Here is a 55944-nt window from a genome sequence, read left to right as displayed (position 1 = left end):
CCGCCACAACGGGGTCCGGTACCTGAAATCGCCCGTCCAGTCGGAGGGCGCTTATCGCAAATCGCTCAAGAATGAGGATATGACACATGCGTACGTTTGATTTTGCACCGCTGCACCGCGCCACCATTGGCTTTGACCAGATTGCCGACATGATGGATCGCGTTCTGACCAATGATGGGGCCCAGCCCAGCTATCCACCCTACAACATCGAAAAAACTGATGTCGACACCTACCGGATTTCGGTGGCCGTTGCCGGTTTTTCGGAAAACGACCTGACCGTGGAAGTGAAAGAGAATTCACTTGTCGTGGCAGGTAAGAAAGCCGCCGAAGACAAAGAGCGCACCTATCTGCACCGTGGCATCGCCACCCGCGCGTTCGAGCGTCGGTTTGCCCTGGCGGATCATGTCCGCGTCACCGGTGCGAGCCACGAAAACGGTATGCTGAACATCGAACTGAAGCGCGAGGTTCCTGAGGCCCTGAAACCGCGCCGGATCGAGATCACCTCGGCCAAAGCCATCGAGAAGGATGTGATGGACGCCAAAGCCGTGAACTGAGGCTTCTGAATATCCCGCGGCAGTTCACTCCTCCCGGACTGCCGCAACACACGCCCCGCGTTCCTCCAGACGCGGGGCGTTGTGTTTTGGGCGTTTGCGAAAACTGGTTCCCAGCAAATTATCCGCCTGATAGTCTTCGGTATTATGGAAAGCCGACCAAAACGTCGACTAGCAGCTATCCTGGCAGCCGACATCGCCGGCTACTCAAGATTGGTTGGTCTGGACGAAGAAGGTACCATCGCAAGGCTTCGCCTGATCCGCAGCGAAGTGATAGAGCCGGCGATCGCCCGGCATTCAGGGCGCATCGCGAACACTGCGGGAGACAGCTTTGTGATCGAATTTCGCAGCGCCGTCGATGCGGTTCACGCTGCCGTGGAAATTCAGGCCGACCTTGCAAAGAGAAACGCGGGCACCGATCAAGATAACGCCATCGCGTTTCGGGTTGGCCTGAATGTCGGCGATGTGGTTTCGAACGGGGATGACATCCTTGGCGACGGGGTGAACGTTGCCGCGCGGCTTGAGGCACTGGCAGATCCCGGTGGTATCATTGTTTCACAATCCATCGTCGATTATGCGCGCAACAAAGTGCCCTATGGTTTTGCCCCGATCGGGCCACAGAACGTCAAGAACATCGCAGACCTGGTTCAGGCCTTCCGCGTAGAAGCGGAAATTTTGCCTTCCCCGCGAAAAAGCCGCACGCAGAGGACATCCCGCTGGCTGCCACTGGCGGCTCTGCTGGTGATGTTGGCAGCTGTTGGGCTTTTTCTGACGAAACCGTGGAAGACGGGCCAATTGCGCGCCTCAGAGGCGCAGATGGTTTACCCTTTACCGGATCTGCCTTCCATCGCCGTGTTGCCGATTGCGAATTACACCGATGACGCATCCAAGGAGATGCTGATCAACGGTATCTCTGAGGATTTGATCACGGACCTGTCCCGAATATCCGGATTGTTCGTCATCGCCGGGAATTCATCCTTCGCATACCGCGACAGAAACATAGATATCGCACGTTTCGCCGAAGAACTTGGGGTTCGCTACGTCGTTGACGGCAGCGTGCGACGTGCGGATGAAGATTTCCGGATCAACATTCGCCTGACCGACACATTGAGCGGGCGATTGATCTGGGCGAACAGGTTTGATGGCGCGATTGATGACGTCTTTGAAGTGCAGAAAACCATTGTTCTCGCAATTGCGCAGGAGCTGGATCTTCCGCTCGACCCTCAAAGCCGACAAGCCATCGAAAGCGTGGAAACCCAGACCATTGCGGCACGCGAAGCCTTCCAACGCGGGTGGGAGTTGTATTCGCAGTTCAACGAACAGGACAACCTTGCGGCAATTCCCCATTTTGAAAAGGCCGTGGAACTGGACCCGGATTATGGGCGTGCCTGGGCGACGCTTGCCCTGGCGCATTTGCGGCCGCACATCTTTCATCATTGGAATGGGTTTGCAGAGTCAGGCGCGCAAATGCATATCGGCCTGTTTTACAGATATTACCGGGATGTGATGGAGCAGGATACCGCCCTGGTGCACGTTATCCGGGCTATTGTCAGTCTCAACCTTCCGGATTGGGACAGTAACCTACGGGTAGGTCGGGGGACGGAAGAAGCAAGACGAGAAGCAGCGAAAGCCATCGCGCTGCAACCCAGCGACCCCGAGGCGCATCTGACGATGGGATGGGCGCTGATTGCAGCCGGTGAGCCCGAGGAAGGATTGGCCTTTGTACAGGCTGCGACCCGGCTGGATCCCAATTATCCCAGCCACTACGCGCTGTTTGAAGCGGCGGCTCTTTACGCATTGAATGACCTGACGGGCGCGGCAGATGTGATCGAGAAAGAGTTGAACAGAAATCCGCAGGCAACCGAGCTGATGCCATTTGCAGCCTCGGTTCTGGCCCTGAATGGAGATCGCCGTGCGGGCAGGGCCATCATCGACCGATGGCAAAAGGGCAAGCATGCCGGTGTCATACAGGACGCTGTTCAGAATTACTTTTTCATCATTCGCTGGGTCGGTGAGAACCAGCATCTGAACGCCCGGCTGAACGACGGGCTGCGTCTGGCGGCGTTGCCTCCGGAAAAAACCATAGCAAGTCTGAGGGCGGACCTGTCACGGGGGGATGCCAAAGATCAGAGGACGGCAGCTCAATCGCTGGCCCTGTTTGGTCCCGAGGCAGAGCCAGCGGTGCCGGAATTGATCGCGCTTCTTAAAAGCCCGTCGGTGTTTGTCCGCAAAGAGGCAGCTATTGCATTGGGGAAAATAGGTGGCGCGGCGTCCTCTGCATTGCCCGCGCTGGAAGCCATGGTGGACGGTTCGTTGCAGGGAAAGTTCGCGACCCGTGCAATCGAACAAATCCGCGACAAATCCGCAGAATAGCCGTGTCAGCGTCGACTGGGCCGCCGCCATGAACAGTCAAAAGACGACGCGATTGCGTTTCCGGACGCGGGGTCTCTGCCCACCGCAATGGGACAGAGACCGTATTGGATCAGACCGACATGCAGACGTATTTCATCTCCAGATAGTCTTCCATGCCGTGATGGCTGCCTTCGCGGCCCAGACCGGATTGCTTGACGCCGCCGAACGGGCCCAGCTCGGTCGAGATGATGCCGGTGTTCACGCCGACGATACCGTATTCCAGCGCTTCGGCCACCTTGTAGACGCGGCTCAGGTCCTTGGCATAGAAATACGAGGCCAGACCAAAAATCGTGTCATTGGCCATGGCGATCACGTCGTCTTCGTCCTCGAACTTGAACAGCGGGGCCAGCGGGCCGAAGGTTTCGTCCTGCGCCACCAGCATGTCCTGCGTCACGCCGGTCACGATGGTTGGCTGGAAGAACGTGCCGCCCAGATCATGGGGCAGGCCGCCTGTCAGAACCGCGCCGCCCTTGTCGGTCACGTCCTTGATATGTTCTTCGACTTTGGCGACCGCGTCGGCATTGATCAGCGGGCCGGTGGTGGTGCCTTCGGTCAAACCGTCGCCGATTTTCAGCGCTTCCACTGCCGCTTTCAGTTTGGCCGCGAACGCGTCATAGACACCGGCCTGCACATAGATACGGTTCGCACAGACGCAGGTCTGGCCGTTGTTGCGGAACTTGCACAGCATCGCGCCTTCGACTGCGGCATCCAGATCGGCGTCGTCGAACACGATGAACGGCGCGTTGCCACCCAGCTCCATCGAACATTTCATGACCTGATCGGCCGCCTGGCGCAGCAGGATGCGGCCCACTTCGGTCGATCCGGTAAAGGTCAGCTTGCGCACTCCGGGGTTCTCGCAGAACTCCTTGCCAATCTCACTGGCCTGTGACGAGGGCACCACGTTGAACACGCCCGCGGGTACGCCGGCCTGTTCCGCCAGCAGCGCCAGTACCAGCGCCGACAGGGGCGTTTCAGTGGCCGGACGCGCCACAAAGGCGCAGCCGGCGGCCAAAGCCGGGCCTGCCTTGCGGGTGATCATCGCGTTGGGGAAATTCCAGGGCGTGATCGAGGCCGCAACGCCGATCGGCTGCTTCATCACCATGATCCGCTTGTCGCGCTGATGGCCGGGAATAGTCTCGCCATAGACGCGCTTGGCCTCTTCGCCGAAGAACTCGATGAAAGACGCGCCATAGCCGATCTCGCCGATGGCTTCGGCCAGGGGTTTGCCTTGTTCAGCGGTCAGGATCTTGCCCAGATCCTCGGCGTTTTCCATCATCAGATCGAACCAGCGCCGCAGGATGGCTGCACGTTCCTTGCCGGTCAGCTTGGCCCATTCTTTCTGCGCGGCTTCGGCCTGTGCGATTGCTCCGGCGACCTGAGCGCGGCTGACGTCTGCCACCTCGGCGACCACATCGCCCCGAGCGGGGTTTGTGACTTTGAACGTGCCATTGTCACCGTCCACCCACTGACCGCCGATATAGGCTTTGGTTACAAGCAATTCGGGGTTCTTCAGGATTGACTTCAGATCGGTCGTTGCGTCCAGCATGATAAGCCTCCGGCGTGAATTGGGTTGTGCGCACCCAAACAGGTGATGTCTCAATTGTCTATGGCCACTCTGGATGTGGAATCAATCCAGATTTGATCAAAAAATTACTTAACAAGTTAATCTAATCGGGTCACCCGAAATCTGCGCGTTTCATTGTCCGGTCTCGCCTTTCTTTTTGCCAAGGAGTTTGCCAAAGTCTGGGTGAATTTTGAGACCCAGGGGATGTAAATCAGTGTAACATTTCCTATCTTATTGGGTAATAGAAGAAAAAAGGGATAGAAGCGATGTCGAACCAGCAATTCGAAGCGTTGATAGAAGAGACTCAAGCCAAAGTGCGCGAAAGCCAGTCTCAGATCGAAGGGCTGACCTCGCGCATTGAAGCGGCCCGCGCCAAGATCGGCACTGCCGAGGCCGATATCGACATCGAAAACGCCACGCTCGAAGATGTGCATGCCCATACCGAGGTGATGAATGCCAATATCGCCGAGCTGATCATGGGGCTGGACGACGTCACCAGCGCGTTTTCCAAGGATTTTGACGAGATGCGCTCGAAAACCGGGTGGGAGTCGTTTGTCGGCATCTTCTCGAAAGGTAAATCCGAGTCGATGCGGCAGGAGCGGATGCGCACCGCCAATATCGACGACAAGTTGCAAGACCTGATCGCCAAATCCGACGTGATCGTCAAACTGCTGCAAGGGCAGTTGGCCGTGCTGGAGGAACAGCGCGTCAAGGTCGAGGACAACCTGACCGTCACGCTGGACGATCGCGAGGCGACTGTGGCGGAACTCGAGGCGCTGCGCGCCGAGATTCAGGGTATGGATCCGACGATCATCACGCTGGAAAACAAGATCAGCGTCGAACAGGACGCCGCCGCGCGGACCCAGTTAGAGACTGAATTGGCAGAGCTGAACAAGCAATACAACGCCAAGGTTCAGGAAGAGCAGGTCAAGCTGGCCAAATCACAAACGCTGGAGCGCTATATCGAAAAGGGCAAGACTTGGGTCGATTCACTCCAGAACCAGGCGGCGACGCAGATGGTGCTGATCAACAAGCTGCAGACAGACACGCAGCAGCGCGTGGTGCTGTATGACGCCCTGACCAAATCACTAAAAACCGCGCAGCAGCAGGACGTGGCCCACCGTATTAACGAGATCGGCGTGCAGACCGACCAAGAGGCGCAGACGGCCATGGCCGCCATCGGCACCGCGACCAACCAGAAAATGGCCGATATGCTTGAGGCGCATGAGGACCACATGGTCTTTGCCCGCGACGTGCTGGAGAAAAAGGCCAAGGCGGATGAGCGATTTGCCCGCCGGTTTGCCTCGATTGTCGAGAAGCATGATAAGAACTTGTATGGTGGGTGACAAAGCTAGCGAGATCTGTAGTGTTCAAAGCCGCGCTTTTAATACTCGCCAAAATGATGGCGGTTTGTTTGTGTCTACTCGGAGCAATGAATGTAACGTATTACATATCGCTTCGATTTCTGAGCGACCATGAGTTTTTGTTTGTTCTTGTGAACTTGTCTCTGGGGTTAGGTGGCCTCTTCATCCTCGCGTATTCTGGCGGTGTGTTCAAAGCAGATTACGAGAAAGCTGAAAGACGTTACCGACCATGGCTTTTTGACCAGTTCGGGAACCGCAAATGAACGATCCCACCCAAGACCATGTCGGCCTGACCGACACCTTCGCCTCGCGCCGCTATTTCCGCAAATTCGAGGTGATCACCGTCCACCTCCTGCGCGTGGCCGCGACGATGGAGGCCGAAGGCGCGATCTCAAAGCAAGAGGTGCGGATCGTGTCGCGCTACCTTTCGGGGCTGCTCTACACCTTCCGCGCGCTGTCCATGAAATACCTGCTGGTCGGGCGCGATACGGGGCGGTTCTTTGGCAGCCTCGCCATGGACAAGCGCGACAGCGGGTTTCCGGTGGCGGCCGAGTTGTTGACCATGGCCAATGACGCGCAGCAGGCGCAGGTTCATCTGGCGAATATGCCCTCGGAAGACGACCTGAAAACCGACATGGTGCGGACAATTATTGGCGACCGGGAGATTCCCACCAAGTTGCAATTCGCGCTGTCCCAAAGGCTCTATTACGAGGAATTGCTGAAAGGTCAGCTGTTCTGGGCCCGCAACGATCCCGAATGTCACTGGATCGGGAATGAGGGCGAGCGGCGCAAGTTCCTGATCCATTGGGCGGTCTATGACAGCCAGATCAACCTGCCGGTCATTTACCTGATGCAGTTGGAGGACAGCGGCAAAACTGCCCTGCCCAAGGACCAACGCCGCTGGCCCGAGGTGCAGGCGCATCTGATGGCGCAAAGCTTAGGCGGTCTGAAACTGGTGACCATTGCCAAAGGCTTCGATCAGGATTTCGACGACCTCCATCCCAAACATTTGCGCCGCATCCATGTGGGCCCGATGTATTCCTCGGCCTATACCGAGCAATCCGGCCCCCTGCGGCAGGTGTTGGAGGACGCACAGGCGCCCGAAGGTCAGGATTGGGCGCTGGCCTGGACCACCGAGGAGCTGGAAAGCGAAGAGGTGATCGAAGAACGCGCCGGTTGGTTTTCAACCGTCGAGCGCGAGGTTTTTGCGCTGGACCCGTTCGGCGGGCAGGGGGCCGAAACCGGGGCTACGCGCACCCAGCGGTCGATCATCCTGCCACAGCGGCCGTTTCAGGTGCTGGCCGAGCGCAACCCGCCAGGCTTTGCCGATGTGCGCAAATTCGTGGTCAGCAAGTCGGGGCAGGTGTTGCGGTATTAAAGCGGGTGGCGGGCTAAAGCCCGCCCTACGCGACAAAAGTAGGCCGGGCTTCAGCCCGGCATTGCGAGGAAGAAAATGAATTTGACGTCAGATCAGATGGAATTGCGCGAGGCGGATATTCGCAAGCACTATCCGGCAGCGACCGCCTTGCTGAACGGGTTCGAGCACGCGCCACGGATTGCCAAACCGGTTGAAGCTGCGGTTGAACGGTCGCCCGGCGTGTCAACGGGGCGGCGGTTTCGGTCCACCACGCCCGGGCTGGTCACGCGCCGGGTGGCGCGGGCAGATGGCGTACATCTGGTCGACCGGATTGAGGCCGCAGATGATGGCGATACGCTGGTCTCTCCGCCGCAAGCAACCACGCAGCAGGCGATCCGACGCGCCATTGCCATCGCTCTGGCCGTGGCCGAGGCCTATGCGGAACAGACCCCGCTGGCGGATCTGAAACGGGCCAATCTGGCCGGGGATCTGCCCGCCGCCCGCAAGACGGAATTCTCGGAATTGCTGACGGCTGAGGCCATGATTACGTCGCACGTGTTCGGCAATGCGCTGGCTTACCTGATGTCCTCGCATCTGGGCGAAACCACCGTCGATATTGGTGAGGTCGAAGAGGTCCTGACCGACAATGGCCAACTCGCCCTGCATGGTGCTTTGTGGGAGCTGGACCAGACGCTGGCCAAACACGCCCCCGACGATGCCCACCTGATCGCTGCCACCAGTGCCTATGCCGAGCAGTTGATGGACAAGGCCGCCCTGCGTGCCCAATCCGCAGGTCATCTGGCCCCGTTCCGGAACGCCGCCTGGCATATCGAGGTTGATGACTTGACGATCCGGGGGTTTGAACCGGCCTCAAAGGCCAAATCCACCACCCTGACCATGACGTTCAAGAAACCGAACGAGGTGGTGGGCAACCATATCGCCAAGTATCAGGCGATGAAGCTGGCCAAGATGCTGATGGCCTATGATTTCGACCGCCGCCTGAACCCGTTCGCGGAACTGGGCGGGTTCATCTTTACCTTCATGGGCGACGGCAAGCCGGGTACCGGCAAGACCACCCTGATCCAGATGATGGCCGGGCTGATCAACGATTATTGCCAGAACGCGGGCTATCCGTTCCGCTATCAGAACCTGAGTACCGACAATATCGACAGCTATCAGGGGAAATCCGGTCAAAACGCCAAAGCCTTTATCAACACGATCATCGACCCCTCGGTCATTGGCTTCGGCACCATTGATGATATCGACCAGCTGGCGGGTAAACGCGGCGACCGGCAGTCCAGCGCCGGGCAGCTGGAAATCACCGCCGTGCTGATGGAGAGTTTTGCGGGTGCCAACACCGTCGTGCGTGGCAACTGCACCTTTGGCATGTTCTCGAACTACCCTGAGAATGTGGACGACGCCCTGCGCCAGCGCGCAGGCGCGCGGTTCCTGGTGGACGGGCCGCAAACGCGCGAGGATTACATCGACATTCTGCACCTGCTGATGGGCCGCAACCACGACATCCCGCTGGGCGAGCACGACCCCTATGCCGCGCAGGAAATCAAAAAGGCCGTCGCCGCCAGTTTCGAAAGCCACTCGCGCCCGCATGAGGATGCTTTGTTGCAGGTCTATGACCGGGTCTCGGGTGAGATCGGCCAGATGGATACGATCGCCAAGCTGGGCACCTACCTCAAGGCGATCCAACAGGCGGATGAGCGTTTCACCGGTCGCGCGATCAAGAACATCACCGACGCGGTCAAGGTCCGCGCGATGGATTTCGAACTGCCCGACGAGTGGATGGAAAACCCCGACCTGTTCCTGTTTCGCGACTACGACACCAAGAAGGCGATGATCGAGGATCTACGCCAACCGATCACGGTCGAGATGGTGATCCAGGAGATCAACCGCTACGCCGACAGCGAGTTCCGATATGCCGACAAGAGCGACGAGGTCGCCATAGAGAACGCGGTGCGTGAGATGGGCCGGATGGAAGAGGCCAAGCGGCGGTATTTGGAGGGGAAGGGGTGAGCGATCTTACTTCCAGTAAACTTAATATAAGCTCTATCGTATTCAGGACTGCGACAGCCGCGACAGTACTTATACTGGGCGTTTTCATCGTCTTTATGTGTTTTGAAGTTTGTACGACAAAGTACTTCTTCGTCGAAGAATGCGTGTCCAAATGGTCCTATTTAAGAAGCGCGCCTCCCAATGAAATTGGCGATACGTTGGCAGGTGTTGCGGGTGCATTGGCTTTTGTTTGGGTCGCCGCATCAGTTGTCATACAGCGACTTGAATTGGATAGGACTGTGAATGCGTTCGTCGAGCAAGGAGCAATTCTTAGGGAACAGTCCGACAGAGATGCATTTGATTCTTTTGTCGAGAACTTGGCCGACAAAGCACGCCATCGAAAGTTCCGGATCAACTTTGATCGACCCAATAACATTATGCCTCCGACAATACCTTTGGTGCATGAAATGGGGTCTGAATTCAGGAAGAATGCATCTTCAGCAGTTATCGCAAATACAGTTGCCGAGCAGGTTGCTCATTCAGTGGAAAAAATACTGAAAGAGGCCTACAACTTGACACAAGACGGTTCGGCAGAGCGATTGCAAGAATTGGCGGATTATCTCAGCGAAACCTCATTAAAGTCGGAACGCTGGCAAGCAGATATTCAAGCTGAATTTAAGCGCCAAGGATACAAACATTTGGAAGAAAGCGTGAAAAAGCTCTGTGCTCGGTACATTCATGAGTAGGCGGGTGTTTTATGATTTGATCTCTATGGCGGTGGAGCCGCGACGTGCCCGACCTGCCCCCATGAGCGGGCGCGTTCCGCACCCATCCGTGAGCAGAGCACATTGCTACCGGCGCACGGAGAGGCAAATGTCATGATCCGCCTCATCAAAAAAGGCCTGATGTTCGGCAATCTCGTCCACATCTCCAGCCCGGCTCTGGTCGAGCGGTATAACCGCGCGCTGCAGCATCTGGCGGGCAAGACCACCGAGCTGACGGATTTCCATGTCGATATATCGGGCTATTCGCCGGAGGTGGGGATTGAGTTGGAGGATGAGCTCTACCTCAACCCCAACGGGGTCAACCGGCAGTTTATCCTGCTGACGACCGAGCAGAAACGCGCGCCGCTGCTGAACGTCAAATTCTCGACCTCGCGCGATATCCTGCGGGAATTCATCGAGATGAACGAAGCGCAGTTGTTTGCCCTGACCGCCACCGATGCGGTGGCCGGAGAATTGGTGAACTCGGTCATAAAACTCAGCACACCGAGGGACCTTCTGAACCTGCGCAAGATTGAGATTGAGGCTGACACCGCAGGCGGCACCCTGCGCAAGGCTCAGCAACTGGCCGGCATGGTCGAGCGATTCAAAACCGAAGAGGACGCCTGGTTCGACGATGTGCTGATCGCCAAGATGATCGAAACGGCCAGGGAAACCGGTGACGTGACCCGAAACCCCGTCCGCTTGCGCCATACCGCGTTCGAGCAGCGCAACTTCTGGACAGCGCATTTCGGTGGGCTTTATCTGTTCCCGGATCTGGATCACCCGGCTGCAATTTGTATGGAAGACGTACCAGACGATCTTCCGCTGAAACACGTCTTTCAAAAGGCGCAACGTAATCAGATCGCCAAATTCCTTGGGCTGAACAACCTTGTCGAAACGATCATCGAAGCGCGGGGCGTGAACTCGAGCGCGATCCTGCAACAGAAGATGGATTTTCTGACGGTTTCTGCTGCTGCGGATGCGGGCGTGGATATGGCGGGTCTGGATCGCAGCGATATGCGCCGGTTGGCGCGCAACCATGCCGACCGCCTGCCCGAAGCCTATCACGGCCTTGCGCAATTGCTGCGCTGGGCAAAGGATGGCGGACCTTGGCCGCGCATCACCTCGGATCACCCGGCCTACTTCTACACCTTGCGGGCGACCGATACACCGAACCGTGATCTGGTGAACATGCTGTTGTCCGAATTGGCCCCGCTGGACCCGCGCCAGATGTTCATCTGCCACAAAGAATTGTTCTACCGAACATATTCGGGCTGGCCCGAGAGCAAGAAGGCCTATGTGGCCGACTTCCTTGCGCGCGAATATCAGGTGGACAAGCAAGGCGCCCGCGCCGCCCTGTTCGGACATGAGCCGGATATGAGCGGCGACGATCGCGTCAGCGATGACATAATTGCCCGGGTCGGTCCGTGGGGTTCGGTGAGGAAAGGTTGAAATGATTGGATTATTGCGCCTTTTGCTGATCTTGCTGGTGATCCAGACGATTGCCTATGTCGGGCTGTCTTTCTATTCGCGCGGCATACGCCGGCGCAAACTGGAGAACTGGTGGGACGAAAAGGGCAAGACCGGCAACAAAGAAGCCTTTGTCGAACGCGGATTGCATGTGTATGACAACTCGTTTCGGCGTAAACTGATCCTGGGTGTCTATATCGTGCCGTGGGTGGCGATTGGCGCGCTGATCTACATCGTGAATTACATGTGAGGGTTTAGGCATGGCCTATGTGAAATGGGCGTTCATTATCATTTTCTGGGGTACGATTGCCGTGATCCTGCAATATTCTCTGCCCCAGCATGACATTGTGCGCATCGTCAACACCTATGAAGAACGGCAGGATCTGAACGACTGGACCCGGATCTTCTGGTCAGAGCCGGAAGATCAATCTACCAGCCTGTCCAACCGGGATGTGCAGTTCATTCAGGCAGTGCGGGCCAACGGAAAACCCATCGTGTACCGAAATGAGGATACCGGCTGGGGATGGCCCCCGTATTTCAAGTTCGACACTGCGAACCTGTACACCGAGGCCAATGATGCGAAATCCACCAAGGAAAACCCGAAATGGGTGGTCGTAACCCATTACGGGTGGCGCAACGAATTCATGTCGATCTTTCCCAACGCCATTTTCATCAAAGACGTTGAAGGGCCGGATGTTCGGATCATTCCCTGGTTCAATATCATCTTCCTGACGATCTTTGCGGCGTTCGTCTGGGCGATGTGGGTGCGTTGGCGCAGGTTCCGGCAAGCACGGATTGATCCGATGATCGAAAACGTGGAAGACGGCCTTTATGCGGCGGGTGACGCCATAGAAGAGCGACACAACAGATTTCGGCGCTGGCTGGACAGCTGGAAATCGAAATAGATACAAGCTTTGGCGGGCGTGCCAGCAGCACGCCCATCCAACTGGCGGTGCCCTTCACCTGACGATGAATTCCGCATGCAGCGCGCCTGCTGCCTTGATCGTTTTCAGAATGTCGATCATGTCCTGAGGCGAGACCCCAAGCGCGTTCAGACCTGCCACAACCTCGGACAGGGTGGTGGCTTCGGGGATTTCGGCGAGGCCGGTTCCCTCTTCTTCCTCGATCCCTGCGATTGTACGTGGCACGACCACTGTTTCACCTCTGGCGAACGGGTTGGGCTGCACCGCAATCGGTGCTTCCTGAACCGTCAGAGTCAGGTTGCCTTGAGACACCGCAACACGCGAAATTCGGACCTCCTGCCCCATGACAATGGTGCCAGAGCGCTGATCAACAACAACGCGCGCTTTCGATTCAGGTTCGACCAGAATGTTTTCGATACGCCCTATGGCGTGGGCTGTAGAAACCGCCTGCGTCGCCGCGACGTTGATCTCAACCGTGCCGGAATCTCGCATGATTGCCACGGTTCTGTTGAACTCGGTGTTTATCGCGGTTTCGATGCGCCCGGCTGTTGTGAAATCGGGCTCTCTGAGTGCAAGGCGCATCTGAGTGAGAGTTGACAAGTCGAAGTCAATTTCACGCTCGACCCTGGCACCGGATGGGATCACGCCCGAAGTTGGCACCCCACGCACGACCGAGGCTGCCTCTCCTTCAGCCGAAACGCCACCTGCAAGGATTGTGCCCTGCGCGACCGCATAAATTTGGCCATCGGCTGCGTTAAGCGGGGTCATGATCAATGTTCCACCCAACAGGTTGCTTGAATCGCCTATGGCTGAAACCGTTACATCGATTTGACCACCCACCCGTGCAAAGGGCGGCAGGCTGGCCGTGACCAATACCGCTGCCACGTTTTTGGGCCGGAAATCCTCACCTGTGACGTTAACGCCAAGGCGTTCGAGGATATTGGACATGATTTCTTCGGTGAAAGGCGCGTTGCGTAACCCATCGCCAGTTCCGTTCAAGCCGACCACCAGGCCGTAACCCACCAGATCGTTGCCCCGTACACCGTCAAAATCCACGAGGTCCTTGAGACGGATTGTCCCTGCCCAAGCCATGCCGGGAAGGAGAAGCAGGAGAAATATCAGCGCCCTCATCTCAGAAAGTTCACCAGCGACAGGTTCGCATTACGAACGGTTACGGAATACAGGCTTTCCAACTGAAATTGCACCGTTTGCAGTTTCGCTGCCGTCTCATAAGGATCGGCCGCGATCAGTTCGTTCCGGCTGAATTCCAGGCTGGTTCGGGTCGAGGAATTGCGTGTTGCCGCCTCTTCGATGCGGGCTTCGGCCGCCCCGACCTTTGCCCGGAGCTTGACGGTGGCATCCTGTGAGTTGGCCAGATCGACCCCTAACTGCGTGAACAAAGCGGTGCGTTGATCGGGCGAAAGTGCCAATGCGCTGTCGGTGGCCAGCGCCGCAACGGCGACGTCCCTGAGTGCGGCCTTGAACGCCGGATCCGTTGCCGTGATCGGCAGCGTGACGCTTTCGTTTTCCGAAATCTGCATCGGAGAAAGGGTGCCGTTTGACCCCTGATAAATCACGGCGTCGAAACCGGCTGGGTCATTGAACCAGTTTTCTGCCGCCAGCCTGATATCAGCGACCGTCGCAAGCCCCGTCAACTGCGATTTCAGCGCCGTCAAAAGATCGTTCGAAGATTGCAGGGGCGACACATCGGTGGCGGTACCGGAAAACAGGCTGCGCCCTCCTACGCGCGTGTTCAGTGCCGAGATCATCGTGTCCAGCTCATTCTTCGCCTGTTGGGACGCTTGTTCATGATTGACGGGCTGATTGGCGGTTCCGTAAGCCAGCAAAGACGCGGTCATGTCTCCGACCGAATCTCCGAAGGTTTTCAGGCTCAGTTGCATGGTATCGGTGAACAGGGCCGCTTCGGACGTTGCGATGCCAAAGGCGTCGAGTCTGGCGAGGCTGCGGTCGAGATCCAGAATTTGCGAATAATCCCCGCCAAGCCGCCCCGAGACGTCCTGTACCCGCCCGGTGGACATTTCATAAGACAGGGTTTCGATCTGGGTTTTGATATCTGTTGCGCGGGTTCGTAAGGTCATTCCTCGCGCCAAATCGCCGATAGAAGTGATATTCATGGTCACAACCTCAGAAGAGTTTCCATAAGCTCGTCAACAACCGAGATGACACGAGCGTTTGCGGCATAAGTCTGTTCGACCTGCATGAGCCGCTGTAGTTCCTGATCGGTATCCACGCCCTGCGCGGCCTCGATCTGCGCCATTTGCTGCTGGAAGCTGTTTGCAAAAGTCTTGCGTTGATCTGCGGCATGGGCGTGTGCGCCCGCTTTCGACAACAGGGCCTCGGTCAACTCGGCAGCTCGCATGTTTCCCGTGCCGAACAGCCCGCCAGGTACCGGACGTGCGTCGTTCAATATGTGCCCGAACGCGCGCAATTGAGCAGCCTGCCCAGGGTCACCCGGAGTTGCGGCGCCCAGACCCGCGCGCAGTTTCCAACTGACCCCGCCATTGTCAGGGTCCACGGTTGAATTGAGTGAGATCCGTGATGCAAGTCCGACAACAGATGCAGGATCAAATCGGTTGCCATCGTCGGTGAACAGACCAGGATCTGTCACAAGAGCCGACGAATCCAAACCGGGCGTTTCAAATCGTTCAATCAGGTCCCTTGCAACCGTGTCGAGCTGAACCTGCGCCTCGACTGCCAAGTCGTCGCGGATGGTGAACTGCGCCATCAGTGCCCCGCCGCGGATTTGAGCGTTATCTCCGCTTGTCCGTACCGGGTTTCCGTTCATCTCCAGACCGGACAACAGACCATTTGCCACAGTCATATGAGGCTTTGTTTCGCCCGTCGTGGAAAAAGTGAACTCCGAGGCCGTGCCTTCCAACAGGATCAGCCCGCCCTCCGAGTACAGGGATACCTGATCATTGGCGCGAGGCACGACATTGACCGGGATCAGGGTATTGACTTGGTCGATCAGGACGTGCCGCTGATCCAGCAGGGCACCGATGTCACCGCCAGAGTTTTGAATGGCGGGAATCTTGGCGTTCAGGTCTTCGATATCTTTCAGAGTCTGATTCAGGGTATCGATCTGGGCGCCAATTTTTCGATCAGCATCCGAGCGTGCCTGGCGTACGCCTTCGGACGCCGCGTTCAGCTCGTTGGTCAGATCGCGGGCCGAGCGCGCAACCTGATCCAGCCGTTCGATCGAGTCAGGCAGACTGGCCGCCGTGATAAAGGCGTTTTCCAACGAGGACAGACGGGTAGACAGCGAAGGGCCGTCATCAGGAGACCCCACCAGTTGTTCGAACCGCGCGTGAAAATCTGAAACGTCCGACCGAAAGGCGAGTTCGGCATCAGACGAACGTCTGTTGGCGGTCAAAACCGGATCCTGATGCCGGATCACGCCAACGGTGCGTACGCCATTTCCGGATATAGGACTTGTCGTAAGTTCCAGGGACCGGCGCGCATAGCCGGGGGTTAGCGCATTCGCGATGTTCCCGGACACCACAGCGGCCCCGCGACTGGCCGCAGTCAGCCCGCCCAATGCGTTATTGAGTGCTGTCGACATGTTCATGAGGCCGCTCCTTTCTTTGGGTCAGAGCTGGATTAACGTTTCAGGTTTGTCGTTTCCTGCAACATCTCGTCCACTGTCTGGATCACCGTGGCGCTGGACGAGTAAGCACGTTGCGTCTGAATCAATGAGGTCAGCTCAGTCGCCACATCCGTGGTGGATTCCTCACGCGCGAAAGAAACAAGATCCCCTGTCGGGCCTTCGCCGGCATTCCAAAGAAAGAACGTACCGCTTTCTCGTGACGGCTCGTAGGTTTGGCTGTCCAGCGCGGTCAGGCCGTTAGGATTGGGAACGTCAGCAAGCGGGATTTGGAACATGCGGCGGTTGACACCTGTATCATAGCGCGCGTAGACATAGCCGTTTTCGTCCACCTGAACGCTGGTCATGGTTCCCACGGCAGAGCCATCGCGTGTGATTGAAACCGGCGCAAAGGTGTCGGATAGCTGGGTTATGCCGTCGGTATCCCCGATCTGGCCGATATTGATCTCCATCGGTCCGCCGGCGACGTTGACCATGACACTGCCCGTTGCTGGATCATAAGCACCACCTGAAATAGGTGTCACGCTTGCGAGGGTTCCCCCGGCCGTTCGGTTGTCGGTGAATGTCAGCCTGTATTCCCCCACGACGGCCCCGCCAGAGGCTGAATCGCGCAATACCATCCGCCATTCATTGCTGCTGCCGGTTGCGGGAACGGTCGGAATCAACTGGATATCGACGCTTTCAGACTTGCCGAGATTGTCGAAATACTTGACCGACAAAGGTTGAATGTCGCCCGGCGCGCCCGCATCTGTTGCCGTGGCCGGAAGGTTCATACGCAGTTTCATTTCCGTGGTTGGAGAACCCGACAGCTGATTCACGCTGAGCTGAATGGGTACAAGCGCGGAGGGTGTGTCGCGCGAAACCGGTGGAATAGTGCCATCAGATGCCGCGGGCCACCCCAGAAGAACGAGGCCGGATTCGGTAACCAAATACCCTTCTTCGTTGGTGCGGAACGACCCGGTTGTTGTCAGCAGCATCTCGTTCGAATTATTCCCGATCTGCGAACTGGGGCGCACAGGCAACATGCCGCGCCCGCGAACTGCCAGATCGGTTGAGTTGCTGGTCGTGACCAAGGGCCCGCGTTGGTCAATCATGCGCTGGCTTGTCGTCCGCACGCCGCCTGCCGAATAGCTGCCACCCTGGCCCGACGTGACCATTGAATGAAAATCCGTCTCGACCCGTTTATACCCGTAGGTTGAAGAATTCGCGATGTTGTCGGAAATCGTCGCCAACCTGTTGGCATTGGCTTTCAGCGCCGCCACACCGGCATTGAGCGAAGAGGAAATGGTCATGGGTGCGCCCTTCTGTTGCGTCCGTCTTTGATGCAACAGGTAACGCGCTGCCCCTTAACAGCGCGCTAACATGTAAAATACGTTCTATCATTTAGGGCTGGCGCAGAAAGATCACTTCGATCCTGTTGTTTCGCGCAGCCATGGGATTGTCGGCGAACAATTCTCGGTCTGCATGGCCCGTAACACGATCCATTCTTTGTACCGCAACGCCCTTGTCCTGTAGCAACTGACGCAATTTTTGGGCCCTTGCCGTGGACAGTTCCCAGGCTGTGTTGCGCGCCTGCACAACCGGAGACGCGCTGACATGCCCTTCGACAGCGATCGAATTGACGACAAGATCCGATGCTCGGGCGATGATCAGGGCCAGGGACCGCAGAAAGCTGGTTGGCTTGTCAGAGCCCGATTCGAACAATGCCTGATCGTCGGTGTCAAACAGTTCCACCACCAGTCCCTCATCCGTGACTCGTGTGACGATATGCTTGAGCAGTTTGTTCGAGATCTCGCTTTCACCCGTGCGCCCCAGCAGTTGCGCCTCCAACGTAGAGAAATCTTCCTTGTCTCCTTTGCCGCCGCCCTCGGCATTCACTCCGATCGAGCCACGGGCCTGATGCGATTCAGTCGGGTGAGTGGTCGTGGCACCCTGACCGTCCCGCAGCAGCACTTCTTCAGACAGCATGCTGTCGCCGCCAAACGCCCCGTCCCCGCCGCCGGATTCCGGGCTTAGCGGGATTGTCGGTGCGAAATAATCCGCCAACCCTTTTCGTTGCTGTTCCGTTGTTGCGTTCAGCAGCCACATCAACATGAAGAAGGCCATCATGGCCGTCACAAAGTCGGCATACGCGACTTTCCACGCGCCACCGTGATGGCCATCGCCACCCGATACACGCTTCTTCTTGATGATGATTGGTGCCGCATTGGTTTGCGCACCCATCTCCACCACCTTTTTATCACCCGACTATCGAGATAGCAGCGTAGGTCTTAAGGCGGCCTTAATACTTAAAACTGTTCCGAGTTCACTAACGCGGCAGGCCGGCCGAGGCACGGCGCAGAATCAGGGACAAGCGGTTGAAGCTGTTTTCAATCCCTTCGGAATCGGGTTTGCCGAAAAACGCGTCCAACTCCTCATGAACGCGCACGGCTTGATCCAAGAGCGGATCTGATCCTTCTGAATACAGCCCGGCCTTTATCATGACTTCGGATTGCTCGTAGCTGCCAACAAGTTTGCGGGTTTCGTTGATCATCTGGTTCTCGGCCTCTGACGCGGCCTCTGGAAGGCTGCGGGATACGGATTTGCTGAGGTCGATAGCCGGGAAGCGCCCGCGTTCGGCAATCTCGCGGCTGAGTACGATATGCCCGTCCAACACACCACGCAGAATGTCGGCGATGGGTTCATCCATGTCGGACCCCGCAACCAGGACGCTGAACACGGCGGTGATATCACCCTGCTCCTGCGTGCCGGGGCCTGCGCGTTCACACAGGTTGGCAATAAGGGGGGTGACAGAGGGCGGATAGCCTCGGAGTGACGGGGCTTCGCCCATGGCAACGGCGATTTCACGGTGCGCTTCCGCGAAACGGGTTACCGAATCGGCCAGAAACAGGACGTTCAGCCCCAGATCCCGCAGGAACTCTGCCGCCGACATGGCCGACCACGCGCACCGTCTGCGCGCCAATGCAGACTGGTCGGACGTCGCGGCGACCACGATCGTGCGCCTCATGGCTTCCGGACCTATGGCGCGGGCAACAAACTCGTTCACTTCACGGCCACGTTCGCCGACAAGAGCCACCACAACCACGTCAGCCTGCATGAAGCGCGCCAGCGTCGACAGCAGCGTCGATTTCCCCACACCTGATCCCGCAAACAACCCAACGCGTTGACCGCGTACAATCGGCAGCATGGTGTTGAGAACGGATAGTCCGGTGGCCATCCGCTTTCCCAATGGCTTGCGCGCCACCGCAGGCGGCGGGGCTTGCATGATGTCGCGATCCTGTGGCCCGTTCAGCAGAGGTTTTCCGTCCAGCGGTTTGCCAAACGGATCAATGACGCGTCCAAGCCAGTGCAATGCGGGCGCGAAACCCGGCGAGGGATCAAGGTACACACGATTCCCCAGGCTGACACCGTCAGGGGCGGAACCCGGTATCATGTGGATATGGTCTGCACCGACATGCAGCACTTCACCGGCCAGATCGGGCCCTGCGCGCCGCCGCAATGTAAGCAAGTCTCCGATTCGCGCATGTTCGTTCAGGCCACTGATCTCGATCAACCCTTGTGCGACGCCGCTGACCAGGCCCACGTGGCGGATTGAAGTCATCCGATCGAATTCATGTTTCAGAAGCATCGGGTCGAGATCAGACATCTTGGGTTCTCCAATTGGGTTCTGAAAACGGTTTCTAAAGGAATCGGGGTTAAGCCTTGATTGAAATTGATCGAGGGAGAAGCCCCGATGTTCTATGACTTGAACGTCCTTAAGACCGCGTACGCAATGGCAACCCATGCCGGGCAACGGCAGGCAGTGATTGCGCGCAACATGGCCAATGCGGATACGCCGGGCTACCAGCCGCGCGATATCGAGCCCTTCCATAAAGCACTTGAAACCTCGGGACGCGAAGTGACCATGATGGCCACGCGGCAGGGTCATCTGCACGGCGGTACAGGTGCGCAGCCCTGGGCAGAGCACCAGGCCGCTTCGTCGGGTGATCCAAATGGCAACGGCGTATCGCTTGAAGAAGAAATGCTGAAATCGGTCGATGTCAAACGACAGCACGACCGCGCGTTGGCGATCTACAAATCCTCGATGAACATCCTTCGCACCAGTCTGGGGCGTGGATAAGGAGGCCGGGGATGAGCGATTTTTCCCACTCACTTGCTGCATCCGCCAGCGCCCTGCGTGCGCAGGCAGCCCGTCTGCGTCACGTGTCCGAAAACATATCGAATGCGGATACACCCGGGTACCGGCGCAAGACGGTGCCGTTTGAGACCATGGAAAAAGAGGGTCGGAACGTGGTGCAAGCTGGCCGCGTAAAGCTTGATCGACGCGACCTGACACGAATTTTCGACCCCGGTCACCCAATGGCAGATGCCAGTGGTCACTATCTGGGATCGAATGTCGATCTGATGATCGAAATAGCCGACGCGCGTGAGGCGCAGCGGAGCTACGAAGCCAACCTCAAGATGTTCGATCAGACACGACAAATGTCGTCGTCATTGATGGAACTGCTTAGAAAATAAAGGACAGCCAGAATGGACATCCGATCCTTGACTGCCGCGCAGAATTATGCCGGCGCCCGTCCTGCAACCCAGGCCGACCCAGATCACTCGGGCATGGTGCAGGGGCTGAAGGCAAGTTTTCAGGACTTTGCATCCACGTTGAAACACAGCGAGCAGATGTCGCAGACCTCGATGGTGGGGCAGGCCGACCCGCACGCGCTGGTGCAGGCGCTGGCACAGACCGAACTGGCCGTCGAGACAGCTGTGATCGTGCGCAACAAGGTGGTCGAGGCCTATCAGGAAATCCTTCGGATGCCGGTCTGATACCATGCTGAGCGAAGGTCTTTTCTATGACATCGTGCGTCAGGCTCTCTGGATCGCCGTCATCACATCGGTCCCGATTCTGGCAGTTGCTCTGGTGTCAGGCCTGATCGTTGGTCTGTTTCAGGCCCTGACGTCGATACAGGAAATGACACTGACCTTTGTTCCCAAACTGATCGCCATCGTCGTCGTGTTCTGGATCTCGATGGGGTTCATGACTCAGACCCTTGTTACGTTTTTTACCGGTACGCTTGTTCCATTGATCGCAGGAGGTCGCTGATGGACACCGCCTATGTCACCCTGTCCCGCCAGTCCGGGCTGATGAATGAAATGCGCCTGGTGGCGAATAACATCGCAAATGCCAACACGACTGGCTATCGCCAGCAGGGGCTGGTGTTCTCGGAATACATTCGAGATATGCCGAACAGCCCCTCCCTTTCCATGAGCCGGGCCGAGGCGCGAAATTCGTCAATGCAACAGGGTGTGCTGACGCAAACCGGCGGGCAATTTGATTTTGCCATCGAGGGCGACGGGTTCTTCATGGTCGAAACCGAGAACGGCAACCGGCTGACGCGGGCTGGTAGTTTTTCTCCCAATGCCGATGGCGATTTGGTTTCAATGGATGGTGCGCGCGTGCTCGATGCCAATGGCGCGCCTGTGTTCATCCCGCCTGATGCCGCGTCAATCGATGTCGGCAGCGACGGAACGCTGAGTGTCGATGGTCAACTTCTGGGTCAGCTGGGCGTTTTCAACGTCGCCGACACGAACGAACTTGTACGCGAAGGAAACACTCGTTTCCGCACCGACGGTGCAATCGAGCCGGTCGACGAGCCGGTGGTTTTGCATCGCTTTCTCGAAGGGTCAAACGTGAACGCGATTCAGCAAGTGACCCGTTTGGTGGAAATCCAGCGCGCCTATGAGCTGGGGCAAAGCTTTCTTGAGAGTGAAGATGAGCGCGTGCGTGGAGCACTCAAGGCGCTGATGCGCTGATTTGGATGAGGAGAGTTAGACATGCGGGCCCTTAAAATTGCCGCCACCGGGATGACAGCGCAACAGATGCGGGTCGAGACGATCTCGAACAATCTCGCGAATATGAACACCACCGGCTACAACGCCCGACGGGCCGAATTCGCCGACCTGCACTATCAGCAGATGGCGCGGGCCGGCACCGTGAACGCGTCGGACGGAACGGTTCTGCCCACGGGTATTCAACTGGGTCTGGGTGTGCGACCGGCAGCGGTAACAGTGCAATTGGAACAAGGCGCCTTGTCAGCCACCGGGAGCGATCTGGATGTTGCAATCGAAGGTCGCGGATATCTGGAGGTGACCTTGCCCAGCGGTCAGGCCGCTTATACGCGCGACGGCAGTTTGAAGCGGTCGGCCGAAGGTCTGATCGTCACCTCTGACGGGTTTGCGGTTTCGCCGGAAATCACCATCCCCGACGATGCGCGTTCTGTTTCGATCAATGCGTCGGGTGAGGTCTATGCATATTTTGACGATTCCCCCGAAGGTCAGTTGCTTGGGGAGTTTACGCTGGCCAGTTTTTCGAACGCAAAGGGCCTGGTAGCCGTCGGAAGCAATCTGTTCAAGGAAACCGAAGCTTCCGGCGCTCCGGTACTGGGTACGCCGGGCGAAGACGGTCTGGGAACTTTGCGGCAGGGTTATCTGGAAGACAGTTCGGTTGACGCCGTTCGCGAAGTTACCGAGCTGATCGAAGCGCAACGCGGCTATGAGATGAATGCCAAAGTCATCACCGCGGTGGACCAGATGATGAGCGCGACAACGCAGGTACGGTGATGCGATATCTGGTTCTTTCTCTGGTGCTGCTGGCGCCAATTGCCGCCCAGGCTGACATCGTGGTGCCGACACGCACGATCCGGGCCAAGGAAGTCATTTCTGCGGCCGATCTCGAGTTGAAGCCAACAGATGTTGCGGATGCAATTTCCGACCCTGACCTTCTGATCGGACAAGAGGCCCGGGTGGCGCTCTACCCCGGTCGGCCAATTCGCGGCTCTGATGTCGGGCCACCTGCCATCGTGGATCGAAACGATCTGGTCGTGCTGGTGTTCAGCAGCCAACCCTTGTCGATCACCACAGAGGGCCGGGCCTTGGGGCGCGGTGCGGCGGGGGATCGCATTCGGGTCATGAACCTTTCATCCCGAACAACCGTAACAGGCCGAATCCGTCCGGACGGTCAAATCGAGGTACAGTGATGCACGGATTGCCAAAAACCCTTGTCCTGACGGCTTTTGTCTTGTCCGCATGTGGTCGAATGGATCATTTGGGCAAACCGCCAAGTTTCACACCCAACGAGGATTCCCCGGAACAGGTTGCAATGTTGTGGCCGGGTTTGCCATTGCACACCCAACCCCAGCGAAACGTCGACCGGTCCTCTTTGTGGAGCGGCGGGCAGCATTCGCTTTTGGGCGACCAGCGCGCGATCAAGAAAGGCGACATCCTGACCGTTGTCATCGAGTTGGACGAGAAGGCCGAAATTTCAAACAACACCAGACGATCCAGATCCGGGTCCGAGAACCTTGAAATCCCCAGCCTCTTTGGCCTGCCTCAGCGTGTGCAAAAGAACCTGCCCCAGGGCGCGTCCTTGGATGAAGCCGTTTCGATTGAGGCAGATTCCTCAAGCTCCGGCCGCGGATCCGTCAGGAGAAACGAAAAACTGACTCTGCGTGTTGCCGCAACAGTGCTGGATGTGTTGCCGAACGGAATTCTTTCAATATCGGGATCCCAGGAGTTGCGGGTCAACTTCGAGCTGCGAGAGCTTCTTGTCACGGGATATGTCCGCCCGCAGGACATCTCGCGGCAAAACGAAATAACCTATGACAAAATCGCGTCAGCGCGCGTGTCATATGGCGGCAGAGGGCAGATAACGGATGTCCAGCAACCCCGTTATGGTCAGCAAGTTCTTGATTCCCTTTTGCCGTTCTGAGGTGAGACCGTGGTTGCGAAATTGATTCCCGTGATTTTTCTGATTGTTGGACTCGGCGCGGGTATTGGCGCGGGGCTGGCTTTTGCACCTGCGAAAAAACCTGAAACCGCGGTTGCCGAAGAAAAAGCAGTCAAAGAGGACAAGGCGACCGGCAAGAAAACAGGAAAATCAAAGGAAAAGGGTGAGGCGAAAAGCTTTGAATATCTGAAAATGACCAAGCAATTCGTCGTCCCCGTTGTGAAAGACGACCAGATCGAAGCCATGGTAACGCTGTCGCTGAGCCTTGAAGCGAACCCGGCAATTACAGAAACCTATTATGCAATCGAGCCTAAACTCAGGGATGGCTTTCTTCAGGTTCTTTTTGACCATGCAAACACGGGTGGTTTTGACGGGGCTTTTACAGAATCCGGGAACCTGGATGTATTGCGGAAATCCTTGCTGGAAGTGGCGCGCAAAGAATTTGGCGACGACGTGTCCAAAGTGCTGATCCTGAGTGTAAACCGACAAGACAGCTGACACTGGTCAGCCCGAAACTTCGGGCCGGTCAAGCTATGGCCCGAAGTGTTTTCTGGTTTTTGCTTTTCGGTTTGCCTGCTGAACGTTCTTCCGCAATGTTTCCACCGCTTGTTTTCGCCCAAAGGCAGCACGTAAAGCTTCCATTCCGGCCAGTTTCTGCGAGCGCGTTCGTGCCAGTTGCAGGTTCAATTGTCTCCGGGTCGCGGACTCCCAACTATTCCAGAGAACGTCGGTCCCTGAAACCTGATAGCCTTCGACCTTGGTGCTGTCTTGGCGCGCCTGACGGAGTTGACCGTCCAATCTGGCAAGTTGCTGCTTGATCCGTGCCTCGGCCTTCAGGATCGGTCGCAGCGCTTGAAATTGCTTCTGAAACGCTGCGTTGGTCACTTTTTCCAGATCGGGCAATTGCGTATGAGTCATCGAACTTGCTCCTTCGCGCGTTTTCGCATCGCTTCGGCAAACCGGATCGCGGCGGCAACAGGACGATAGTGCTCTTCGGCGATTTCCTGACCTATGTCCACGGTCGCGTGAAGGGCGCGAGCTGTGGGAGGGTCTGAATGGATCGGAACGCCTGCTTCTCCTGCGGCGGATCGGATGGTGGCGGCGATTTCGTCCACCCCTTTGGCAACGCAAACCGGGGCGCTGCCCGCAACCCGTGTCCATTTAAGCGCCACAGCATAATGGGTTGGGTTTACGATCACGACATCCGCGCCTGGAACACCTGCCAACATTTGGTTGGTTGCGATTTCCTGTGCACGCTGGCGCCGGTGTTGTTTGACATGAGGGTCGCCCTCGGCATCCTTGGTTTCATCCATGATCTCCTTGCGCGACATACGGTTCTTGCGCATGTGTTCGGCATATTGCCAAAGGAAATCGACAACCCCGATGGCCAGTGCGATAGCGATCACGATGAACAGAAAGCGAAACAGCAGGTTCATCATCAGCAGAATGGATGACTTTGCCGGCGCCGCGCTGGCAGACAAAATTTCGGTTAGATTGGCTTTCAGAAAAAGCGCAAGGCAGGTGCTGTAGATCAACAGTTTGGTGGTGCTTTTGGCAAACTCGAACAGGCCGCCCCGCCCGAACTTGTTCTTAGCGTTCGAAATCAGAGAGATACGCGAAAGTTTTGGTTTCAATTTGCTTGGGGCAAAGATCAGCGCGCGCTGGGCGATCAAGTTCAGCAGAACAGCCGCGGCAGGAAGGCAGAACAGCAAAGCAACAGGCAGCAGGGCACTTTTCAAAACCCCTGCAACCGGAGCATGCGATGGCCCATCCGTCAGAAGCCGTGCAAAAGCGTCGGACTGATCGATCAGAACCATGAACCCGGTGCCCATATGCTCGACGCTGTATTGACCGACTGTAAGCAGGGCGATCAGAAACCCGGTATATGCCGCCACGACCGACAAGTCGTTGGATTTTGGAACCTCACCCTTCTCGCGCGCCTTCAGCAGCTTTTGCGGTGTCGGCTCGTATGACTTGTCGCTGTCGTCATCACCTGCGCTCATCTTTGCGCTCCCATCGGGTTGGTGAAGAAGGCGACCAGCGCGTCCGCCCACACGGACAGGATCAGCGGTGTGCCGGCGAACAGCAGAAACAGCCCGGCGAAGGTAATTGCAGGAGCACCCACGAAGGCCACCATCAGCTGGGGCATTGCCCGGTTGATGACCCCAAGTGCCAGGTTGTAAATCAGAGAGGCAATGACGAACGGCGTTGCCAGTGCAAAAGCCAGCCCAAAGCTGTTGGCGACCTGATGCAATCCCCAACGCGACGCATCCGCGGCACCGGGTGCCAACCCTATTGGAAACAGGGCATAACTCTGGATCAGGAACTGCGCGGCCCGGATGTGCAGGTCCATGATCACGGCAAGTGTCAGCCCTGCCAGGGTCAGCAGGTATCCCATGGCGGGGACCGGATCGGCCGCCGCGCCACCCAACAGTTGCGACAATGACGTGGACTGAGCCGCAATAGACCCCGCGGTTTGCAGCGCGAGAACGAACAGGCGCAGGCCTATCCCCAGGACAAGCCCGATCAGGACTTCGGTGCCGACCAGTTGCACGGTCGCCCAAAGGCTGGGATCAATTCTGACGGGGGGCGCAGCGGGCAGTATGATCAGCGTGAAAGCAACGGAAGCACCAAGCTTTACCCGTGTCGGAATACTGCGCTCACCGAAAGCTGGAAGCAGCGAAACAAGAGCGGAGGCGCGCAGAAACACGACAAAGGCCTGCCAGATTACTTCGGCCAGCTGCGACAGCATTTCTGGCGGCAGGGCAATCACGCTGCAACAGTTCCGACCAAGGCAGGTTTGGCTTCCAGCCCGATTTCTTCGAAGGACAACACCGGGTTGGACACGCCGCGTGCCTGCATGACTGTGCGCAGCAACCGACGGCGCCGGGTCGAGGTCACGACGGCCGGAAACAGACCGTTGTCAGCGGAATTGGCGATGGTGCTCACAACTCCGTCGGCCAGTTTGTTGAACACGTTTGGGGGCAGCGCGACATCCATGCCGGTATTTGGGGCGTCGATCTGGTAAGAGGCGAATGTGTCCTCCCATTCCGGGGCCAACTGTATCAGAGGGATCGAACCATCCTCGCGCTTCATGTCCGCGACCAGCTGAAAGCCAAGACGCTGACGCACAAGTTCACAGATGCCTTCGGGCTGGGTTGTGGTCAGCCGCGCCTCGGCGACACTTTCAAGGATCAGCGCCATGTTGCGGATCGACACACGTTCGTCGAGCAACAGGCGCAGAACAGCGTGCAACGTGTCGATCGGCACTTTGTCGGGGATCAGTTCATCCAGCAGCTTGCGGTTGGCTTCGGCGCGTACCGGGTCGCTCAGGCGGGTCATTTCCGACAGCAGGCGCCGGAGGGATTTCAGTGTCAGCAGGCGCGAGAAGTTCTGTTTGATGATCTCCAGCAGATGGGTGGCAAGAATCTCAGGCGGTGAGACTATGGTGGCGCCGCTCAGCGCGGCGTCCTCCTGATCTTTCGGCAGGATCCAGCGCGCCGGAGCACCATAGACAGGCTCGGTCACGTCATTGCCCTCCGGCAGCAGGTCAAACCCGTCCTGCACGAGCGCCAGGACCAGATCGGGATGCAAGACACCGCGTGCCTGTTCGACGCCCTGAACCTTGATCACATACGTTCCGGTCGGCAGGTCGGCGCGGTCGGTCAGGCGGATCTCGGGCAGAATCAGGCCAAAGGTCGACGCCACATAGGTCCGCATATTGGCAATACGGGCGTCCAGCCCCGTGCCAGGGTTCAGAACCATGCTGACCAGATCCGGCGCGAACTCCAGATGGACATCATCCAGGTCCAGGATGTCGCCGATAGCCTGGGATGACGGCGCTTCGGTTTCGGTCGAGGGCAGGTTTGCCGATGCCGCCGCATCTTGCTGCTTTCGGTGAACATTGTAAGCCGCATATCCCAGAATAGCTGCGCCAAGGATGAATGGCAGAAAAGGGAGACCGGGCACCAGAGCGAACAGGACCATGAGCACTGCCACGGTAGACAATGCTGCCGGGTGGCGGCCAAGTTGAGAAAAGATGGCGTTGTCTGTGGCCCCCTGCGTGCCGCCCCGTGCCAGCAGAAGGGCAGACGCTATGGAAATGATGACGGCGGGAATTTGGGACACCAACCCGTCGCCGACGGTCAGAATCGCATAGGTTTCGAACGCCGAGGCCACGGGCATACCATGTACGACGACTCCCATGACCAGGCCCATGACGAGGTTCAGCAACGTGATCAGAAGCCCGGCGACGGCGTCACCTTTCACGAATTTCGACGCACCGTCGAGCGAACCGAAGAATGTCGTCTCCTGCTGTTCCAGCTCTCGCCGTTCCTTGGCTTGCTGATGATCGATTGCCCCGGCGGACATGTCGCTGTCGATCGCAAGTTGTTTGCCGGGCATCCCGTCCAACGCAAAGCGCGCGCCGACTTCGGCCATGCGGGCGGCGCCTTTGGTGATGACCATGAAATTCACGATCAGCAGCACGCCGAACACCACCAGGCCAAGAAAAATACTGCCGCCCATGACGAAACTGGCAAAACCTTCGATCACGTCTCCTGCCGCATTCGGGCCGGTGTGCCCCTGCCCGATGATCAGTTTCGTCGACGACACATTCAGCGACAGGCGCAACATCAAAGACGCCAGCAGAATCGTGGGGAAGGACGAGAAGTCCAGCGGGCGTTCAATGAACAGCGTCAGGGTGAAGATCAGGATGGCCAGGGCAAAGGAGGCCGCCAACCCCACGTCCAGAACCCAGGCTGGCATGGGCAGGATCATCATGACGATGACCGTCATCAGCGCAATCGCCAGCAGGACAGTAGGCGAAAACAGCGACTGGATGTTTACCTTGGGCACGCGAAACTCCTAGTTGAAGGCGATAAACGCGGTTGCGGCGCCTGCGGCTGGCACCAGAGACCCAAGCGCGCCGGTGCGGGGCGAGGCCGTCGGAATGTGGATCAAGGGGAGTCCGGCTCCGGTGAACGGATCCCGAGACGTGCCCGCAACCCGGGTTCGGGGGGCCCCTTCAAGCTGTGCCAGCACCTTTTGAAACCGCTCTTTGTAAGCTTCGGCAAGGGGTGTCGTGCGGGAATGATAAGCCCCCGCGGCTGCGGGCCACGATCCAAGCTCAGCATGGAGTTCATTCAGGAACCGGGCGGCGTAGGTCGCGTTCTCATCCGGATCGAACATCGCGTCGATCGAACGGAAGGCTCTGCCGTGCCAGCGATAATTGATCTGAAAACAGCCGACATCAAAGCTGCGGGCGCCCGATTTGAAGATTTTGAACGCATAGGCCTTGGCTTCGACCTCGGACTTGAACCAGTATCCCTGACCGCCGACGTTGATCGTCCAGGGCCAAGGCTGCAACCGGCCGTCCAGCCTGCGCCCGGTTTCAACGCGCGAGATGGCGCGCAGCACGTCCAGGGGCACGCCTTCGGACAAAGCGGCGCGGCGCGCGGCATGATCGCACAGGTCACCGGTTTTGGCATCTGGCATGGCAAACCCTGCCTGCGCCAAAAGCACATGCACCAATATGAGTAACAGCGGGAACTTCTGATTTGGCATTCTGCCGGTCCGGGATTCTGATCTCTCCCGGCCAAGCTAGCCAACGATCGGTTTACAGAGAGTTATCGCCGTTTCAGTTTCGATCTATCCTGCGCCCGAAAACAACGCTGGTATTGGTGCGCAAGACACCGGGAATTTTCGCCAGGTCATCGACCAGAATGTCCAGATCCTCCAGCCTTGGGGCCTCTGCCGACAGCATAAGGTCGAATTCTCCGTTGATCGACAGGCACAGTTTGACTTCGGGGTAGGCTTCGAGCCGCTTGATGATCCGGCTGGTTTCCTTTTGCTGCACTTCGAGCATGACGATGACCTGCACTTTCGGCGTGTCTTCGGTGGACCCGAGGCGCACGGAATATCCTTCGATCAGGCCGCGCTGTTCCATCCGGTTAATTCGCTCGTGCACGGTTGTCCGGGCCACACCCAGCGTGGTCGCAATCTGCGTGGTCGAGGCGCGTGCGTTGGCTTGCAGGGCGGCGATGATGCGACGGTCAAGCTGGTCCATTGGGGCTCTGATTCATGGTCATTCCGGGTTGAGATCAGGTCGAAGCGCCCGCTCAGGGTTCGCGCGGGATGCGTGGGTGCAGATCGTCGATGATGATCGGATGCGCGTGCGGGCCTGACCCGGCCAGATGCGGATGATCGGGCGGCAGGTCGGGGTGATCATGGGTGATCGGTTCCTGGTCGAGGCGCGGCCACAGGCCGATTGCACCGACGACGCCCGCCACGGACAGCGTCGCCATGCTGCTGAGTGTGACGGTCGGGCCGAACACGGTCATCAACCACCCCGCCAGCGGGTAAAGAACCAGCCAGCAACCATGCGACAGGGTAAACTGTGCGGCGAAGACGGCGGGGCGATCCTCGGGGTGGGCCGACCGGGTCAAAAGGCGGCCCGAAGGTGTCAGGGTCGTGGAATATCCGAAACCGGTGAATGCCCACAACGCGGTCAGCAACCCGAGCGACAGAGGAGCAATTGCGGCCAACATCGCAGCGACGGCCATAGAGCCAGTGGCGAATACGGCGCCCGCGACCATGACCCGACGGTCCTCGATCCGATCCAGAAGGCGGGGCAAGGTAAAGGCTGCAAGCATCGACCCGCCGCCGAACCCGGCCAGGGCAATGGCCACCGCGCTTTCCGACAGGCCCAGATTGGCGCGCACGATGACCACGGTGTTCACGATTACCATCGAGCTCAGGGCTGCTGCGCTCCAGCTGAGCGCAAGCAGTCCGCGCAACCTGGGTGTTTTCAAATAGATACGAATGCCGCGCGTGGTGCGGTCATAGATGCCGCGGGGGCGGCTTGGCTTGGGTGACGGAAGCACGACCGAGACAACCAGCATTGCCGATGCGACAAAACCCAGCGCGGTACCCCAGAACAGGCTGTTGAAGCTGACCAGCAGCAGCAATGCGGCGGCGAACATGGGACTCAGCAGGCTTTCCATATCGTAGGCCAGGCGTGACAGCGACAAGGCACGCGTGTATTCAGCTTCGTCTGGCAGAACGTCCGGGATCGTGGCCTGAAAGGCGGGCGTAAAGCCCGCCGACGCCGATTGGAGCACGAAGATCAGCACGTATATTTGCCAGATTTCGGTCACGAAAGGCAGGCACACTGCAACCGCAGCGCGTATCAGGTCCAGCACGACCAACATCTTGCGACGATCCAGACGCTCGGCAAAAGCAGCGGCGAGCGGTGCAACAGTGACGTAAGCCACCATCTTGATCGTCAGTGCCGTGCCTAGGACAAGGCCCGCAGCATTCCCGGCCAGATCAAAGGCGAGCAGCCCAAGGGCGACCGTGGCCAGCCCGGTTCCGGTCAGGGCGACGATCTGGGCGGCGAACAGGTGGCGGTAGGTGCGGTGTTTCAGAATACTCAGCATGGCTCAGAGGTACTTTGTAATCGCTTTGAAGTCTTCGATCCCGCCGCCATCGTCGTCAGCGGACAGGCAGTGTTCGATATGATCATGAATCAATGCGCGTTTGGCATTGGTGACGGCCTTCTCTACTGCAAACAACTGTTGGGCGATGTCGGAACAGGGGGCGTGCTCCTCGAGCATGGCAATGACCTTGGCGAGGTGCCCATGGGCCCGCTTCAGTCGGGCCGTGATCTGTGGATGTGACTGGTGGGCGTTGTCTGACATGACTTATCCATATCCCCCCGATGGGGATATGGTCAAGGATTCGGCATCGAACGGCCCGCGACTTTCGGACGGCGTTGAGTTTGGGGACCAAACCGCCTATCTCGAAGGCGATATCGCACAAAGGAATAGTCGAGTGGCGAACCATTTGTACAAAAACGATCTGCCGGATGGGCTGGATCTGGGCCCGGTTGTGGCCATTGACTGTGAAACCATGGGGCTGAACCCGCATCGCGATCGCCTGTGCGTGATCCAAATGTCAGGCGGCGACGGTAACAGCCATATCATCCAGGTGGACAAGGGCCAGACCGTAGCCCCGAACCTGGGTGCCATGCTGGAAAACCCCGATGTCCTGAAGCTGTTCCATTTCGGGCGGTTCGACATCGCCGCGATGTATCACACCTTTGGTGCCCTGGCCGCGCCGGTTTACTGCACCAAGATCGCCAGCCGGCTGGTGCGCACCTACACCGACCGTCACGGGCTGAAGAACCTGTGCCAGGAACTGATCGGCGTGGATATCTCGAAACAACAGCAGATGAGCGACTGGGGCGCTGAAACCCTGACCGATGCTCAGCTGGACTATGCGGCCTCGGACGTTCTTTATCTGCACCGCCTGCGCGACGAGTTGAACAAACGGCTAGCGCGCGAGGGCCGGACCGAGATGGCGCAGGCCTGTTTTGATTTCCTGCCGATGCGTGCGAAGCTGGACCTCGCCGGTTGGCCCGAAACGGATATCTTTGCACACTCATGACCGACACCGAAGCATTTCTGAGAACCGCCCGCCAGGTCGTCACTGACGAGGCCCGCGCGCTGGATGTGCTGGCCGACAGCCTTGACGAGCATTTTGCCGAGGCCGTGCATCTGATCCTGAAAGCCACCGGACGCATCATCATCAGTGGCATCGGAAAATCGGGCCATATCGGCCACAAGATTGCCGCCACTCTGGCCAGTACCGGAACGCCCGCCTATTTCGTGCACCCGGCCGAGGCCAGCCATGGCGATCTGGGCATGGTTTCCAAAGGCGATGTGGTGCTGGCGATTTCGAATTCGGGCGAAGCGCCTGAGCTGGCCAACCTGCTTGCCTTTACGCGCCGCTTTGGCATTCCGCTGATCGGGCTATCCAGCAAGCCAGAAAGCACGTTGATGAAACAGGCTGATGTGCATCTGCTGATACCGTCGATGGGCGAGGCCTGCGGTTTCGGCATGGTGCCTTCGATCTCGACGACGCTGACCCTTGCCATGGGCGATGCGCTGGCCATTGCGCTGATGAAGTATCGCGACTTCCGCCCCGAGGATTTTCGCGCCTTCCACCCCGGCGGAAAACTGGGTGCGCGGCTGAGTACGGTGCGCGACCTGATGCATACAGGCGACGCCCTGCCTCTGGTCGCGGCGAACACCGCGATGAGCGACGCGCTGATCGAAATTAGCCAAAAGGGCTTCGGCGTGGCCGGTGTAACGGATGCGCAGGGGCATTTGTCGGGCATCATTACGGACGGTGACTTGCGGCGACACATGGACGGTCTGCTGGACAAAACGACCGAGCAGGTCATGACCGCCAATCCGACCACCATAACACCGGACGCATTGGCCGAAGAGGCGGTGGCGATCATGAATGATCGCAAGATCACTTCGCTGTTTGTGGTCGACGAGGCTGCATCCGGACAGGCGCTGGGTCTTCTGCATATCCACGACTGCTTGCGCGTCGGTCTGGGCTGAGGGAGGTCGAATTGGACAGGTATTCCCGCATGGTACAGTTCCTGAAGGTTCTGTTGCCACTTGCGGCCATTCTGATGCTGTCCACAGTGTTCCTGCTGTCTCGCAGCATCGAAACCAACGTATCGGTGCCATTCGCCGAAAAAGACATTGACGAGCGATTGGCGCAACAGGTGGTCACACAGCCGAAATATCGAGGGACAACCCGCAAAGGCGAAGATGTCCAGATCGAAGCCATCCAGGCCAAGCAGGGCGGCGAAGACGAAACCCCGACCGCATCCGAGTTTCGGGGCCGTCTGGGGCTTCTCAGCGGTGGAACGATATTTCTGGATTCCAATTCAGGTTTGATCCGCCCCGATGAGGGCACGGCAACTTTTGTCGGCGACGTCGTGATTACCACTGCCGACGGACTTCAGGTCACGACTGACCTGCTCAACACGTCGCTGGACGAAATCCGGGGCGACACGCCGGGGCGGGTGAACGGAACCGGGCCGATCGGCAATTTTTCCGCCGGACGCATGACCTTTGGCACTGAAAAAAAGGACGGACCGGTCCATATTGTTTTTACAGACGGCGTGAAGCTGGTATACGAGCCTGAAAAAGCAGAAAGATAACCTGTGTTCGATTTTCGTTTTGTTCCTTTGTGCCTTGCTCTGTTTGCAGGTGCCGTAACCGCGACAGCGCAGGAGGCGCAGGTGGCTTTTGGTTCTGCAAATGCCGACCCGAGTCTTCCGGTCGAGGTCACGTCCGAAACGTTGAACGTCAACCAGGAGGACGGTTCTGCCGAATTCCTCGGAAATGTCGTCGTCATTCAGGGCGAAATGCGGCTGACTGCTGAACGGGTTCTCGTGATCTATAACGAGGAACGCTCGGCGATTGAACGGATGGAAGCCACCGAGAATGTTGTTCTGGTCAGCCCGCCCGATGCGGCAGAGGGCGATTGGGCGGAATACACGATCGATTCCGGTGTGATCGTGATGAAAGGCAATGTCCTGCTGACGCAAGGCCCCAGCATCATCAGCGGCGACCAGATGAACGCCAATCTGACAACGGGCACAGCGACCATGACCGGGCGCGTCAAGACGATCCTTCAGCAGGGAAACAACTGATGGCGCGACCCGACCTGTCAGTGGCCGAAGGCAATTCCGGGCTGCGCATCGAGAAGCTGCGGAAATCCTACCGTAAGAAAACGGTGATCCGCGATGTCTCGATGACACTGGACCGGTCCGAAGTCGTTGCCCTGTTGGGACCCAACGGGTCGGGTAAGACCACGACCTTTTATTCCGTGGCGGGGCTTGTTTTCCCAGAGGCCGGCAAAGTCACGATTGACGGCCAGAATGTTACGACTTTGCCGATGTACCGGCGTGCGCGAATGGGCATCGGTTACCTGCCGCAGGAGATGTCGATCTTTCGCGGCATGAGCGTCGAGGACAATATCGCCGCGGTACTGGATATCACGGTTCCTCATGCTCACAGGCGGAAAGAACGGCTGGAAGAGCTGTTGTCGGATTTCTCGATCGAACATCTGCGTCGCGCGCCTGCTCTTGCCCTTTCCGGCGGTGAGCGCCGCCGCGTTGAGATAGCGCGATGTTTGGCCGCAGACCCGAAATATCTTTTGCTGGACGAACCATTTGCGGGTGTTGATCCGATCAGCGTCGGCGATATCCGGCATCTGGTTGCCGACCTTAAAAAACGGGGCATCGGTGTTCTGATCACCGACCATAACGTGCGGGAAACGCTGGAAATTGTTGACCGCGCCTATATCCTGCATGACGGGCAGGTTCTGATGTCCGGCACACCTGACGAAGTCGTCGAGAACGAGAATGTCCGCCGTGTCTATCTTGGCGAAAACTTCCGTATTTCATAGGCTTGTTATGGTCTGCGTCGGATGCATGGCGGAAATCGCGTATATACACACCTGTTTTGATTGACTCTTCCGTCGTCTCTTGCCTCAATTGTCCCATGGCATTTACCCGGTTCCAGTCTGGAGATCGTTGTCCCTTCGTTGAAGGGCTGGAGTTAAGACAACCGCGGAAAGTGTCTCGACCCCCCACCCGATAAAAACAAGTTCGTCGCGTAACGTGACGTCAGAATGGGTGTGAATTGTGAAGGAGATCACATGCGTTACCAAATCAGCGGAAAACAGATCGACATCGGTGCGGCGCTTCAGACTCACGTGCAGACCGAATTGGGCGAGGTTGTGGGCAAATATGCCCAGCGGCCTACCGACGCCAACGTCGTCTTTTCCCGTTCAGCGCATGAATATGTATGCGAAACAACAGTGCACCTGTCCACCGGGCTGACCGCTCAGGCCAAGGCGCATGCAACCGAAATTTATGCGGCGTTCGAGGCATGCTGCGACAAAATGGAAACACAACTGCGGCGCTACAAACGTCGTTTGAAGGACCACCACAAGGATCGGTCCGAGCCGGTTGAACTCTTTGGGGCGTCCTCTTATATCCTCGCCTCTGACGAATCGGACACGGCCGATGAACCCGAATCGCTACAGCCCATGATTGTGGCTGAGATGGAAACTAAAATCCCATCTTTGAGCGTTGGTGAAGCCGTGATGCAAATGGAACTTGCCGGTGCCCCGGTGCTGGTGTTCAGAAATGAGAACAAGGATGGATTGAACGTCGTGTATCGTCGCGAAGACGGTAATATCGGCTGGATTGATCCTTAACAGGCAAGGATACGGGGCGGCACCCGCCGAGGCGGGTGCGGTGCCCATGGAGCGTGATCATGGAGCTTTCGAGCATACTAAAGCCCGAAGCAGTACGTGTACTATCCGCCGCTTCCAGCAAGAAGCGGTTGTTTCAGGAAATAGGCGATGTAGCAGCCGCCAATCTGGGGCTCGACTCGCAGGCCGTCGTCGACTGTCTGCTCGAACGGGAAAGCCTGGGCCCGACCGGCGTGGGGCATGGCGTTGCGCTTCCGCACGCGCGTTTGCCCGAGCTGGATTCGGTTTCGGGCGTATTCGTCATGCTGGAAAAGCCCATCGACTTTGGATCGGTTGATCGTCAACCCGTGGACATCGCCTTTGCACTTTTTGCGCCGGAAGAGGCCGGCGTCGATCATCTCAAGGCGCTGGCCCTTGTGTCACGCACGCTGAGGGACACCTCGGTGTGCACCAAGCTTCGGGCGAACCCTGATCCGGTCAAGCTTTATGCTATCCTGACCGAAGCGCAGTCCATGCAGGCAGCGTAATCACAAAAAAAGCCCCCGGATTTCGGGGGCCTTTTTGTGTGTACGGTGATCGGGGTCAGCCGCCGGTTCCCATTTCCAGTGTCCACCAGATTTTCCCGCCTTTTTCCTGATGCCAGGCGAACCCCATCTGCGTGGCCTTGGGGTCCATGATCACGGCGCGCGGTCCGGGTTCCTGCATCCAGGCGGCAAGGGTTTCGGTTTCGGTTTCGTATGTCTCGGAAATGGCTTCACCGAGGAACGTGCCGAAATATCCGACCCGTGCAGCCCGATCGATCGGCGAGGAACCGTCGGACCCAAAGTGCCAGGGCCGGTTCTGTCTGGCCATGTCCTTGGAATGGGTCGCCGCTGCTGCGTTCAGCTGCGCGTTCAGCTGGACAGGCTGCAATCCCTGGGCCTGGCGCAGGGCATTGACCGAATCAACCATACGGAACTGCAACTTTTCCGGGTTGCCGCGAATTTTGTAGACCGTGGGCAGCGGGCGACCGTCTGCACCAATGGTCGTGGTGCCGGTGTCTGTACATGCCGCCAGCGCGACAAAGCAAATCAAGAGTAAAGAAACGATACGCGTCATGATCGACCTGGTTATTGTGTCTTTACAGGGCATAGCGCGCCTGAAGGCTCTGAGCAAACGCGCAATGGCCCTAACTTGCATGATTCTGCCGGTTTGATTTGCGACTGAAGCATTCTGGCAATAGAATGTCATAGATTTCAGACCTCATCTAAACACAGGACCCGTTGTCATGGTCAAAAAGCGTATTCATTCGCCCACACGCAGGGGATTTCTGGCAGGGGCCACTGCGACGCTGGCAACCCCAGCACTGGCGCAATATATCCCGGGCGACCCGCTGCGCCCTGCACCCGAGACTGAACCGGCGGTTCGCCGCAACGTATCCGGGTTCCGGGCATTGGATTGGCAACCGTATTTCTCGAACACCAGAAATGGCGCCATTCTGGTCGATACCGTCTCAAGAGCGCTGCATTATTGGTCGGATGATCAAGCGGTGTACAAATTGTACCCGTCGTCGGTTCCGCTGACCGAAGAACTCACCCGGCGCGGGCGTACCAGCGTAATCCGCAAGGTCGAAGGGCCCAGCTGGTCTCCGACGCCGTCGATGAAAAAACGAAATCCGGAATGGCCGGACTATATTCCTCCGGGGCCAGATAACCCGCTGGGAACACACGCTTTATACCTAAGCTGGAAGTATTACCGCATTCACGGCACGCACGATACGCGAAAAATCGGACGTCGGTCGTCGAATGGCTGTATCGGTCTGTTCAACGAAGACATTGCCGAGCTGTTCTCGATGGCGAAGGTCGGCACGCAAGTGTTGCTAATTTGACGACATTTTCGTGTGGGAACCCGCTTAGCGGTCAAGTTGCAATTGCATTCCAGCGTCAATGCTGATTAGAAAAAACCACGAGGTAAGTCTTAGATGTGTGGTTCCGGGCATTGGAACTGCGCAAATTCTGGAGGTTAATATGAAGAAACTCGTTCTCGCTGCTGCACTGACTGCTGCCGCTTCGACCGCTTATGCTGGTAACCTGGAAGAGCCGGTTGTTGAAGCACCTGTTGTTGTAGAAGAAACTCAGGGTTCGTCGCAGGGCATCCTGCTGCCGCTGATCCTGCTGGTCGTTGTTGCTGCTGCTGTTGCTGCAAGCTAATCCGACACGGAATTCATGAAAAAGGCGGTGGAGCAATCCACCGCCTTTTTTGTTTCCCAAGGCTGTGCAGGTCAGTCCAGCCAGCCGCGCAAGTTTTCTTCGATCACCGTGCCCAATGCAGCAATGTGCGCCGCATCGTCATTGAGGCATGGAATATAGGTGAAGGTTTCGCCGCCTGCTTCTTCGAAGCTTTCCTTGATCTCTTCGTTGATCTCTTCCAGCGTTTCGATGCAGTCGGCCGAGAATGCCGGTGCGATGACCGCTATGTTCTTTTTGCCCTGCCTGGCCAAATCCGCCACATGATCCACTGTATAGGGTTTCAGCCATTCCTCGGGGCCGAATCGCGACTGGAACGTTGAAACCAGTTGATCGTCAGACCACCCCAGCCGTTCCTTCAGCAGCCGTGTCGTCTTGGCGCACTGGCAATGATAGGGGTCACCCTGTTGCAGATACCGTTCCGGCATCCCGTGATACGAGCAGACCAGAATATCGGGTTTTGTCTCCGCCGCTGCATAGGCACGTTCAACGGATTGCGCCAGGGCGTCGATATAGGCCGGTTGGTCGAAATAGGCCGGTACGGTTCGCGAGGCGGGCTGCCAGGCCTCATCCATCAGTGCACGAAAGAACTGGTCATTGGCGGTGGCTGTGGTTGCGCCCGCGTATTGTGGGTAAAGCGGGAAGAACAGAATACGTTCACAGCCCGCGGCAACCATCTCGCGCACTTTGGACTTTGTTGAGGGGTTGCCGTAGCGCATACAGAAATCGACCATCACCTGATCCCCGTACCGATCCTGCATTGCGCCGCGCAGCTTGGCAGTCTGGTCCTTGGTGATCGTCATCAGCGGGCTTTCGCCCTTCTCGTGATTCCAGATCGATTTGTAGGCTTCTCCCGAACTGAATGGCCGTTTGCTGAGGATGATCGCCTGAAGAATCGGTTGCCATTTCCATTTCGGATAGTCGATGACCCGTTGATCCGACAGAAACTCGTTCAGATAGCGACGCATCGGCCAATAGGTGTAATCGTCCGGGGTGCCCAGATTGGCCAGCAAAATGCCAACACGGCCCATCTTGACCTTGGGATGGTCGGCAGGAGCATGAGCGGGACGAGTGGCATCAAACATTTGAGCATTCCTGAGTTTTCGTGTTCCGACCTGAGATAAAGGGATTTGGTTGCGCGTCAATCCGGCAGTTTGCCCTCTTTCGTGCGCAGGGCATCTGCCAGGCGCATTTGGGCTGACCCCGGGCGCAGCGGCTTTGGTTGGCTGTCATCGGGGGACCAGCCGGTCAGGCAAATCAGTTCGAAGGTTGCGGCAAGGCGGCCTGTTTCCGTCGAAAAGTGATCCGAATAGACGCGCTGTGCGGCTTCGAACACTCTGCGTCGGGTTGGGCATTTCAACCGGGCAGCCAAAGCGTTGGTCTCACCCATGTCCCTCAGATCGTGCATCAGGTGCCAGATATCGCGGTATTCTGCCGTCAGCGGTACGGCATCGGCCACTGGCAATGCCAGACCGGCCCGCTGCAACAATCCACCGAGGTCGCGCAGTTCGGCCATGGGGGCGATTCGGGGGCTGAGCCCGCCCGTGACTTTGATTTCGGCCTGACCCAGCGCGGCGCGCAATTCGTGAAGGGTCTCACCCCCAAGGCATAGAACAAGAACCAGTCCATCCGGTTTCAAAGCCCTTTTGCATTGGATCAACTGGCCGACCGGGTCATTGGCGCAATGCAGCGCCATCGCATGAATTACCAGATCATGCGCACCGGGTTGAAGCGACAGCACATCGTCATCCGCGACAATGGCGGCATCCGGAAAAACGTCTGCCCAAAGCTGTGGAAAAGGGGTCACAACCGCAGGTGCCGTAAAGGTTCTGTTAACCATGGAGAGCCGATCCTGAACCTCATCAATGGCGGCGCGGTGCAAGAACAAGGCGTCGTCCTTCGCGCGGGCGCGATGATGCAGAATGGCGTTACGGTCGAAAAGAGAGGGTGCGGTGGGCTCGGGCAGTTTCATAGGTCGCAAGTATCGCATTGCGCAGCGGATTCAAACTGCCCTTGCTCTGATCTACCCACCGCGTTGCATGGGCTGCGGAGAGCTGACGGAATCCGATTTCGGCCTGTGTGGGGCGTGTTGGCGGGATACGCCGTTCATCGGTGGCACGGTTTGCGAAAGCTGTGGTGTGCCCGTGATCGGAAGCGCAGACAGGTTCCGGACCGAGTGCGACGATTGTCTGAAAACCCCTCCGCCCTGGAACGCGGGCCGCGCTGCGCTGATGTATGATGGGAAGGCGCGGTCACTTGTTCTGGCTTTGAAACATGGTGACCGTACCGAACTGGCCCGCCCCGCTGCGCGTTGGATGGCGCAGGCCGGGCGCGAGCTGTTGCGTCCCCGTATGGTGATTGCTCCGGTGCCGTTGCATTGGTCACGCCTGCTGAAACGGCGATACAATCAGTCTGCGCTGCTGGCACGCAACCTTGGGCGAGAAACCGGGTTGGACTGCGTGCCGGATCTGCTGGTGCGCAAACGGCGGACCCCGGTGCTGGACGGAAAGACCGCGCGGGAAAGGGACGAAGCCTTGGCAGGCGCAATTGACATCCACCCAAGGCGGGCACTGCATTTGAAGGGGCGCGATGTCCTGCTGGTGGATGACGTGATGACATCCGGCGCGACGTTGGCGGCGTGCACGCGTGCGTGTCAGGCCGCAGGGGCAAATCATATTTTCGTGTTGGCACTGGCGCGCGTTGCCAAGGATGCCTAATTCGCCCAAGATCGCACGAAACCCAAAGGGACCGGAACATGAAGCCCGTAGAAATCTATACCTCGCCGCTCTGTGGTTTTTGCCACGCGGCCAAACGTCTGCTGAAGCAGAAAGGCGTTGAGTTCAAGGAAGTTGACATTCTGATGCACCCCAAACGCAAGCCCGAGATGATCCAGCGCGCAGGCGGCAAACGCACCGTGCCTCAGATTTTCATCGGGACACAGCATGTGGGCGGCTGCGACGACCTTTACGAGCTGGAGCGGCAAGGCAAGCTTGACCGTCTGCTTGCGGCCTGATGAAGACCGCGCTGCTGCAAATCACCTCGTCGGATGATCCGGTCGAAAACCTGGACATGGTGCGCGCCATGGCGGCCGACGCGGCAGGGCAGGGTGCGCGGTTTATCCTGACACCAGAGGTCACGAATTGCGTATCAAACAGTACGACGCGGCAAAACGAGGTTCTTCAGCACGAAGAAGACGACATCACCTTGGCCGGCCTGCGGGAACAGGCCGCCCGACTGGGCGTGTGGGTGTTGATCGGGTCACTGGGGATAAAAACTCATGACGCTGACGGGCGGTTTGCCAACCGGTCTTTCATGATCGATCCGCAAGGTCAGATCGTGGCGCGTTACGACAAGATTCATATGTTCGACGTGCAAGTCACCGAGACCGAGACGTTTCGCGAATCAAAGAACTACCGCCCCGGCGAAAAGGCGGTCCTAGCCGAAACCGATTTTGGCAAGGTGGGTTTGACCATCTGTTATGACATCCGGTTTCCGTACCTGCATGCGGCTTTGGCGCAGGCAGGCGCGCGAATCCTGACCGTTCCGGCAGCGTTTTCACCTGTTACGGGCGCCGCGCATTGGGAATCGCTGTTGCGGGCCCGGGCGATCGAGACAGGCTGTTGGGTCTTGGCCCCCGCGCAAACGGGGGAACACCCATCAACGCGCGGAAAGACGCGTTTTACCCATGGGCACAGCATGGTTGTCGCCCCTTGGGGAGAGGTGCTGATCGACGCAGGTACCGATCCGGGCATTCACATTTTCGATTTGGATGATAGTTCTGTGTCAGAGGCACGCCGCCGCGTGCCGTCGTTGACACATATCCGGTCTTTCACTGGACCCTGACAGAACTGAACAATGACGGAAGACACCAACGCCCTTGCGGTCACGCTGTTCAGCGAGATCCTGACCGCGGATCAGTTGTTGCGCAACCGGCTCAGCCGGGTGCTGCCCAAGGGTATGGAAATTTCGCATTTCTCTGTGCTGAATCATCTGGTTTTCGTCGGGGACGAGCGTAGCCCGGCGCAACTGGCCAACACATTCCACGTGACCCGAGGAGCGATGACCAACACCTTGGCCAAGCTGGAATGGGCCGGATACATCCACATCCGCCCCGACTGGGACGACGCCCGCCGCAAGATGGTGGCGATCAGCCCCGCAGGCCGACGGGCGCGGGATCAGGCGATTTCCTCGATCGCGCCGCTGATCAACCGTGTCGTCGGAGAGCTGGGGCTGGAACGGGTGCGCGGCACGCTGCCGGTTCTAAGGGATTTGCGGTTGCAGTTGGAGGGGGAGTAACCCCCTACTGTGGCTTCACACTCGCCGTCACGTAATTCACGCTCAAGTCCCGATCCGAGATGGACCAGCTCCACAGGATTGGGTTGAACACGAACCCTTTGCGGTCCACCGGGTCCAGCCCGGCCTGACGCAGCAGGTCGAACAGCTCGTCCGGCGTGATGAACTTGTTCCATTCATGGGTGCCGCGCGGCAGCCAGCGCATGACGACCTCGGCCCCGAAAATCGCCATCGCATAGGATTTCGGGTTGCGGTTGATGGTGGAGCAGATCAGCAAGCCACCCGGTTTCAGCAAGTCTTGCGATGCGGTCAGAAAGCCAAGGGGATCGGCCACATGTTCGACCACCTCCATGTTCAGCACCACGTCGAATTGTTCGCCTGCTGCAGCCATGTCCTCGGCGGTTGTGTGGCGATAATCGATTTGCAGCCCCGATTGCTCGGCATGGATGCGGGCCACGGGCAGGTTGCCCTCGGCGGCGTCGGCACCCACAACTTCAGCACCGAGCCGCGCCATGGGTTCGCTCAGCAGCCCGCCGCCGCAGCCGATATCCAGCAGGCGCAGGCCTTCGAACGGCACAGGCGACTTTAGGTCGCGATCGAATTCTCCGGCGATCTGCTGCGTTATATAGTCCAGCCGGCACGGGTTAAGCATGTGCAATGGTTTGAATTTCCCGTGCGGGTCCCACCATTCGGCGGCCATCGCCTCGAATTTTGCGATCTCGGACGGGTCCACCGTGTTCGGATGCGCTTGCATTCCTGTCTCCGTGTGCTCTTTTACGCTTAAGGACTATATAGGGCCATAATGGACAAGTACCCGGACCAAAAGCGCGCAGTTCAATATCTGTACCCGCCGATCGACCCTTTCGACCAGCGGATGGTCGATATGGGCGATGGGCACCGTATTTATGTGGAACAATGCGGAAATCCTGACGGCATACCCGTCGTGATCCTGCACGGGGGGCCGGGTGGGGGGTGCAGCCCGGCCATGAGGCGATACTTCGATCCTCAGGCCTACAGGGTGATTCTGTTTGACCAGCGCGGATGTGGCCGGTCGCGCCCCACCGCCTCGGTCGAGGACAACACGACGTGGCATCTGGTGGCCGACATAGAGCGGCTGCGCAAACTCTTCGAGATCGAAGAATGGATCGCTTTTGGCGGAAGCTGGGGGGCGACTCTGGCGTTGATCTATGCCCAGACCCATCCCGATCGCGTCAGTCGACTGGTGTTGCGCGGGGTGTTCCTTGCGACTCAGGCCGAGCTTGACTGGTTTTACGGCGGTGGCGCCGGGCGGTTCTGGCCCGAGCAATGGCAGAAATTCACCTCGCTGCTGCCCGAGGTTGAACTGGACGACACCATTGCCGCCTATAACAAACGTCTGTTTTCGGGCGACCGCGCGACAGAGATCCTGTATGCGCGGGCCTGGTCGCATTGGGAAAACGCGCTGGCCTCGATCCACACCAACGGATCGGTTGGCGAAAGCCCCGGCGAATACGCGCGCACCTTTGCGCGGCTCGAGAATCACTATTTCACCAACAAGGCGTTTCTGGAAACGGACGGGCAGATTCTGGATCAGATGGACCGGATCGCGCATATCCCCGGCCATATCGTGCAGGGGCGCTATGACATGATCTGCCCGCCGCAGGCCGCCTGGTCGCTGGCGGAACGCTGGCCGAATGCCGAACTGAAAATGGTTCGTCAGGCGGGGCACGCCCTGTCCGAGCCGGGCATCAGCGCGGAACTGGTGCGAATCATGGACCGTGTGGCGGAGGGTGTCGCATGACCCGCATCGATCGCCGTGCCCTCTTTGCCTCTGGTGCCGCTGCCGCATTGCTGGCGGCGACAGGAGCATCCCTTGCCGGTACGCCCAAGAAAGGCGGGACATTGCGTCTGGCTGTTCCGCGCGATGACAGCCTCGAGCAAGTGGCGCGTGGGGCCGTTTTCGACACAATGACCGAAATCGCCCCGGATGGTACGTTGCGCGGTGAGCTTGCGACCGGCTGGCAAACCGACGCCGACGCACGGGTCTGGAACTTTGATCTGCGTGATGACGCGGTCTTTCACGATGGCGAACCCTTGCAGATTGCCGATGTCCTGGCCGTTCTGGCCGAAATCGGAAGGCCCGAGGCGCTTGCCCCCAACCGCCTGCGGCTTGAACTTGCCGAGGCAAATCCCGGATTGCCATTCCTGTTGGCCGACAGCCGCTTTGTTGTTGCGCGCGCCGGTGAAACCGTATCCCCGTTGCGCAAAGCCTACGGCACCGGCTGCTATCGTGTCGAACGGGCAGAAGATGGCCGCCATTTTCTGGGCCGCCGTGTCGAGGGGCATTATAAAGATGGTCAGGCCGGATGGGCTGACGCGGTTGAAGTCATTGTAATCCCGGACCCAGCCGTGCGCGCCGAGGCGCTGCGGGACGGGTATGTCGATATCGCGGCGCTTCCGGATCGGGCCGGAATGCGAGGCACGCGCGGTGTCCGGTTCCACCCCTCCGAGGCCGACATGGCCCTTGCCGTATCGGATGCTGTCGGGATGCCGCGGCAGATTGCCGGGAACGGTGCGCTGGACGATGGCCGCATCGCCGAACGGTGGTGGATGGTGTAAATCCGAATGCGAATCCCTCAGGGGGTTGCAGACTCGGGCCATCCTGCGTATATGCAGTTTCAACAGCGGCGCGTTGGACTTCTGGTCCAAGGCTCCACCGGAAAATTCGACGGGCCGCGCGCCCGTTTTTTTGTGCCCGACTGACAGGGTAGAGTACCAGATGACAAACGACCTGATAGCAAAAGCTGCCATTGACCGGCGACTGGCCGAGATCATCACGCCCGTGATCGAAGATCTGGGGTATGAGCTGGTCCGTATCCGCCTGATGAGCGGCAAGCAGACTACGCTTCAGATCATGGCCGACAAGCCCGATGGCGGTATCGAAGTGGATGATTGCGCCGAGATTTCCAACGCGGTCAGCGCCACGCTGGATGTCGAGGACCCAATCCTTGATGCCTATACGCTTGAGGTGTCCAGCCCCGGTATCGACCGCCCTCTGACCCGTCTGAAGGATTTCGAGACCTTCGAAGGCTATGAGGCCAAGATCGAGACCGCCGAACTGATTGACGGCCGCCGACGCTTCAAGGGCGAATTGGCGGGGATCGAAGGGGACGAGGTTCTGATCAACATCCCCGAGGGGGATGAAACCATCACCATCGGTCTGCAATTCGACTGGCTGAGCGACGCCAAGCTGGTCCTGACCGATGACCTTATCAAGGAAATGCTGCGCCAGCGCAAAGACGCCGGCGCCCTGAACGAAAACGCTTTCGACGAGATTGAGACCGAAGGGTCCGAAGAGGAGACGAACTGATGGCAATCACCTCAGCCAACCAGCTGGAGCTGTTGCAGACCGCCGAGGCCGTGGCCCGCGAAAAGATGATCGACCCCGGTCTGGTTGTCGAAGCGATGGAGGAATCGCTCGCCCGCGCCGCCAAGAGCCGCTACGGCGCCGAGATGGACATCCGCGTGTCGATCGACCGCAAGACCGGCAAGGCGACCTTTACCCGCGTCCGTACCGTGGTCGAAGATGAGGAGCTTGAGAACTATCAGGCCGAAATGACCGTCGAGCAGGCCAAGCAGTATATGGAAGCGCCCGAGGTTGGTGACGTCTTCGTCGAAGAGGTCCCGCCGGTTGAGATGGGCCGGATCGCGGCTCAGTCCGCCAAGCAGGTGATTTTGCAGAAGGTGCGCGAAGCCGAGCGTGACCGTCAGTACGAAGAATTCAAGGATCGCGCCGGTACCATCATCAACGGTGCGGTCAAGCGCGAAGAGTTTGGCAATGTCATCGTCGATCTGGGCGGTGCCGAGGCGGTTCTGCGCCGCAACGACAAGATCGGCCGCGAAAGCTATCGCCCGAATGACCGGGTGCGCGCCTATATCAAAGAGGTTCGCCGCGAAGTGCGTGGCCATCAGATCTTCCTGTCGCGCACAGCGCCGGAATTCATGGCCGAGCTGTTCAAGATGGAAGTGCCGGAAATCTATGACGGCATCATCGAGGTCAAGGCCGTGGCCCGTGACCCCGGTTCGCGCGCCAAGATCGCCGTGATTTCCTATGATGGTTCGATCGACCCCGTGGGTGCCTGCGTTGGTATGCGCGGCAGCCGTGTGCAGGCGGTTGTGAACGAGCTTCAGGGTGAAAAGATCGACATCATCCCGTGGAACGAAGACCAGCCTACCTTCCTGGTGAACGCGTTGCAGCCTGCCGAGGTTTCCAAGGTGGTTCTGGACGAAGAAGCCGGCAAGATCGAGGTTGTCGTGCCAGAAGAACAACTGTCGCTGGCCATCGGTCGCCGCGGTCAGAACGTGCGTCTGGCCAGCCAGCTGACCGGCCTGGACATCGACATCATGACCGAGGCCGAAGAATCGGCCCGCCGCCAGAAGGAATTCGAAGCCCGTACCAAACTGTTCATGGACAGCCTGGATCTGGACGAATTCTTTGCTCAGCTGCTGGTCTCGGAAGGCTTCACCAACCTCGAAGAGGTTGCCTATGTCGAGATTGAGGAACTGCTGGTCATCGACGGCGTTGACGAAGGTACAGCGCAGGAACTGCAAACCCGCGCCCGCGAATTCCTGGAAGCACAGGCCAAGGCGGCACTGGATGCGGCGCGTGAATTGGGGGCCGAGGACAGTCTCATTGAATTCGAAGGTCTGACACCCCAGATGGTAGAGGCGCTGGCCAGGGACGACGTGAAGACTCTGGAAGACTTTGCAACTTGCGCCGACTGGGAACTGGCCGGTGGCTGGACGACCGTCGATGGTGAGCGTGTCAAGGATGACGGTGTATTGGAGCCTTTCGGCGTAACGCTGGAAGAGGCGCAAGATATGGTCATGACGGCGCGTATCCTGCTGGGTTGGGTTGATCCGGCCGAGCTGGAACAGGCGGAAGAAGACGTCGACGGCGACGCAGCAGACGAGGAGGTCGAGGCCTGATCTCGGGCTTCGGGTGGCGTGTATGAGTCGCGGTGGCGCCCATAAGGATCGGTCCGACGGACCCGAGCGCAAGTGTATCGCCACAGGCGAGGTGCAGCCAAAAAACGGGCTGATCCGCTTTGTGGCGGGGCCGGACGGTCAGGTTTTTCCGGATGTCGCGGCGAAACTGCCCGGGCGGGGGGTCTATGTGGCGGCGGATCGTGCCGCCCTGGACAAGGCCGTTGGCAAGAAACTGTTTGCGCGGGGGTTCAAGGCGCAGGTGTCTGTGCCCAAGGACCTGGCGGAAAAGGTTGAACAGCAGATCGCGCGCCGCGTTGTCGAGCTGCTCAGCCTGGCGCGCAAGTCCGGCGACGCGGTCGCGGGGTATGAAAAGGTCAAGACGTGGCTGGACCGGGAAGAGGCGCAGGTGCTGATTCAGGCCGCCGATGGATCGGGGCGCGGCAAGTCCAAACTGAGCACGCCGCACTTCGGGAAATACATAGGTTGGCTGACGGCAGACGAATTAGGACAGGCATTTGGGCGCCAAACGGTGATTCATGCGGCCTTGGCCTCTGGCGGACTCGCCAAACGTGTTGTAGAGGAAGCGCAGCGCCTGCGTGGCTTGCGCGAAACGGATGACGGCGGCAGGGGCCGCGCGGAAGGGTAAAGAGCTTTATGAGCGATAATGACGGCAAAAAGACATTGGGTCTTCGTGGCGGGGCACGCCCCGGAAATGTGAAACAGAGTTTCAGCCACGGACGCACCAAGAATGTCGTGGTGGAAACCAAACGCAAACGCGTGGTGGTTCCCAAGCCGGGCGCAGCAAAGCCGGGTGGCGGTGCTGCACCTTCGGGTGATCCGTCGCGTCGTCCTGCGGGCATTTCCGATGCGGAAATGGCGCGCCGCATGAAGGCGTTGCAAGCGGCCAAAGCGCGTGAGGCCGAAGAGGCCGCGGCGCGCGAGGCTGCTGAAAAGGCGCGCGAAGAAGAGCGCGCACGCCGCCGTGCGGAACAGGAAGCCAAAGAACGCGAACAGCGCGAAGCCGAAGAGCGTGCGCGTCAGAAGGCTGAGGAAGAAGAGCGCAAGCGCAAAGAGGCGGAAGAAGCCGCCAAACGCGCCGCTGCCGCGCCCGCACCTGAAGAGCCCAAAGCGGCTCGCGCCCCGGCCAGCAAACCTGCGCCGGCAGCCACGCCGCGCAAACAGGATCGCGAACGTGAGCAGCGTGGTCGTGGCAAAGGTCGCGACGACAACCGCCGTTCGGGCAAGCTGACTCTGGGTCAGGCGACCGGTGGCGAGGGCAACCGTCAGCGCTCGATGGCCGCGATGAAGCGCAAGCAGGAGCGTGCGCGTCAGAAAGCCATGGGCGGTGCCGTTGAACGGGAAAAGGTGATCCGCGACGTACAGCTGCCCGAGGCGATCATGGTCTCGGAACTGGCCAACCGTATGGCCGAGCGTGTGGCTGACGTGGTCAAATCGCTGATGCAGATGGGCATGATGGTCACGCAGAACCAGACCATCGACGCAGACACCGCGGAACTGATCATCGAAGAATTTGGTCACAAGGTCACTCGCGTATCCGATTCGGATGTTGAAGACGTCATCAAAGAGGTCGAAGACAGCGAAGACGATCTGCAGCCGCGTCCGCCGGTCATCACCATCATGGGTCACGTCGACCACGGCAAGACCTCGCTGTTGGACGCAATCCGCGACGCGCGCGTTGTGGCGGGTGAGGCCGGTGGCATCACCCAACATATCGGCGCGTATCAGGTGAAAACCGATGGCGGCACCACGCTGACCTTCCTGGATACTCCGGGCCACGCGGCGTTTACGTCGATGCGCTCGCGCGGTGCTCAGGTCACGGATATCGTGGTTCTGGTCGTCGCGGCTGACGACGCGGTGATGCCGCAGACGATCGAAGCGATCAACCACGCAAAAGCGGCCGAAGTACCGATGATCGTGGCGATCAACAAGGTCGACAAGCCGGATGCAAACCCGGACAAGGTCCGCACCGATCTGCTGCAACACGAAGTGATCGTCGAGAAAATGTCCGGTGAAGTCCAGGATGTCGAAGTGTCCGCAATCACGGGTCAGGGTCTGGACGAATTGCTGGAAGCCATCGCGCTTCAGGCCGAGATTCTGGAACTGAAGGCAAACCCGAACCGCGCCGCCCAAGGTGCCGTGATCGAGGCGCAGCTGGACGTGGGTCGTGGCCCGGTCGCCACGGTTCTTGTTCAGAACGGCACACTGCGTCAGGGCGATATCTTCGTTGTGGGTGAGCAGTACGGTAAGGTCCGCGCGCTGATCAACGACAAGGGTGAACGCGTCAAGGAAGCTGGCCCCTCGGTTCCGGTCGAGGTTCTGGGCCTGAACGGTACGCCCGAGGCCGGTGACGTTCTGAACGTGACCGAGACCGAAGCGCAGGCCCGCGAAATCGCCGCTTATCGCGAACAAGCCGCCAAGGACAAACGTGCCGCCGCTGGTGCCGCAACCACCCTTGAACAGCTGATGCAGAAGGCGAAAGAAGACGAGAACGTGGCCGAGTTGCCGATCCTCGTCAAAGCCGATGTGCAGGGTTCTGCCGAAGCCATCGTTCAGGCGATGGAAAAGATCGGCAACGAAGAAGTGCGCGTGCGCGTTCTGCACTCGGGTGTGGGCGCGATCACCGAAACGGATGTCGGTCTGGCGGAGGCTTCCGGCGCGCCGGTCTTTGGCTTCAACGTCCGTGCCAACGCATCGGCGCGGAACACGGCGAACCAAAAGGGTGTCGAGATCCGCTACTACTCGGTGATCTATGACCTGGTCGACGACGTGAAAGCGGCCGCATCCGGCCTGCTGAGCGCCGAGATCCGCGAGAAGTTCATCGGCTATGCCGAGATCCGCGAAGTCTTCAAGGTTACCGGTGTCGGCAAGGTTGCCGGCTGTCTGGTTACCGAAGGTGTTGCCCGCCGTTCCGCAGGCGTTCGCCTGCTGCGCGACAACGTGGTGATCCACGAAGGCACGCTGAAGACCCTGAAGCGCTTCAAAGACGAAGTGGCCGAGGTCCAGTCGGGTCAGGAATGTGGTATGGCGTTCGAGAACTACGACGATATCCGCCAGGGCGACGTGATCGAGATATTCGAGCGCGAAGAAGTTACCCGTACCCTGGATTGATCCCAAGCGGGATGGACACAAAAAACAGCGGCACCGGTCGGGCCGCTGTTTTTGTTTGAAAAATGCCTCATTACGTGTCGGGCAGGAATGTTCCGGAATGCAGGATGATGTCGAAATGGTGCATTCCGTGTTTCAAGGCAAAGCTGACCGAGTGCCCGGCCTTGCGCAGCCGTTCCGCATAGTCGCGGCTTTGACGAATGAATTCGCCGGTGTCCCGTTCCCCCACTGAAACATGATAGCGGGGGCCCGGTGGGGGCAGGTTGCGGATCGGGGACAGATCGTTCACTTCGACTGGGGTCAGGTGCAGAGGATCATTCACGGACGTCAAACTGACGGGTTCCAGATCGTAGACGCCGCTGATCAGAAGCACGTCACGCACACGCAGCCCGGCGCGGGCCAATGCGCCGGCCGAGGTCGCCATGACCATGCTTGCCAGATGGGCGCCGGCACTGTGCCCTGACAAGGTGATCCGCGTCGGGTCGAATCCCAGTGCCCCGGCTTGTGACGCAAGCCACAGAAGGGCGTCGCGGCATTCGTCGACCATTTGATCCAGCCGCGCATCCGGGGCAAGCGTGTAGTTCAAGGTGGCAAAGGATTGCTCGGCTTCGATCAGCGCCGGGGCCATCATGGCCGATTCGCGCTGGCTGAGATCCTGCCAATACCCACCGTGAATAAAGACATGCAACGGGGCGCCGGCCCCCTTCGCAGGAAAGAAATCCAGCACCTGGGCCGGGGTGTCGCCATAGGCCAGGTTGGCCTGAACGGGCAGCTCGGCACGGGCTTGCGCACTCAGCGTTTGATAGCTGGCCAGATAAGGGGTCAGGTCGCCACCGATCATCGAACTGGGAGAGTATTCCCGCTCCAGTTCGGCTTGTGAAAATCCGCGATACAGCATGGCTCAGCCCTGCCCGCTGTACATGAGTTCTGTCCGCACATCATAGAGGTCATGGAAGAATCGCAACTCAAGTGCTTTTCGCAAGAAAGCCACGCCGCTGGAACCTCCGGTACCGGGTTGCATTCCGATCACACGTTCAACCGCCGTGGCGTGGTCAAAGCGCCAGCGTTGAAACAGGCTTTCCACATCCATGAGCTTTTCTGCCAGCGCATACAGATCCCAATATTTGTCCGTGTTGCGGAACACGTCGACCCAGATCTGAACCACGCGCGGATCACCGGAATAGGGTTCGGAGTAGTCCCGCTCGATCAAGTCCTTTGGAACGTCGAACCCCTGTCGGGCCAGCATGTGCAACACTTCGTCATACAGGGACGGTTTGGTCAGGGCGGCGTTCAGCATCTCCATCACCTCGGGGTCATGCTCGTGCACTTTCAGAGTCGAGGCATCCTTATTGCCCAGAATGAACTCGATCTGCCTGTACCCATAGCTTTGAAACCCGGAAGAGTTGCCGAGGGCCTGCCGAAACGTCATGTAGTCGGCCGGCGTCATGGTCAGCAGGGTTTCCCAGGCCGCAATCAACTGCCGTTGAATGGCCTTGATACGGTCGAGGTTTTTCATGGCGGGCCCGAATTCGTCTTGTTGCAGGAACCGGCGGACCTCGACCAGTTGGTGATGCATCAGTTTCAGCCACAGCTCACTGACCTGATGAATGATGATGAACAGCATCTCGTCAGGTTGTGCGGGGTCCTGAAAGGTTTTTTGCAGGTTCAGCAGCGTCTTCAGTTGCAGGAAGTCGCCATAGCTTTTGCGGTGCGTTTCGGCGAAATCAGTGACCAGGGTGTCTTCGACCCCCCGTTGCAACAGACGATCGTCTTTGTTCTCGCCCATCTCATGCCTCCCTTGTGCAAGTTCTGCACCTGTCTAGGGGCTGAACTTGCAACTTTCCAGCGCGTTAGGTCCAGTCCAGAACAACCTTGCCGGACAGGCCTGATTTCATCGCGGAAAACCCTTTGGCGAAATCATCAACCGCAAAGCGATGCGTGATCACGCGGGACACATCCAGACCGTTTTGCAGCATGGCGATCATCTTGTACCACGTTTCGAACATCTCACGCCCATAGACCCCCTTGATCGTGATAGCCTTGAACACGATGCGCGACCAGTCGACCGGAGATTTGCCCGGTGGAATCCCCAGCAACGCGATCTTTCCACCCATCACCAAGGCTTCGACCATCTGGTCCAGGGCGGCTTGCGAGCCGGACATTTCAAGCCCGACATCGAACCCTTCCTTCATCCCAAGCTCGGCGATGACGTCCCGCAAGTCCTCGGTGGAGACATCGACGGTCCGCACCGAAGGAACCACATGTTCGGCCAGTTTCAATCGGTCTGCGTTGATGTCGGTGATGACCACGTTGCGTGCACCCGCGTGACGAGCGACGGCAGCGGCCATGATACCGATGGGGCCCGCACCCGTGATCAGAACGTCCTCTCCCAGCAAATCAAAGCTGAGGGCAGTATGCACCGCATTGCCCAGCGGATCGAGGATGGCTCCGATCTCATCCGGTATGTCGTCGGGCAAGGGAACCACGTTGAAGGCAGGCAGTTTCAGGTATTCGGCAAATGCGCCCTGTTCGTTCACTCCAATGCCCCGGGTTCCCGGATCCAGGTGAAACTTTCCGGCGCGGCTCTGGCGGCTGTCGGTGGTGATCAGATGGCCCTCGCCCGAGCATCGCTGGCCGATTTCAAGCCCGGTCACGTTGCGCCCGATCTCGACGATCTCTCCGGCAAACTCATGGCCAGTGATCATCGGAACCGGCACGGTATGAGACGCCCACTCGTCCCAGTTCCAGATATGGATGTCGGTGCCGCAGATACCCGTCTTGTTGATACGGATCAGCACATCATCGGGGCCAACTTCGGGGATCGGGGCCTGCACCATCCACAACCCTTCTTCGGGTTTGGATTTTTCCAGTGCTTTCATTGTGTTGGGTCGCATATGTTTACTCCCACAAATCGGTCGACAGGTATTTCAGGCCGCTGTCACACATGACGATGGCGACACAGCCGCCTTCTTCGGGGCCGCGCAGCAGTTCAATCGCCGCGGCAAGATTCGCGCCTGCCGAATAGCCGGCGAATATCCCCTCGGTCCGGGCCAGAAGTCGGGCGCAATCCCGCGCGGCCTTCCCCGAACCAGCAAGATGTCCGGCCAATCGGCTATCCTTCAAATGCACCAGATCACCCATGGCGTAACCGCCTCCCTGAATGGGATGGTCCGGGGTCGAAACCGGCTCACCGGCCAAAGCGCGCGCGCCCGCAGGTTCCACGGCATAGCATCGCACGGCGTGCCGGTTCAGATACTCTGCCGCTCCGGCCAGCGTTCCGCCCGATCCGGCAAAGTCGCAGAATGCCGTGACGGTGCCTTCGGATTGCGCCCAGATCTCGGGCCCGGTCCCGGTTTCGTGTGCCTTGGGGTTTCCCGAATGGCCAAATTGATCCGCACGAAATGCGTTGCGTTCAACTGTGATGCGCTTCGCCTTGACATCGACCAGTTCAAGATCGGCCCCAGAGACTTCGCCGGGTTTGCTGCCGGGGGCCTGGGGCACGATGACAACTTCGGCCCCCAGGGCCCGCATCATACGCGCGCGTTCGATCGAGTTTCCGGCGCTCATGACAGCCACGAAAGGATGGCCCAGAATACCGCAGACAATGGCCAGCCCGGTGCCCATATTGCCCGAGGTCAGCTCGACCACCGTTTGCCCCGGTGACAAAGTCCCGTCTGCGCGCGCCGTTTCGATGATGGACTTCGCCGCGCGGTCCTTTTTCGAAAATCCCGGCAGCAAGTAATCAAGCTTGGCGATGATACGCCCGTTCAGCTTCTGCTGGGCACACACGCGCGACAGTTCGACCATGGGGGTGTCGCCGATCACATCGATGACCGATGGAAGGATCATTCGATGACCCCCAGCTCTTTGCCGACCTTGCCAAATGCGGAAAGGGCGCGGTCCAGTTCATCCCTGGTCAGAGCCGCATTCATCTGCGTTCTGATCCGCGCTTGCCCGCGTGGGACGACCGGAAAGAAGAAGCCCGAAACATAGACACCTTCGTCGAACAGCCGTGACGCCATGTCCTGTGCCAGCTGAGCCTCACCCAGCATCACCGGGATGATCGGGTGTTCCCCAGGCAGCAGGTCAAAGCCAAGCTTTTCCAGCCCGGCGCGCCAATATTTGGCGTTGCCGAAGAGTTGCGCGCGCAGCATGTCGCCTTCTTCGACCAGGCGGATCGCTTCCAACCCGGCGGCGACGATCGAGGGCGGCAGCGAGTTTGAGAACAGATAGGGCCGCGCCCGCTGCCGCAGCAGGTCGATCACTGGCTGCGGCCCGGCGATATAGCCGCCGATTGCCCCCCCAAGTGCCTTGCCCAAGGTTCCCGTCAGAATATCCACATCGACGCCGAAATGATCGGGTGTGCCGGCCCCGTTCGGCCCCATGAAACCGGTCGCATGGCAATCGTCCACCATGACAATTGCATCGTATATATCGGCCAGTTCCCGGATTTTTGGCAGGTTGGCCAGATAGCCGTCCATCGAGAACACGCCATCGGTGGCGATCATGATATGCCGCGCCCCGTCTTCGCGCGCCTGTTTCAGCCAGGCTTCGAGGTCATTCATGTCGTTGTTCAGATAGCGATAGCGTTTGGCCTTGCACAGCCGCACGCCGTCGATGATCGAGGCGTGGTTCAGGCTGTCCGAAATGATGGCGTCTTCCGGTCCCAGCAGAGGTTCAAACAGCCCGCCATTGGCGTCGAAACAAGCGGCAAAGAGGATGGAGTCGTCCTTGTTCAGGAAATTGGCAAGACGTTGTTCCAGTTCGCGGTGAATGTCTTGCGTGCCACAGATGAACCGAACCGACGCCATGCCGAATCCTTTGGGCCCCATCGCTTGTGTCGCGGCCTCGATCAGCGCCGGGTGATCCGCCAGACCCAGATAGTTGTTGGCACAGAGGTTGATCACCTGCTTGCCGCCCACAGTGATCTCACCGCCCTGAGGTGAGGTGATCATTCGTTCGCGTTTGTAAAGACCCTCAGATTCGATCTGCGCAAGTGTGTCCGTGATATGGGACAGGAATACATCTGCCATGGCGACCTCCGTTCAACTGAGTCGCACATCTAACATAGCGGATGAAATTCCCAAATAGGGGAAATTCAATATGAAGGAAAAATATCCGTGAAGGCGGAATTTCGCGGATGTCAGGCGTTTTTTACGATCAGGAATACCCGGGCTGGCCCTTGGGCACAGATGGAATGCGCAATGTCGGCGGCATATCGGGCCGTGTCCCCCTGGTTCAACTCGGTCACCGCATTGCCTGAAGTGACTTTGACCGCGCCTTCCAGCACGGTGAGCTGTTCACGGGCACCGCGGGCGTGGGGTTGGCTGTTCAGGGCCCCGTCCTTGTCAAATTCGATATCATAGACTTCATGACCCCCGGCCTCTTCCGGCGGTGACAGGATGCGAATTCGGCAGTTCTGCCC

The 55944-nt window shown here is 58.6% G+C and carries 62 protein-coding genes (1 of these 62 cut by a window edge); 37 read left to right on the top strand and 25 right to left on the bottom strand.

All coding sequences use genetic code 11. The annotated features are described in order from the left end of the window. Positions 1-86: 86 nt before the first annotated feature. Both I9184_RS10475 and I9184_RS10470 read left to right on the top strand, forming a co-directional pair. Positions 87-554 carry an Hsp20 family protein gene (locus I9184_RS10475; protein WP_171635607.1) on the top strand — a complete coding sequence of 156 codons (468 nt, stop codon included), beginning with the start codon at positions 87-89 and terminating at the stop codon, positions 552-554. A 144-nt stretch (positions 555-698) separates the two neighbouring features. Further along, positions 699-2924 carry a HEAT repeat domain-containing protein gene (locus I9184_RS10470; protein ID WP_209834222.1) on the top strand — a complete coding sequence of 742 codons (2226 nt, stop codon included), beginning with the start codon at positions 699-701 and terminating at the stop codon, positions 2922-2924. A gap of 109 nt (positions 2925-3033) precedes the next feature. On the opposite strand, the gene I9184_RS10465 is transcribed toward I9184_RS10470, so the two are convergent. Beyond that, positions 3034-4509 carry an NAD-dependent succinate-semialdehyde dehydrogenase gene (locus I9184_RS10465; protein ID WP_171635609.1) on the bottom strand — a complete coding sequence of 492 codons (1476 nt, stop codon included), beginning with the start codon at positions 4507-4509 and terminating at the stop codon, positions 3034-3036. 284 nt (positions 4510-4793) lie between these two features. Here I9184_RS10465 and I9184_RS10460 point away from each other — a divergent pair, with 284 nt between their 5' ends. The 7 genes from I9184_RS10460 to I9184_RS10430 all read left to right on the top strand — a co-directional run bounded on the left by I9184_RS10460 (position 4794) and on the right by I9184_RS10430 (position 12394). Continuing rightward, positions 4794-5873 carry a hypothetical protein gene (locus I9184_RS10460; RefSeq protein WP_171230262.1) on the top strand — a complete coding sequence of 360 codons (1080 nt, stop codon included), beginning with the start codon at positions 4794-4796 and terminating at the stop codon, positions 5871-5873. Positions 5874-6150: 277 nt separating this feature from the next. Further along, positions 6151-7269 carry a hypothetical protein gene (locus I9184_RS10455; protein ID WP_209834220.1) on the top strand — a complete coding sequence of 373 codons (1119 nt, stop codon included), beginning with the start codon at positions 6151-6153 and terminating at the stop codon, positions 7267-7269. Positions 7270-7344: 75 nt separating this feature from the next. After that, positions 7345-9276, top strand: coding sequence for an ATP-binding protein (locus I9184_RS10450; protein ID WP_209834218.1), 1932 nt, complete (start codon positions 7345-7347; stop codon positions 9274-9276). After that, positions 9273-10001, top strand: coding sequence for a hypothetical protein (locus tag I9184_RS10445; RefSeq protein ID WP_209834216.1), 729 nt, complete (start codon positions 9273-9275; stop codon positions 9999-10001). Before I9184_RS10450 ends, I9184_RS10445 begins: the two co-directional genes overlap by 4 nt. Before the next feature lie 132 nt (positions 10002-10133). Continuing rightward, entirely contained in the window at positions 10134-11471 is a 1338-nt protein-coding gene (locus I9184_RS10440; RefSeq protein ID WP_209834214.1) for a DUF6638 family protein, read from the top strand. A 1-nt stretch (position 11472) separates the two neighbouring features. After that, the gene (locus tag I9184_RS10435; protein WP_171120117.1) at positions 11473-11739 is read left to right on the top strand and encodes a hypothetical protein; all 267 of its coding nucleotides are present in this window, start codon (positions 11473-11475) and stop codon (positions 11737-11739) included. Between the two features lie 10 nt (positions 11740-11749). Then, complete coding sequence (locus tag I9184_RS10430) at positions 11750-12394, top strand: DUF1523 family protein (RefSeq protein WP_171635623.1); 645 nt, start codon at positions 11750-11752, stop codon at positions 12392-12394. A gap of 54 nt (positions 12395-12448) precedes the next feature. Here the strand turns inward: I9184_RS10430 and I9184_RS10425 are convergent, their stop codons facing one another. From I9184_RS10425 to I9184_RS10400, 6 genes are all read right to left on the bottom strand, one after another. Beyond that, a complete protein-coding gene (locus I9184_RS10425) occupies positions 12449-13543 on the bottom strand; it encodes a flagellar basal body P-ring protein FlgI (protein WP_209834212.1) in 1095 nt (364 codons plus the stop codon). Continuing rightward, complete coding sequence (locus I9184_RS10420; protein WP_209834210.1) at positions 13540-14547, bottom strand: flagellin; 1008 nt, start codon at positions 14545-14547, stop codon at positions 13540-13542. Before I9184_RS10420 ends, I9184_RS10425 begins: the two co-directional genes overlap by 4 nt. A 2-nt stretch (positions 14548-14549) precedes the next feature. Continuing rightward, positions 14550-16001, bottom strand: coding sequence for a flagellar hook-associated protein FlgK (flgK, locus tag I9184_RS10415; protein ID WP_209834208.1), 1452 nt, complete (start codon positions 15999-16001; stop codon positions 14550-14552). 32 nt (positions 16002-16033) lie between these two features. Next, positions 16034-17329: a flagellar hook-basal body complex protein gene (locus I9184_RS10410; RefSeq protein WP_171635632.1), complete on the bottom strand. Its 1296-nt coding sequence runs from the start codon at positions 17327-17329 to the stop codon at positions 16034-16036. A 91-nt stretch (positions 17330-17420) separates the two neighbouring features. Then, positions 17421-18260, bottom strand: a complete 840-nt coding sequence (locus I9184_RS10405; protein WP_209834206.1) for a flagellar motor protein MotB — start codon at positions 18258-18260, stop codon at positions 17421-17423. Positions 18261-18345: 85 nt separating this feature from the next. Then, positions 18346-19665: a FliI/YscN family ATPase gene (locus I9184_RS10400; RefSeq protein ID WP_245218097.1), complete on the bottom strand. Its 1320-nt coding sequence runs from the start codon at positions 19663-19665 to the stop codon at positions 18346-18348. Between the two features lie 105 nt (positions 19666-19770). Here I9184_RS10400 and I9184_RS10395 point away from each other — a divergent pair, with 105 nt between their 5' ends. The 9 genes from I9184_RS10395 to I9184_RS10355 are packed head-to-tail and all read left to right on the top strand — an operon-like array spanning position 19771 to position 24315. Further along, a complete protein-coding gene (locus tag I9184_RS10395; RefSeq protein WP_171724113.1) occupies positions 19771-20157 on the top strand; it encodes a FlgB family protein in 387 nt (128 codons plus the stop codon). A gap of 11 nt (positions 20158-20168) precedes the next feature. Beyond that, on the top strand, positions 20169-20555 hold the full coding sequence (flgC, locus tag I9184_RS10390) for a flagellar basal body rod protein FlgC (protein WP_209834202.1): 387 nt from the start codon (positions 20169-20171) through the stop codon (positions 20553-20555). A gap of 12 nt (positions 20556-20567) precedes the next feature. Continuing rightward, positions 20568-20858 carry a flagellar hook-basal body complex protein FliE gene (gene fliE, locus I9184_RS10385; protein ID WP_171724115.1) on the top strand — a complete coding sequence of 97 codons (291 nt, stop codon included), beginning with the start codon at positions 20568-20570 and terminating at the stop codon, positions 20856-20858. 4 nt (positions 20859-20862) lie between these two features. Next, positions 20863-21135 carry a flagellar biosynthetic protein FliQ gene (locus I9184_RS10380; protein ID WP_152459750.1) on the top strand — a complete coding sequence of 91 codons (273 nt, stop codon included), beginning with the start codon at positions 20863-20865 and terminating at the stop codon, positions 21133-21135. After that, the gene (locus tag I9184_RS10375) at positions 21135-21845 is read left to right on the top strand and encodes a flagellar hook-basal body complex protein (protein WP_171230274.1); all 711 of its coding nucleotides are present in this window, start codon (positions 21135-21137) and stop codon (positions 21843-21845) included. Before I9184_RS10380 ends, I9184_RS10375 begins: the two co-directional genes overlap by 1 nt. A gap of 21 nt (positions 21846-21866) precedes the next feature. Next, positions 21867-22652, top strand: coding sequence for a flagellar basal-body rod protein FlgG (flgG, locus tag I9184_RS10370; protein WP_209834201.1), 786 nt, complete (start codon positions 21867-21869; stop codon positions 22650-22652). Then, entirely contained in the window at positions 22652-23068 is a 417-nt protein-coding gene (flgA, locus tag I9184_RS10365) for a flagellar basal body P-ring formation chaperone FlgA (RefSeq protein ID WP_170345693.1), read from the top strand. Before flgG ends, flgA begins: the two co-directional genes overlap by 1 nt. After that, the gene (gene flgH / locus I9184_RS10360) at positions 23068-23799 is read left to right on the top strand and encodes a flagellar basal body L-ring protein FlgH (protein ID WP_209834199.1); all 732 of its coding nucleotides are present in this window, start codon (positions 23068-23070) and stop codon (positions 23797-23799) included. Before flgA ends, flgH begins: the two co-directional genes overlap by 1 nt. Positions 23800-23808: 9 nt before the next feature. Further along, entirely contained in the window at positions 23809-24315 is a 507-nt protein-coding gene (locus I9184_RS10355) for a flagellar basal body-associated protein FliL (protein ID WP_209834197.1), read from the top strand. 33 nt (positions 24316-24348) lie between these two features. Here the strand turns inward: I9184_RS10355 and I9184_RS10350 are convergent, their stop codons facing one another. From I9184_RS10350 to I9184_RS10315, 8 genes are all read right to left on the bottom strand, one after another. Continuing rightward, positions 24349-24735, bottom strand: a complete 387-nt coding sequence (locus I9184_RS10350) for a hypothetical protein (protein ID WP_209834195.1) — start codon at positions 24733-24735, stop codon at positions 24349-24351. Beyond that, a complete protein-coding gene (locus tag I9184_RS10345) occupies positions 24732-25820 on the bottom strand; it encodes a flagellar type III secretion system protein FlhB (protein WP_209834193.1) in 1089 nt (362 codons plus the stop codon). The genes I9184_RS10350 and I9184_RS10345 overlap by 4 nt, the downstream gene beginning before the upstream one ends. Beyond that, a complete protein-coding gene (locus I9184_RS10340; protein WP_209834191.1) occupies positions 25817-26590 on the bottom strand; it encodes a flagellar biosynthetic protein FliR in 774 nt (257 codons plus the stop codon). Before I9184_RS10340 ends, I9184_RS10345 begins: the two co-directional genes overlap by 4 nt. Further along, entirely contained in the window at positions 26587-28674 is a 2088-nt protein-coding gene (flhA, locus tag I9184_RS10335) for a flagellar biosynthesis protein FlhA (protein WP_209834189.1), read from the bottom strand. Before flhA ends, I9184_RS10340 begins: the two co-directional genes overlap by 4 nt. 9 nt (positions 28675-28683) lie before the next feature. Further along, the gene (locus I9184_RS10330) at positions 28684-29313 is read right to left on the bottom strand and encodes a transglycosylase SLT domain-containing protein (protein ID WP_209834471.1); all 630 of its coding nucleotides are present in this window, start codon (positions 29311-29313) and stop codon (positions 28684-28686) included. Positions 29314-29455: 142 nt separating this feature from the next. Beyond that, a complete protein-coding gene (locus I9184_RS10325; protein WP_152459759.1) occupies positions 29456-29884 on the bottom strand; it encodes an Lrp/AsnC family transcriptional regulator in 429 nt (142 codons plus the stop codon). A gap of 52 nt (positions 29885-29936) precedes the next feature. Then, on the bottom strand, positions 29937-31256 hold the full coding sequence (locus I9184_RS10320; RefSeq protein ID WP_171724121.1) for an MFS transporter: 1320 nt from the start codon (positions 31254-31256) through the stop codon (positions 29937-29939). Positions 31257-31259: 3 nt separating this feature from the next. After that, the gene (locus I9184_RS10315) at positions 31260-31517 is read right to left on the bottom strand and encodes a metal-sensing transcriptional repressor (protein WP_171635661.1); all 258 of its coding nucleotides are present in this window, start codon (positions 31515-31517) and stop codon (positions 31260-31262) included. Positions 31518-31650: 133 nt separating this feature from the next. Between I9184_RS10315 and I9184_RS10310 the strand changes: the two genes are divergently transcribed. The 7 genes from I9184_RS10310 to ptsN all read left to right on the top strand — a co-directional run bounded on the left by I9184_RS10310 (position 31651) and on the right by ptsN (position 36434). Then, positions 31651-32265: a ribonuclease D gene (locus I9184_RS10310; protein WP_209834187.1), complete on the top strand. Its 615-nt coding sequence runs from the start codon at positions 31651-31653 to the stop codon at positions 32263-32265. Further along, positions 32262-33230 carry a KpsF/GutQ family sugar-phosphate isomerase gene (locus tag I9184_RS10305; protein WP_171724122.1) on the top strand — a complete coding sequence of 323 codons (969 nt, stop codon included), beginning with the start codon at positions 32262-32264 and terminating at the stop codon, positions 33228-33230. The genes I9184_RS10310 and I9184_RS10305 overlap by 4 nt, the downstream gene beginning before the upstream one ends. 29 nt (positions 33231-33259) lie before the next feature. Further along, on the top strand, positions 33260-33841 hold the full coding sequence (locus I9184_RS10300; RefSeq protein WP_245218082.1) for a hypothetical protein: 582 nt from the start codon (positions 33260-33262) through the stop codon (positions 33839-33841). Between the two features lie 81 nt (positions 33842-33922). Next, positions 33923-34336: an LptA/OstA family protein gene (locus I9184_RS10295; RefSeq protein WP_224857917.1), complete on the top strand. Its 414-nt coding sequence runs from the start codon at positions 33923-33925 to the stop codon at positions 34334-34336. Beyond that, on the top strand, positions 34336-35094 hold the full coding sequence (gene lptB / locus I9184_RS10290) for an LPS export ABC transporter ATP-binding protein (protein ID WP_152459766.1): 759 nt from the start codon (positions 34336-34338) through the stop codon (positions 35092-35094). The genes I9184_RS10295 and lptB overlap by 1 nt, the downstream gene beginning before the upstream one ends. Positions 35095-35346: 252 nt before the next feature. Continuing rightward, positions 35347-35910 (top strand): ribosome-associated translation inhibitor RaiA, encoded by a 564-nt coding sequence (raiA, locus tag I9184_RS10285; protein ID WP_117870967.1) that lies wholly within the window; start codon positions 35347-35349, stop codon positions 35908-35910. Positions 35911-35969: 59 nt separating this feature from the next. Further along, a complete protein-coding gene (gene ptsN / locus I9184_RS10280) occupies positions 35970-36434 on the top strand; it encodes a PTS IIA-like nitrogen regulatory protein PtsN (protein ID WP_117872900.1) in 465 nt (154 codons plus the stop codon). 55 nt (positions 36435-36489) lie between these two features. Here the strand turns inward: ptsN and I9184_RS10275 are convergent, their stop codons facing one another. After that, positions 36490-37005, bottom strand: coding sequence for a CAP domain-containing protein (locus tag I9184_RS10275; RefSeq protein WP_171120163.1), 516 nt, complete (start codon positions 37003-37005; stop codon positions 36490-36492). A gap of 169 nt (positions 37006-37174) precedes the next feature. Here I9184_RS10275 and I9184_RS10270 point away from each other — a divergent pair, with 169 nt between their 5' ends. Both I9184_RS10270 and I9184_RS10265 read left to right on the top strand, forming a co-directional pair. Further along, a complete protein-coding gene (locus I9184_RS10270; protein WP_171635671.1) occupies positions 37175-37774 on the top strand; it encodes a L,D-transpeptidase in 600 nt (199 codons plus the stop codon). Positions 37775-37913: 139 nt separating this feature from the next. Further along, the gene (locus tag I9184_RS10265) at positions 37914-38096 is read left to right on the top strand and encodes a hypothetical protein (RefSeq protein ID WP_117870963.1); all 183 of its coding nucleotides are present in this window, start codon (positions 37914-37916) and stop codon (positions 38094-38096) included. A gap of 71 nt (positions 38097-38167) precedes the next feature. On the opposite strand, the gene hemH is transcribed toward I9184_RS10265, so the two are convergent. Further along, on the bottom strand, positions 38168-39217 hold the full coding sequence (hemH, locus tag I9184_RS10260) for a ferrochelatase (RefSeq protein WP_209834185.1): 1050 nt from the start codon (positions 39215-39217) through the stop codon (positions 38168-38170). 56 nt (positions 39218-39273) lie between these two features. Continuing rightward, positions 39274-40104 (bottom strand): methyltransferase domain-containing protein, encoded by an 831-nt coding sequence (locus tag I9184_RS10255; protein WP_171635676.1) that lies wholly within the window; start codon positions 40102-40104, stop codon positions 39274-39276. Here I9184_RS10255 and I9184_RS10250 point away from each other — a divergent pair. From I9184_RS10250 to I9184_RS10235, 4 genes are read left to right on the top strand one after another with little or no spacing between them, the layout of a single operon-like run. Next, a complete protein-coding gene (locus I9184_RS10250; protein WP_209834182.1) occupies positions 40055-40849 on the top strand; it encodes a ComF family protein in 795 nt (264 codons plus the stop codon). The two genes, I9184_RS10255 and I9184_RS10250, sit on opposite strands and share 50 nt — an antisense overlap. Before the next feature lie 38 nt (positions 40850-40887). Beyond that, positions 40888-41145 (top strand): glutaredoxin 3, encoded by a 258-nt coding sequence (grxC, locus tag I9184_RS10245; protein ID WP_152459773.1) that lies wholly within the window; start codon positions 40888-40890, stop codon positions 41143-41145. Continuing rightward, the gene (locus tag I9184_RS10240) at positions 41145-41975 is read left to right on the top strand and encodes a carbon-nitrogen hydrolase family protein (RefSeq protein WP_209834180.1); all 831 of its coding nucleotides are present in this window, start codon (positions 41145-41147) and stop codon (positions 41973-41975) included. The genes grxC and I9184_RS10240 overlap by 1 nt, the downstream gene beginning before the upstream one ends. Positions 41976-41987: 12 nt before the next feature. Continuing rightward, entirely contained in the window at positions 41988-42428 is a 441-nt protein-coding gene (locus I9184_RS10235) for a MarR family transcriptional regulator (RefSeq protein ID WP_171635682.1), read from the top strand. A 4-nt stretch (positions 42429-42432) separates the two neighbouring features. Here I9184_RS10235 and ubiG read toward each other — a convergent pair whose 3' ends face one another. After that, positions 42433-43179 (bottom strand): bifunctional 2-polyprenyl-6-hydroxyphenol methylase/3-demethylubiquinol 3-O-methyltransferase UbiG, encoded by a 747-nt coding sequence (ubiG, locus tag I9184_RS10230; protein ID WP_209834178.1) that lies wholly within the window; start codon positions 43177-43179, stop codon positions 42433-42435. Between the two features lie 48 nt (positions 43180-43227). On the opposite strand from ubiG, the gene pip reads away from it, so the two are divergent. From pip to infB, 6 genes are all read left to right on the top strand, one after another. Further along, complete coding sequence (gene pip / locus I9184_RS10225) at positions 43228-44205, top strand: prolyl aminopeptidase (RefSeq protein ID WP_171120177.1); 978 nt, start codon at positions 43228-43230, stop codon at positions 44203-44205. Continuing rightward, a complete protein-coding gene (locus I9184_RS10220; RefSeq protein ID WP_171635686.1) occupies positions 44202-45023 on the top strand; it encodes an ABC transporter substrate-binding protein in 822 nt (273 codons plus the stop codon). Before pip ends, I9184_RS10220 begins: the two co-directional genes overlap by 4 nt. A 160-nt stretch (positions 45024-45183) precedes the next feature. Continuing rightward, positions 45184-45774 carry a ribosome maturation factor RimP gene (gene rimP / locus I9184_RS10215; RefSeq protein ID WP_152459779.1) on the top strand — a complete coding sequence of 197 codons (591 nt, stop codon included), beginning with the start codon at positions 45184-45186 and terminating at the stop codon, positions 45772-45774. Continuing rightward, on the top strand, positions 45774-47393 hold the full coding sequence (gene nusA, locus I9184_RS10210; RefSeq protein WP_171120181.1) for a transcription termination factor NusA: 1620 nt from the start codon (positions 45774-45776) through the stop codon (positions 47391-47393). The genes rimP and nusA overlap by 1 nt, the downstream gene beginning before the upstream one ends. A gap of 22 nt (positions 47394-47415) precedes the next feature. Further along, positions 47416-48039, top strand: coding sequence for an RNA-binding protein (locus tag I9184_RS10205; RefSeq protein WP_171635687.1), 624 nt, complete (start codon positions 47416-47418; stop codon positions 48037-48039). 8 nt (positions 48040-48047) lie between these two features. Then, a complete protein-coding gene (gene infB, locus I9184_RS10200; RefSeq protein ID WP_171724130.1) occupies positions 48048-50522 on the top strand; it encodes a translation initiation factor IF-2 in 2475 nt (824 codons plus the stop codon). Positions 50523-50592: 70 nt separating this feature from the next. Here the strand turns inward: infB and I9184_RS10195 are convergent, their stop codons facing one another. The 6 genes from I9184_RS10195 to I9184_RS10170 all read right to left on the bottom strand — a co-directional run. Then, positions 50593-51417 carry an alpha/beta hydrolase gene (locus I9184_RS10195; protein ID WP_209834176.1) on the bottom strand — a complete coding sequence of 275 codons (825 nt, stop codon included), beginning with the start codon at positions 51415-51417 and terminating at the stop codon, positions 50593-50595. A 3-nt stretch (positions 51418-51420) separates the two neighbouring features. Continuing rightward, entirely contained in the window at positions 51421-52305 is an 885-nt protein-coding gene (locus I9184_RS10190; RefSeq protein ID WP_171233639.1) for a tryptophan 2,3-dioxygenase family protein, read from the bottom strand. Positions 52306-52369: 64 nt separating this feature from the next. Further along, positions 52370-53398: an L-threonine 3-dehydrogenase gene (tdh, locus tag I9184_RS10185; RefSeq protein WP_209834469.1), complete on the bottom strand. Its 1029-nt coding sequence runs from the start codon at positions 53396-53398 to the stop codon at positions 52370-52372. 19 nt (positions 53399-53417) lie between these two features. Beyond that, entirely contained in the window at positions 53418-54368 is a 951-nt protein-coding gene (locus tag I9184_RS10180) for a cysteine synthase family protein (RefSeq protein ID WP_209834174.1), read from the bottom strand. Further along, positions 54365-55552 carry a glycine C-acetyltransferase gene (locus I9184_RS10175; protein ID WP_209834157.1) on the bottom strand — a complete coding sequence of 396 codons (1188 nt, stop codon included), beginning with the start codon at positions 55550-55552 and terminating at the stop codon, positions 54365-54367. Before I9184_RS10175 ends, I9184_RS10180 begins: the two co-directional genes overlap by 4 nt. 110 nt (positions 55553-55662) lie before the next feature. Beyond that, positions 55663-55944 carry the 3' portion of an XRE family transcriptional regulator gene (locus I9184_RS10170; RefSeq protein WP_209834155.1) on the bottom strand. Its footprint extends 282 nt past the window's final position, so 282 of the gene's 564 nt are visible here — the last part of the coding sequence; its start codon lies beyond the right edge, outside the window; it ends in the stop codon at positions 55663-55665.

This window comes from Ruegeria sp. HKCCE3926, from assembly GCF_017872515.1.
Taxonomy (GTDB): Bacteria; Pseudomonadota; Alphaproteobacteria; order Rhodobacterales; family Rhodobacteraceae; genus Ruegeria.
This window is presented reverse-complemented; position numbering and strand designations above follow the sequence as displayed.

Bases quoted from the DNA above. Each gene is read 5' to 3' on its own strand.
- I9184_RS10475 (WP_171635607.1), top strand. From the start codon at position 87: ATGCGTACGTTTGATTTTGCACCGCTGCACCGCGCCACCATTGGCTTT.
- I9184_RS10470 (WP_209834222.1), top strand. From the start codon at position 699: ATGGAAAGCCGACCAAAACGTCGACTAGCAGCTATCCTGGCAGCCGAC.
- I9184_RS10465 (WP_171635609.1), bottom strand. From the start codon at position 4,509: ATGCTGGACGCAACGACCGATCTGAAGTCAATCCTGAAGAACCCCGAA.
- I9184_RS10460 (WP_171230262.1), top strand. From the start codon at position 4,794: ATGTCGAACCAGCAATTCGAAGCGTTGATAGAAGAGACTCAAGCCAAA.
- I9184_RS10455 (WP_209834220.1), top strand. From the start codon at position 6,151: ATGAACGATCCCACCCAAGACCATGTCGGCCTGACCGACACCTTCGCC.
- I9184_RS10450 (WP_209834218.1), top strand. From the start codon at position 7,345: ATGAATTTGACGTCAGATCAGATGGAATTGCGCGAGGCGGATATTCGC.
- I9184_RS10440 (WP_209834214.1), top strand. From the start codon at position 10,134: ATGATCCGCCTCATCAAAAAAGGCCTGATGTTCGGCAATCTCGTCCAC.
- I9184_RS10435 (WP_171120117.1), top strand. From the start codon at position 11,473: ATGATTGGATTATTGCGCCTTTTGCTGATCTTGCTGGTGATCCAGACG.
- I9184_RS10430 (WP_171635623.1), top strand. From the start codon at position 11,750: ATGGCCTATGTGAAATGGGCGTTCATTATCATTTTCTGGGGTACGATT.
- I9184_RS10425 (WP_209834212.1), bottom strand. From the start codon at position 13,543: ATGAGGGCGCTGATATTTCTCCTGCTTCTCCTTCCCGGCATGGCTTGG.
- I9184_RS10420 (WP_209834210.1), bottom strand. From the start codon at position 14,547: ATGAATATCACTTCTATCGGCGATTTGGCGCGAGGAATGACCTTACGA.
- flgK (WP_209834208.1), bottom strand. From the start codon at position 16,001: ATGAACATGTCGACAGCACTCAATAACGCATTGGGCGGGCTGACTGCG.
- I9184_RS10410 (WP_171635632.1), bottom strand. From the start codon at position 17,329: ATGACCATTTCCTCTTCGCTCAATGCCGGTGTGGCGGCGCTGAAAGCC.
- I9184_RS10405 (WP_209834206.1), bottom strand. From the start codon at position 18,260: ATGGGTGCGCAAACCAATGCGGCACCAATCATCATCAAGAAGAAGCGT.
- I9184_RS10400 (WP_245218097.1), bottom strand. From the start codon at position 19,665: ATGCTTCTGAAACATGAATTCGATCGGATGACTTCAATCCGCCACGTG.
- I9184_RS10395 (WP_171724113.1), top strand. From the start codon at position 19,771: ATGTTCTATGACTTGAACGTCCTTAAGACCGCGTACGCAATGGCAACC.
- flgC (WP_209834202.1), top strand. From the start codon at position 20,169: ATGAGCGATTTTTCCCACTCACTTGCTGCATCCGCCAGCGCCCTGCGT.
- fliE (WP_171724115.1), top strand. From the start codon at position 20,568: ATGGACATCCGATCCTTGACTGCCGCGCAGAATTATGCCGGCGCCCGT.
- I9184_RS10380 (WP_152459750.1), top strand. From the start codon at position 20,863: ATGCTGAGCGAAGGTCTTTTCTATGACATCGTGCGTCAGGCTCTCTGG.
- I9184_RS10375 (WP_171230274.1), top strand. From the start codon at position 21,135: ATGGACACCGCCTATGTCACCCTGTCCCGCCAGTCCGGGCTGATGAAT.
- flgG (WP_209834201.1), top strand. From the start codon at position 21,867: ATGCGGGCCCTTAAAATTGCCGCCACCGGGATGACAGCGCAACAGATG.
- flgA (WP_170345693.1), top strand. From the start codon at position 22,652: ATGCGATATCTGGTTCTTTCTCTGGTGCTGCTGGCGCCAATTGCCGCC.
- flgH (WP_209834199.1), top strand. From the start codon at position 23,068: ATGCACGGATTGCCAAAAACCCTTGTCCTGACGGCTTTTGTCTTGTCC.
- I9184_RS10350 (WP_209834195.1), bottom strand. From the start codon at position 24,735: ATGACTCATACGCAATTGCCCGATCTGGAAAAAGTGACCAACGCAGCG.
- I9184_RS10345 (WP_209834193.1), bottom strand. From the start codon at position 25,820: ATGAGCGCAGGTGATGACGACAGCGACAAGTCATACGAGCCGACACCG.
- I9184_RS10330 (WP_209834471.1), bottom strand. From the start codon at position 29,313: ATGCCAGATGCCAAAACCGGTGACCTGTGCGATCATGCCGCGCGCCGC.
- I9184_RS10325 (WP_152459759.1), bottom strand. From the start codon at position 29,884: ATGGACCAGCTTGACCGTCGCATCATCGCCGCCCTGCAAGCCAACGCA.
- I9184_RS10320 (WP_171724121.1), bottom strand. From the start codon at position 31,256: ATGCTGAGTATTCTGAAACACCGCACCTACCGCCACCTGTTCGCCGCC.
- I9184_RS10315 (WP_171635661.1), bottom strand. From the start codon at position 31,517: ATGTCAGACAACGCCCACCAGTCACATCCACAGATCACGGCCCGACTG.
- I9184_RS10305 (WP_171724122.1), top strand. From the start codon at position 32,262: ATGACCGACACCGAAGCATTTCTGAGAACCGCCCGCCAGGTCGTCACT.
- I9184_RS10300 (WP_245218082.1), top strand. From the start codon at position 33,260: ATGGTACAGTTCCTGAAGGTTCTGTTGCCACTTGCGGCCATTCTGATG.
- lptB (WP_152459766.1), top strand. From the start codon at position 34,336: ATGGCGCGACCCGACCTGTCAGTGGCCGAAGGCAATTCCGGGCTGCGC.
- raiA (WP_117870967.1), top strand. From the start codon at position 35,347: ATGCGTTACCAAATCAGCGGAAAACAGATCGACATCGGTGCGGCGCTT.
- ptsN (WP_117872900.1), top strand. From the start codon at position 35,970: ATGGAGCTTTCGAGCATACTAAAGCCCGAAGCAGTACGTGTACTATCC.
- I9184_RS10275 (WP_171120163.1), bottom strand. From the start codon at position 37,005: ATGACGCGTATCGTTTCTTTACTCTTGATTTGCTTTGTCGCGCTGGCG.
- I9184_RS10270 (WP_171635671.1), top strand. From the start codon at position 37,175: ATGGTCAAAAAGCGTATTCATTCGCCCACACGCAGGGGATTTCTGGCA.
- I9184_RS10265 (WP_117870963.1), top strand. From the start codon at position 37,914: ATGAAGAAACTCGTTCTCGCTGCTGCACTGACTGCTGCCGCTTCGACC.
- hemH (WP_209834185.1), bottom strand. From the start codon at position 39,217: ATGTTTGATGCCACTCGTCCCGCTCATGCTCCTGCCGACCATCCCAAG.
- I9184_RS10250 (WP_209834182.1), top strand. From the start codon at position 40,055: ATGGCGTTACGGTCGAAAAGAGAGGGTGCGGTGGGCTCGGGCAGTTTC.
- I9184_RS10255 (WP_171635676.1), bottom strand. From the start codon at position 40,104: ATGAAACTGCCCGAGCCCACCGCACCCTCTCTTTTCGACCGTAACGCC.
- grxC (WP_152459773.1), top strand. From the start codon at position 40,888: ATGAAGCCCGTAGAAATCTATACCTCGCCGCTCTGTGGTTTTTGCCAC.
- I9184_RS10240 (WP_209834180.1), top strand. From the start codon at position 41,145: ATGAAGACCGCGCTGCTGCAAATCACCTCGTCGGATGATCCGGTCGAA.
- I9184_RS10235 (WP_171635682.1), top strand. From the start codon at position 41,988: ATGACGGAAGACACCAACGCCCTTGCGGTCACGCTGTTCAGCGAGATC.
- ubiG (WP_209834178.1), bottom strand. From the start codon at position 43,179: ATGCAAGCGCATCCGAACACGGTGGACCCGTCCGAGATCGCAAAATTC.
- pip (WP_171120177.1), top strand. From the start codon at position 43,228: ATGGACAAGTACCCGGACCAAAAGCGCGCAGTTCAATATCTGTACCCG.
- I9184_RS10220 (WP_171635686.1), top strand. From the start codon at position 44,202: ATGACCCGCATCGATCGCCGTGCCCTCTTTGCCTCTGGTGCCGCTGCC.
- rimP (WP_152459779.1), top strand. From the start codon at position 45,184: ATGACAAACGACCTGATAGCAAAAGCTGCCATTGACCGGCGACTGGCC.
- nusA (WP_171120181.1), top strand. From the start codon at position 45,774: ATGGCAATCACCTCAGCCAACCAGCTGGAGCTGTTGCAGACCGCCGAG.
- I9184_RS10205 (WP_171635687.1), top strand. From the start codon at position 47,416: ATGAGTCGCGGTGGCGCCCATAAGGATCGGTCCGACGGACCCGAGCGC.
- infB (WP_171724130.1), top strand. From the start codon at position 48,048: ATGAGCGATAATGACGGCAAAAAGACATTGGGTCTTCGTGGCGGGGCA.
- I9184_RS10195 (WP_209834176.1), bottom strand. From the start codon at position 51,417: ATGCTGTATCGCGGATTTTCACAAGCCGAACTGGAGCGGGAATACTCT.
- I9184_RS10190 (WP_171233639.1), bottom strand. From the start codon at position 52,305: ATGGGCGAGAACAAAGACGATCGTCTGTTGCAACGGGGGGTCGAAGAC.
- tdh (WP_209834469.1), bottom strand. From the start codon at position 53,398: ATGAAAGCACTGGAAAAATCCAAACCCGAAGAAGGGTTGTGGATGGTG.
- I9184_RS10180 (WP_209834174.1), bottom strand. From the start codon at position 54,368: ATGATCCTTCCATCGGTCATCGATGTGATCGGCGACACCCCCATGGTC.
- I9184_RS10175 (WP_209834157.1), bottom strand. From the start codon at position 55,552: ATGGCAGATGTATTCCTGTCCCATATCACGGACACACTTGCGCAGATC.